The organism is Microbacterium sp. CCNWLW41 (assembly GCF_037083505.1).
This window is the reverse complement of the sequence record NZ_JBAOJP010000006.1, coordinates 112,209-169,752: the sequence shown is the minus strand read 5'-3', so window position 1 is coordinate 169,752 and position 57,544 is coordinate 112,209. Positions and strand designations below refer to the sequence as shown.

Annotated in this window: 48 protein-coding genes and 3 tRNA genes (2 of these 51 only partly in view); 12 read left to right on the top strand and 39 right to left on the bottom strand. The window is 72.1% G+C overall.

Annotated elements, in window-relative coordinates:
* Nucleotides 1–1,372, bottom strand: partial view of an ATP-dependent DNA helicase RecG gene (locus V6R91_RS21255; RefSeq protein ID WP_336396915.1) — the 5' portion only. The gene continues 791 nt to the left of window position 1, outside the view; 1,372 of the gene's 2,163 nt are visible here — the first part of the coding sequence; it begins with the start codon at nt 1,370–1,372; the stop codon falls past the left edge of the window.
* A 69-nt stretch (nt 1,373–1,441) separates the two neighbouring features.
* Between V6R91_RS21255 and V6R91_RS21250 the strand changes: the two genes are divergently transcribed.
* Nucleotides 1,442–2,032 (top strand): 1-acyl-sn-glycerol-3-phosphate acyltransferase, encoded by a 591-nt coding sequence (locus tag V6R91_RS21250; RefSeq protein ID WP_336396914.1) that lies wholly within the window; start codon nt 1,442–1,444, stop codon nt 2,030–2,032.
* A complete protein-coding gene (rsmD, locus tag V6R91_RS21245; RefSeq protein ID WP_336396913.1) occupies nt 2,029–2,592 on the top strand; it encodes a 16S rRNA (guanine(966)-N(2))-methyltransferase RsmD in 564 nt (187 codons plus the stop codon). Before V6R91_RS21250 ends, rsmD begins: the two co-directional genes overlap by 4 nt.
* A 1-nt stretch (nt 2,593) precedes the next feature.
* On the opposite strand, the gene thiL is transcribed toward rsmD, so the two are convergent.
* Nucleotides 2,594–3,589: a thiamine-phosphate kinase gene (gene thiL / locus V6R91_RS21240; protein ID WP_336396912.1), complete on the bottom strand. Its 996-nt coding sequence runs from the start codon at nt 3,587–3,589 to the stop codon at nt 2,594–2,596.
* An 81-nt stretch (nt 3,590–3,670) separates the two neighbouring features.
* Here thiL and V6R91_RS21235 point away from each other — a divergent pair, with 81 nt between their 5' ends.
* Nucleotides 3,671–4,168 carry a DUF3515 family protein gene (locus V6R91_RS21235; protein ID WP_336396911.1) on the top strand — a complete coding sequence of 166 codons (498 nt, stop codon included), beginning with the start codon at nt 3,671–3,673 and terminating at the stop codon, nt 4,166–4,168.
* 12 nt (nt 4,169–4,180) lie between these two features.
* Here the strand turns inward: V6R91_RS21235 and V6R91_RS21230 are convergent, their stop codons facing one another.
* From V6R91_RS21230 to V6R91_RS21195, 8 genes are all read right to left on the bottom strand, one after another.
* Nucleotides 4,181–5,275, bottom strand: coding sequence for a D-alanine--D-alanine ligase family protein (locus V6R91_RS21230; protein WP_336396910.1), 1,095 nt, complete (start codon nt 5,273–5,275; stop codon nt 4,181–4,183).
* On the bottom strand, nt 5,175–6,311 hold the full coding sequence (locus V6R91_RS21225) for an NAD(P)H-dependent glycerol-3-phosphate dehydrogenase (RefSeq protein ID WP_336396909.1): 1,137 nt from the start codon (nt 6,309–6,311) through the stop codon (nt 5,175–5,177). The genes V6R91_RS21230 and V6R91_RS21225 overlap by 101 nt, the downstream gene beginning before the upstream one ends.
* Nucleotides 6,301–7,065, bottom strand: coding sequence for a lysophospholipid acyltransferase family protein (locus V6R91_RS21220; protein WP_336396908.1), 765 nt, complete (start codon nt 7,063–7,065; stop codon nt 6,301–6,303). The genes V6R91_RS21225 and V6R91_RS21220 overlap by 11 nt, the downstream gene beginning before the upstream one ends.
* A gap of 3 nt (nt 7,066–7,068) precedes the next feature.
* The gene (murA, locus tag V6R91_RS21215; protein WP_336396907.1) at nt 7,069–8,451 is read right to left on the bottom strand and encodes a UDP-N-acetylglucosamine 1-carboxyvinyltransferase; all 1,383 of its coding nucleotides are present in this window, start codon (nt 8,449–8,451) and stop codon (nt 7,069–7,071) included.
* A 72-nt stretch (nt 8,452–8,523) separates the two neighbouring features.
* Nucleotides 8,524–9,120, bottom strand: a complete 597-nt coding sequence (leuD, locus tag V6R91_RS21210; RefSeq protein ID WP_336396906.1) for a 3-isopropylmalate dehydratase small subunit — start codon at nt 9,118–9,120, stop codon at nt 8,524–8,526.
* Nucleotide 9,121: 1 nt separating this feature from the next.
* Nucleotides 9,122–10,603, bottom strand: a complete 1,482-nt coding sequence (leuC, locus tag V6R91_RS21205) for a 3-isopropylmalate dehydratase large subunit (protein ID WP_442928162.1) — start codon at nt 10,601–10,603, stop codon at nt 9,122–9,124.
* Nucleotides 10,604–10,785: 182 nt separating this feature from the next.
* Entirely contained in the window at nt 10,786–11,517 is a 732-nt protein-coding gene (locus V6R91_RS21200) for a hypothetical protein (protein WP_336396905.1), read from the bottom strand.
* A 51-nt stretch (nt 11,518–11,568) separates the two neighbouring features.
* Nucleotides 11,569–12,600 carry a TerC family protein gene (locus tag V6R91_RS21195; RefSeq protein WP_336396904.1) on the bottom strand — a complete coding sequence of 344 codons (1,032 nt, stop codon included), beginning with the start codon at nt 12,598–12,600 and terminating at the stop codon, nt 11,569–11,571.
* A gap of 255 nt (nt 12,601–12,855) precedes the next feature.
* On the opposite strand from V6R91_RS21195, the gene V6R91_RS21190 reads away from it, so the two are divergent.
* On the top strand, nt 12,856–13,413 hold the full coding sequence (locus V6R91_RS21190) for an RNA polymerase sigma factor (protein ID WP_442928161.1): 558 nt from the start codon (nt 12,856–12,858) through the stop codon (nt 13,411–13,413).
* On the top strand, nt 13,410–14,606 hold the full coding sequence (locus V6R91_RS21185) for a DUF4349 domain-containing protein (RefSeq protein WP_336396902.1): 1,197 nt from the start codon (nt 13,410–13,412) through the stop codon (nt 14,604–14,606). The genes V6R91_RS21190 and V6R91_RS21185 overlap by 4 nt, the downstream gene beginning before the upstream one ends.
* Before the next feature lie 74 nt (nt 14,607–14,680).
* Here the strand turns inward: V6R91_RS21185 and V6R91_RS21180 are convergent.
* Together V6R91_RS21180 and V6R91_RS21175 are read right to left on the bottom strand one after the other, a co-directional pair.
* Nucleotides 14,681–14,756 (bottom strand) — tRNA-Glu (locus V6R91_RS21180).
* 41 nt (nt 14,757–14,797) lie between these two features.
* Nucleotides 14,798–14,873, bottom strand: a tRNA-Glu gene (locus V6R91_RS21175).
* Nucleotides 14,874–14,991: 118 nt separating this feature from the next.
* Here V6R91_RS21175 and V6R91_RS21170 point away from each other — a divergent pair.
* The gene (locus V6R91_RS21170) at nt 14,992–15,630 is read left to right on the top strand and encodes an MBL fold metallo-hydrolase (RefSeq protein WP_336396901.1); all 639 of its coding nucleotides are present in this window, start codon (nt 14,992–14,994) and stop codon (nt 15,628–15,630) included.
* Between the two features lie 91 nt (nt 15,631–15,721).
* Here the strand turns inward: V6R91_RS21170 and V6R91_RS21165 are convergent, their stop codons facing one another.
* From V6R91_RS21165 to V6R91_RS21150, 4 genes are all read right to left on the bottom strand, one after another.
* On the bottom strand, nt 15,722–15,991 hold the full coding sequence (locus tag V6R91_RS21165) for an HPr family phosphocarrier protein (protein ID WP_336396900.1): 270 nt from the start codon (nt 15,989–15,991) through the stop codon (nt 15,722–15,724).
* A gap of 62 nt (nt 15,992–16,053) precedes the next feature.
* A complete protein-coding gene (locus V6R91_RS21160; protein ID WP_336396899.1) occupies nt 16,054–18,126 on the bottom strand; it encodes a PTS fructose transporter subunit IIABC in 2,073 nt (690 codons plus the stop codon).
* A gap of 32 nt (nt 18,127–18,158) precedes the next feature.
* Complete coding sequence (pfkB, locus tag V6R91_RS21155; RefSeq protein ID WP_336396898.1) at nt 18,159–19,100, bottom strand: 1-phosphofructokinase; 942 nt, start codon at nt 19,098–19,100, stop codon at nt 18,159–18,161.
* Nucleotides 19,097–19,876, bottom strand: a complete 780-nt coding sequence (locus tag V6R91_RS21150) for a DeoR/GlpR family DNA-binding transcription regulator (RefSeq protein WP_336396897.1) — start codon at nt 19,874–19,876, stop codon at nt 19,097–19,099. The genes pfkB and V6R91_RS21150 overlap by 4 nt, the downstream gene beginning before the upstream one ends.
* A gap of 77 nt (nt 19,877–19,953) precedes the next feature.
* Between V6R91_RS21150 and V6R91_RS21145 the strand changes: the two genes are divergently transcribed.
* A complete protein-coding gene (locus tag V6R91_RS21145; protein WP_336396896.1) occupies nt 19,954–20,880 on the top strand; it encodes a phosphotransferase in 927 nt (308 codons plus the stop codon).
* A 35-nt stretch (nt 20,881–20,915) separates the two neighbouring features.
* Here the strand turns inward: V6R91_RS21145 and V6R91_RS21140 are convergent, their stop codons facing one another.
* Nucleotides 20,916–22,691: a serine/threonine-protein kinase gene (locus V6R91_RS21140; protein WP_336396895.1), complete on the bottom strand. Its 1,776-nt coding sequence runs from the start codon at nt 22,689–22,691 to the stop codon at nt 20,916–20,918.
* Between the two features lie 96 nt (nt 22,692–22,787).
* Complete coding sequence (locus tag V6R91_RS21135) at nt 22,788–25,982, bottom strand: MFS transporter (protein ID WP_336396894.1); 3,195 nt, start codon at nt 25,980–25,982, stop codon at nt 22,788–22,790.
* A 108-nt stretch (nt 25,983–26,090) separates the two neighbouring features.
* Here V6R91_RS21135 and V6R91_RS21130 point away from each other — a divergent pair, with 108 nt between their 5' ends.
* A complete protein-coding gene (locus V6R91_RS21130; protein ID WP_336396893.1) occupies nt 26,091–27,050 on the top strand; it encodes a hypothetical protein in 960 nt (319 codons plus the stop codon).
* Nucleotides 27,051–27,059: 9 nt separating this feature from the next.
* Here the strand turns inward: V6R91_RS21130 and V6R91_RS21125 are convergent, their stop codons facing one another.
* On the bottom strand, nt 27,060–30,869 hold the full coding sequence (locus tag V6R91_RS21125; protein ID WP_336396892.1) for an AAA family ATPase: 3,810 nt from the start codon (nt 30,867–30,869) through the stop codon (nt 27,060–27,062).
* 71 nt (nt 30,870–30,940) lie between these two features.
* Here V6R91_RS21125 and V6R91_RS21120 point away from each other — a divergent pair, with 71 nt between their 5' ends.
* On the top strand, nt 30,941–33,781 hold the full coding sequence (locus tag V6R91_RS21120) for a helix-turn-helix transcriptional regulator (protein WP_336396891.1): 2,841 nt from the start codon (nt 30,941–30,943) through the stop codon (nt 33,779–33,781).
* A gap of 106 nt (nt 33,782–33,887) precedes the next feature.
* Entirely contained in the window at nt 33,888–35,981 is a 2,094-nt protein-coding gene (locus tag V6R91_RS21115; protein ID WP_336396890.1) for a multicopper oxidase family protein, read from the top strand.
* 45 nt (nt 35,982–36,026) lie between these two features.
* Here the strand turns inward: V6R91_RS21115 and V6R91_RS21110 are convergent.
* The 3 genes from V6R91_RS21110 to V6R91_RS21100 form a co-directional block, all read right to left on the bottom strand.
* Nucleotides 36,027–36,098: transfer RNA gene (locus tag V6R91_RS21110), tRNA-Gln, on the bottom strand.
* 69 nt (nt 36,099–36,167) lie between these two features.
* Nucleotides 36,168–37,697 carry a glutamate--tRNA ligase gene (gltX, locus tag V6R91_RS21105; RefSeq protein ID WP_336396889.1) on the bottom strand — a complete coding sequence of 510 codons (1,530 nt, stop codon included), beginning with the start codon at nt 37,695–37,697 and terminating at the stop codon, nt 36,168–36,170.
* The gene (locus V6R91_RS21100) at nt 37,681–38,646 is read right to left on the bottom strand and encodes a LysR family transcriptional regulator (protein ID WP_336396888.1); all 966 of its coding nucleotides are present in this window, start codon (nt 38,644–38,646) and stop codon (nt 37,681–37,683) included. The genes gltX and V6R91_RS21100 overlap by 17 nt, the downstream gene beginning before the upstream one ends.
* Before the next feature lie 81 nt (nt 38,647–38,727).
* Here V6R91_RS21100 and V6R91_RS21095 point away from each other — a divergent pair, with 81 nt between their 5' ends.
* Entirely contained in the window at nt 38,728–39,795 is a 1,068-nt protein-coding gene (locus V6R91_RS21095) for an aminotransferase class V-fold PLP-dependent enzyme (protein ID WP_336396887.1), read from the top strand.
* Between the two features lie 4 nt (nt 39,796–39,799).
* On the opposite strand, the gene V6R91_RS21090 is transcribed toward V6R91_RS21095, so the two are convergent.
* The 5 genes from V6R91_RS21090 to V6R91_RS21070 form a co-directional block, all read right to left on the bottom strand.
* Complete coding sequence (locus V6R91_RS21090) at nt 39,800–41,071, bottom strand: MFS transporter (RefSeq protein ID WP_336396886.1); 1,272 nt, start codon at nt 41,069–41,071, stop codon at nt 39,800–39,802.
* Nucleotides 41,064–41,831, bottom strand: coding sequence for a fumarylacetoacetate hydrolase family protein (locus V6R91_RS21085; RefSeq protein ID WP_336396885.1), 768 nt, complete (start codon nt 41,829–41,831; stop codon nt 41,064–41,066). Before V6R91_RS21085 ends, V6R91_RS21090 begins: the two co-directional genes overlap by 8 nt.
* 74 nt (nt 41,832–41,905) lie before the next feature.
* Nucleotides 41,906–43,012 carry a branched-chain amino acid aminotransferase gene (locus V6R91_RS21080; RefSeq protein ID WP_336396884.1) on the bottom strand — a complete coding sequence of 369 codons (1,107 nt, stop codon included), beginning with the start codon at nt 43,010–43,012 and terminating at the stop codon, nt 41,906–41,908.
* Between the two features lie 61 nt (nt 43,013–43,073).
* Nucleotides 43,074–44,126 carry a 3-isopropylmalate dehydrogenase gene (locus tag V6R91_RS21075; RefSeq protein ID WP_336396883.1) on the bottom strand — a complete coding sequence of 351 codons (1,053 nt, stop codon included), beginning with the start codon at nt 44,124–44,126 and terminating at the stop codon, nt 43,074–43,076.
* A gap of 7 nt (nt 44,127–44,133) precedes the next feature.
* Nucleotides 44,134–45,675 carry an MFS transporter gene (locus V6R91_RS21070; RefSeq protein WP_336396882.1) on the bottom strand — a complete coding sequence of 514 codons (1,542 nt, stop codon included), beginning with the start codon at nt 45,673–45,675 and terminating at the stop codon, nt 44,134–44,136.
* A 63-nt stretch (nt 45,676–45,738) separates the two neighbouring features.
* Here V6R91_RS21070 and V6R91_RS21065 point away from each other — a divergent pair, with 63 nt between their 5' ends.
* Nucleotides 45,739–46,284 carry a TetR/AcrR family transcriptional regulator gene (locus V6R91_RS21065; RefSeq protein ID WP_336396881.1) on the top strand — a complete coding sequence of 182 codons (546 nt, stop codon included), beginning with the start codon at nt 45,739–45,741 and terminating at the stop codon, nt 46,282–46,284.
* A gap of 18 nt (nt 46,285–46,302) precedes the next feature.
* Here the strand turns inward: V6R91_RS21065 and serA are convergent, their stop codons facing one another.
* From serA to V6R91_RS21005, 12 genes are all read right to left on the bottom strand, one after another.
* Nucleotides 46,303–47,907, bottom strand: a complete 1,605-nt coding sequence (gene serA / locus V6R91_RS21060; RefSeq protein WP_336396880.1) for a phosphoglycerate dehydrogenase — start codon at nt 47,905–47,907, stop codon at nt 46,303–46,305.
* Between the two features lie 140 nt (nt 47,908–48,047).
* Complete coding sequence (locus V6R91_RS21055) at nt 48,048–48,410, bottom strand: bacitracin resistance protein (protein ID WP_336396879.1); 363 nt, start codon at nt 48,408–48,410, stop codon at nt 48,048–48,050.
* Between the two features lie 8 nt (nt 48,411–48,418).
* Nucleotides 48,419–48,931, bottom strand: a complete 513-nt coding sequence (locus tag V6R91_RS21050; RefSeq protein WP_336396878.1) for a DNA polymerase III subunit gamma/tau — start codon at nt 48,929–48,931, stop codon at nt 48,419–48,421.
* 73 nt (nt 48,932–49,004) lie between these two features.
* Nucleotides 49,005–49,859, bottom strand: a complete 855-nt coding sequence (locus V6R91_RS21045) for a peptidoglycan-binding domain-containing protein (protein WP_336396877.1) — start codon at nt 49,857–49,859, stop codon at nt 49,005–49,007.
* A 94-nt stretch (nt 49,860–49,953) separates the two neighbouring features.
* Entirely contained in the window at nt 49,954–50,673 is a 720-nt protein-coding gene (locus tag V6R91_RS21040) for a copper homeostasis protein CutC (RefSeq protein ID WP_336396876.1), read from the bottom strand.
* A 77-nt stretch (nt 50,674–50,750) separates the two neighbouring features.
* Nucleotides 50,751–50,957 (bottom strand): hypothetical protein, encoded by a 207-nt coding sequence (locus tag V6R91_RS21035; protein ID WP_336396875.1) that lies wholly within the window; start codon nt 50,955–50,957, stop codon nt 50,751–50,753.
* A gap of 288 nt (nt 50,958–51,245) precedes the next feature.
* Complete coding sequence (ilvC, locus tag V6R91_RS21030; RefSeq protein WP_336396874.1) at nt 51,246–52,271, bottom strand: ketol-acid reductoisomerase; 1,026 nt, start codon at nt 52,269–52,271, stop codon at nt 51,246–51,248.
* A 41-nt stretch (nt 52,272–52,312) separates the two neighbouring features.
* Complete coding sequence (gene ilvN / locus V6R91_RS21025) at nt 52,313–52,822, bottom strand: acetolactate synthase small subunit (RefSeq protein WP_336396873.1); 510 nt, start codon at nt 52,820–52,822, stop codon at nt 52,313–52,315.
* A 3-nt stretch (nt 52,823–52,825) separates the two neighbouring features.
* Nucleotides 52,826–54,628 carry an acetolactate synthase large subunit gene (locus V6R91_RS21020; RefSeq protein WP_336396872.1) on the bottom strand — a complete coding sequence of 601 codons (1,803 nt, stop codon included), beginning with the start codon at nt 54,626–54,628 and terminating at the stop codon, nt 52,826–52,828.
* Between the two features lie 47 nt (nt 54,629–54,675).
* Nucleotides 54,676–56,394, bottom strand: a complete 1,719-nt coding sequence (gene ilvD / locus V6R91_RS21015) for a dihydroxy-acid dehydratase (protein ID WP_336396871.1) — start codon at nt 56,392–56,394, stop codon at nt 54,676–54,678.
* A 48-nt stretch (nt 56,395–56,442) separates the two neighbouring features.
* Nucleotides 56,443–57,237 (bottom strand): trehalose-phosphatase, encoded by a 795-nt coding sequence (gene otsB, locus V6R91_RS21010; protein WP_336396870.1) that lies wholly within the window; start codon nt 57,235–57,237, stop codon nt 56,443–56,445.
* On the bottom strand, nt 57,234–57,544 hold the 3' end of the coding sequence (locus V6R91_RS21005) for an alpha,alpha-trehalose-phosphate synthase (UDP-forming) (RefSeq protein WP_336396869.1). 1,135 nt of this gene lie beyond the right edge of the window; only the last 311 of its 1,446 coding nucleotides appear in the window; its start codon lies off the right edge, out of view; its stop codon occupies nt 57,234–57,236. The genes otsB and V6R91_RS21005 overlap by 4 nt, the downstream gene beginning before the upstream one ends.

Genomic DNA, 57,544 nt, shown 5'->3' with positions numbered 1-57,544 from the left:
TGAAGGTCTCGATGCCCGCTCGGCCCGCGGGCATGGTGCGGATCGTGGAGACGTCCAGGTCGCCGAAGACCGTCATGGCGACGGTGCGGGGAATCGGCGTGGCTGTCAGGACCAGCGCGTGCGGGGACGAGCCCTTGGCGCGGAGCGACTCGCGCTGCTCGACGCCGAAGCGGTGCTGCTCGTCGACCACGACCAGGCCGAGGTCGGCGAACGTCGTGCTCTCGCTGAGCAGGGCATGCGTGCCGACGACGATGCGGGCCTGCCCGGACGCCGCGCGCAGCGCCGCCTTGCGGCGCTCCGCCGCGGGAAGCTGGCCGGTCAGCAGCGTGGGCATGAGCTCGGGGGCCAGCTGCGGGCCGAGCATGCGCGCGATCGACCGCACGTGCTGCGCCGCCAGCACCTCGGTCGGGGCGATCAGCGCGGACTGGCCGCCGCTCTGCGCGACCTGCAGCATCGCGCGCAGCGCGACGAGCGTCTTGCCCGAGCCGACCTCGCCCTGCACCAGGCGGTTCATCGGCCAGTCGCCCTGGAGGTCGCGCGCGATGTCGTCGCCGACGCTCACCTGATCGGGGGTGCGCGGGAACGGCAGCGCGGCGTCGAAGCGCTCGAGCAGCTCGCCGGGCGGGCGCTTGGTCGCCGACAGCGCCCGCACGAACTGCCGCTGCTGCAGCAGAGCGACCTGCAGCACGAACGCCTCCTGCATGCGAAGCGTCGCGCGCGCGGGTTCGATCTCGCCGAACGACGTCGGGCGGTGGATGCGCTCGATGGCGGTGCGCGCGTCGAGCAGGCCGTGGCGGGCCCGCAGGGCGTCGGGCAGGGGCTCGGGCACATCGCCGAGGCCGTCCAGCACGAGGTCGACGATCTTCTGCAGCTGCCAGCTGGCCACCGTGCTCGTAGCCGGATAGATCGGGATCGGGAGATTCGCGTTCGCCTCGGCGGTGAGGCGGGCCTGCGCCTCGTCTTCGAACAGCTCGTAGTCGGGATGCGCGAGCTGCTTGGCACCCCGGTACTCGCCGACCTTGCCGGCGAAGATGCCGCGGCGCCCCGGCCGCAGGTCCTTCACCCGCCAGGCCTGGTTGAAGAACGTCAGGGACAGGTCGCCGTTGCCGTCGCTGATGAGCACCTCGAGCAGGGTGCCGTTGCGGTTCTTCATGCGACGCTCGTTGACCCGCTTGACCTCGGCGACGATGGTCACGGGCTCGCCGACGGGCAGCGACGAGATCTGCGTCAGCTCGCCGCGGCGTGCGTAGCGGCGCGGATAGTGAACGAGCAGGTCGCCGACGGTCGACATGCCGAACGCGCGCTCGAGCGCCGCCGCGGTCTTGCCGCCGATGGCCCCGCCCAGGCGCGAGTCGAGCGCGAAGGAGGTCACCTCACGAGTCTAGATTCGGCGGCGGCCCGCTGTCGGCTCGGCCACAGCCGGAAAACGTAAGGTCGCGGGATGCTCCGACGACTCCTCTCCCGCGTCTACTGGGCCTGCAGTCGGTGGACGCTATCGACCGAGCCGGCCCCGGGCCGCCCCACCGTCCTGCTGGGTGTTCCGCACACGTCCAACTGGGACTTCGTCCTCATGCTCGGCATCGCCTGGCGGCTGGGGATGCCGGTCCGCTGGCTCGGCAAGGCGAGCCTCTTCCGCGGGTGGAGGGGACCGCTGATGCGCCGCCTCGGCGGCATCCCCGTCGACCGATCGGACCCGTCGCGGGTCGTCGCCGATGTCGTGGCGCAGATGCAGGCGGGCGAGCCCTTCGGCCTCGTCGTCACCCCCGAGGGCACCCGTGGCCCGGGCTCCTACTGGAAGTCCGGCTTCTACCGGATCGCCCGGGAGGCCCGGCTCCCGGTCACCCTCGGATACGTCGACCGCACCACGATGACGACGGGTCTCGGCCCGACCATCGCGCTCACCGGCGACGTGCGGGCCGACATGGACGTCATCCGCGCGTTCTACGCCGACAAGTCCGGGCTGCGCCCCGAGCTGCGCACCGAGCCGCGCCTCCGGGAGGAGGATTCCACCGGAGATATCGTGAGGGGATGACGCGCATCATCGCCGGCCGTGCAGGCTCGCTCGTGATCGATGTACCCGACGCGGGCACCCGGCCGACGAGCGATCGCGTGCGCGAATCCCTCTTCGGCGCCCTGGAATCGGCCGACGCGCTCCGGGGTGCCGCCGTGCTCGACCTCTACGCCGGCTCCGGCGCGCTGGGACTCGAGGCGGTGAGCCGGGGCGCGGCATCCGCCGACCTGGTCGAGAAGTCCGCGCGCGCGGCGTCGGTCGCGCAGCGCAACGCCGGTCGCGTCGCGAAGGCGGTGGGGACCGATGCCGCGATCCGCGTGCACCGCAGCTCCGCCGACGCGTTCCTGAGATCCTCTCCGCGGGCGTTCGACCTGGTGTTCCTGGACCCGCCGTACGACGTCGGAGAGACAGAGCTGGCGTCGACGCTCTCGCTGCTGCTGCCCCGCGTGTCGCCGGGCGCGGAGATCGTCATCGAGCGCGCCGCGCGCTCACCCGAGCCGACGTTGCCCCCAGGGCTCATCGCGACCCGCTCGAAGCGGTACGGCGACACCGCCCTGTGGTGGGCGACCACGCCCGGCTGAGTCAGCCGGTGCGCTCGTCCCAGTCGCGGTAGGGATCCCAGCCCGATCGTCCCTCGTACGCGAGACCGTCCACGAGAACCCCCGCCTCACCCCTCGGCTGCACCGTGCCGACGCGCCGGAACCCATGCGGCAGGTGCCGTTCGCCGGGGAACGTCGCCAGCAGCGCGTGGTCCTCGCCGCCCGAGAGCGCGTCGGCGGCGTCGGGCCCGAGCAGCGTCGACTCGAGCGCGATCGTGACACCGGATGCCGTGGCCATGCGCGAGGCGTCGAGGACGAGTCCGTCCGACACGTCCATCATCGCCGTCGCGCCCGCATCGGCGGCTTCGGGGCCGAACGGGATCGGCGGCGACGGGCGCAGCTGCGCGGCGAGGTCGGCGCGCTCGGCGGGGCTGAGCACGCTCTCGTCGACCGGGACCGGCGCCCCCGCCGCATCCGTGAACCGCTGGAACAGGACGCGGAGGCCGCGTGCTGCGCGGCCGGGATCACCGGCCACCGCCACCACGTCGCCCGGACGGGCGCCCGAGCGGCGCACCGGCTCACGTCCGGCCAGTGCGCCGAGCGCAGTGACGGCGATGGTGAGCGTGTCCGAGACGGTCAGATCGCCGCCTTCGACGCGACACCCGGGGGCCAGCTCCCGGCACGCCGCGCGCAGGCCATCGGCCAGATCGGTCACGAACGACAGACGCGTGCCCTCCGGCATCGCGAGCGCCACGAGGAGAGCCGTGGGCGTGGCGCCCATGGCCGCGATGTCGGCGAGGTTGACGGCGGCGGCCTTGAAGCCGAGGTCGTATCCGCTCGACCACGCCAGCCGGAAGTCCGGACCGTGCACCAGCGTGTCGACCGATGCGACGACGCGGCCGTCGGCGGCGGCGAGCACCGCGGCGTCGTCGCCCGGACCGACGATCGCGTCGGACGTCCCGAGGCGCTCGAGGATCCGGGCGAGGATCTGCCCCTCGCTCAGCTCGCCCACCGTCGGATCACTGCGCTCGTCGCCCACACGACCACGCTACCGTCGCGACCGCCGATCGCCGGGTACCCGCCGGCGGGGCAGAGTCGTCCCGCCGGTTAGCCTGGAGGGGTGCGTCTGCTCTCCCCCGTCCTCGCCGCTGGATTCGCCGCGGCGGCCGTGATCGGCCTGACCGGCTGCTCGACGACGGTCGATCTGCAGCCCGCGGAGCAGGCGAACGATGCCGCATGCGCCGAGGTGAGCGTGCGCCTGCCCGGCACGGTCGACGGCCAGCCCCGGCGGTGGACCGACGCCCAGGCGACCGGCGCGTGGGGTGAGCCGTCGGCGGTGCTGCTGCGGTGCGGCGTCGAGGAGCCCGGGCCGACGGAGGCGCGGTGCATCACGCTCGGCGGCGTCGACTGGATCGTCGACGAGTCGCAGGCGCCTCGCTACCTGGTCACCACCTACGGCCGGACCCCGGCGGTCGAGGTGTTCATCGACAACGAGTCGGTGTCCCCGAACGAGGCGCTGACACAGCTCGCCGAGACGGCGGTGCTGGGCGGCACGACCGTTCAGCGCGAGTGCACCCTCACCGAGGAGCTGATTCCGGACGCCACGTCCGGCGGGTGAGCCGGCCGCCGGCTACGCCCCGGCGCGCTCGAGCGCGGTGTCGATGAGTTCGGCGATGAGCTCCGGATACGACATGCCCGATGCGATCCAGCACTTCGGGAACATCGAGATCGGTGTGAAGCCCGGCATCGTGTTGAGCTCGTTGACGTACAGGCCGTCCTCCGCCAGGAAGAAGTCGACGCGCGCGAGGCCCTTGCCGTCGACCGCTTCGAAGGCACGGACGCCGAGCTCCTGGATCCGCGCGATCTCATCGGCGGAGAGGTCCGCGGGACACACCACGTCTGCGCCGTCTCCTCCGAGGTACTTGCCCTCGAAGTCGTAGAACTCGCGGGTGGTGAGCACGATCTCTCCGGGAAGCGAGGCGCGCGCAGCCGCGCCGTCACGGCCCTCCAGGATCGCGACCTCGACCTCGCGCCCGACGATGGCGGCCTCGATGAGCACCTTGTCGTCCTCGGCGAACGCCAGGGCAAGCGCCGCGTCCAGCTCGGACGCGTCATGCACCTTCGAGACGCCGACGCTCGACCCCGCGCGCGCGGGCTTGACGAACGTGGGCTCGCCCAGAGCCGCGGCATCCGACCGCACTCCCTCCGGGTCGCGCTCCCACCGCGCGCGGCTGATCGTCACCGACGGCGAGACCGGCACCCCCGCCGCCGCGAGCACGATCTTCATGAAGTGCTTGTCCATGCACAGCGCGGAGTCCAGGACACCGCCGCCGGCGTACGGGATGCCGAGGGTGTCGAAGAAGCCCTGCACCGTGCCGTCCTCGCCATGGAGGCCGTGGAGGATCGGGAGGACCACGTCGACGTCGCCGAGCTCGTCCACCGCTCCGTCCGCGCGGCGCACGCGCAGCACGCGGTCGCCGCCGCCTTCCGGCCACACCACGCGCGTGCCGTTGTCGGCGACCTCGGGAAGACGGTCGGCGTCCAGGGCGAACTTGTCGGGGTCGTCGTCCTCGAGGACGAACACCCCGTCACGGGTGATCCCGATCGGGATCACCCGGTAGCGGTCACGATCGATCGCCCGCAGCACCCCGCCCGCCGTTGCGGAACTGATCGAGTGCTCGCTGGATCGACCGCCAAAGAGCACCGCCACCGCCGGCTTGTCCATTCGTCGTCCTCTCGCCCTGGGGGGTGTCGTCGTCGGTCGTCAGGTGCGGCGCGATGTCGCGGGGGTTCATGGTGCCGTCCAGCACCATCTTGACCTGCTCGACGATGGGCATCTGCACACCCACCTCGCGCGCCAGCTGAAGGATGGGGGCGACGGATGCCAGCCCCTCCGCGGTCTGATTCATCTGCTTGACGACGTCGTCGAAGCGGTAGCCCTGTCCGAGCAGGCGCCCGGCGGTGTTGTTGCGGCTGAGCGGAGACTGGCACGTCGCGATGAGGTCGCCGAGGCCCGCGAGGCCCTGCAGCGTCTCCGCCTGGGCGCCGAAGGCGACCGCGAAGTCGGTCATCTCGACCAGCCCGCGCGTGATGATGGACGCCTTCGTGTTCTCGCCGTACCCCACGCCGTCGACGATGCCGATCGCCACGGCGATGAGGTTCTTCAGCACGCCGCCGAACTCGGTCCCGATGACGTCGGTGTTCACGAACGTCCGGAAGTACCGGTTGCGCGCGAGACGCGCCACCGCCTCGGCCGTCTCCTGGCTCGTCGAGGAGATGACGGCCGCCGTGGGCTGCTCGCGGGCGATCTCGAGCGCGAGGTTGGGCCCGGAGGCCACCGCGATGCGCGCGGGGTCGCAGTGCAGCTCCTGCTCGATCACCTGGCTCATCCGCAGGCCCGTGCGACGCTCGACGCCCTTCATGAGCGACACGATGGGCGCGTCGGACTGCGTGATCAGCGGTCGCACGGCCTTGAGGTTCTGGCGCACCGCCTGGCTGGGGATCGAGAGGTAGACCTGGTCGGCGCCCTCGAGCGCCTCCGACAGGTGGTGCGTGGCCTGCATCGACCGGGGCAGGTTGATCCCCGGGAGGTACTCGCTGTTGCGCTTGGCCTCCTGGATCTCGCTCGCCAGCTCCGGACGGCGGGCCCACATGGTGACGTGCGCGCCGCCGTCGGCCAGGATCTTGCCGAACGTCGTGCCCCAGCTTCCCGCGCCCACCACGGCGACGCGCGGGCGGGCGGCGTCGTGCCTACGACTCAAGGCGACCGGTCTCCTTCTGCCCGTGATCGGCCGGATTCCATCGCTCGGCCGGTGCGGGCTCGCCGCGCAGCTGCGAGAGCAGCCCCGCGATGTCGGCCATGACGACGTCGGTCGCCTCGACGAGCGCGCTCTGCGACGACGCTCGCCCGGCGTACGCCGACAGGTCGACGGGATCGCCCACGATCACGCGCACGCGCCGGCGGAGCGGCCAGAGCTTCAGCTTGCCGTACCGGGGCATCACCTGCTGGGCTCCCCATTGCGCCATCGGGATGACGGGGATGCCCCCGCCCAGTGCCAGGCGCACCGCACCCGTCTTCCCCCGCATGGGCCACAGATCCGGGTCGCGGGTGAGCGAGCCCTCGGGGTAGACGATGACGCCCCGCCCGTTGCGGGCCAGCGTCTCGGAGGCTGCGAGCGTCGCCCGTGCGGCGGTGGCGGACGTGGTGCGGGCGACGGGGATCATCCCGGTCGCACGCAGGATCCACCCCAGCACCGGCACGCGGAAGAGGCTCTCCTTCGCCATGAACCGCGGCGCGCGTCCCATCCGCCATACCGCGAGGGCGACGACGAGCGGGTCGATCTCACTCACGTGGTTCGGCGCGACCACGTACGCGCCGTCTCGCGGCAGCTTCTCGGAGCCCTCGACCTCGACCTTGAACACCAGGCTCACGAGCGGCACGACGATGGCGGCCAGGGGCCAGAAGATGCTGGGTCGCGTCTTCTCCGCGGACGCGCGCGGACGATGGGTCGCCACGGACTATCCGATGACGTCGAAGTCGGCGCCCAGCATGTCGAGCTTGGCGAAGAACTTCTCGTAGCCGCGGCGGATGATGCCGACGTTGCGGACGATCGACTCGCCCTCGGCCGCGAGGGCGGCGATGACGTAGCTGTAGCCGCCCCGCAGGTCGGGAACGACGACGTCGGCGCCGTGCAGCGGAGTCGGACCGTTGATGACGGCCGCCTGCTCGAGGGCACGACGCGGGACGCGTCGGCCCTGCGAGTCCAGACCGCTCGCGTGCACGACGATGTCGGCGCCCATCTGGTTCAGCGCGTCGGTGAAGCCGAGCCGGTTCTCGTAGACGGTCTCGTGCACGATCGAGGTGCCCTCGGCCTGCGTCAGAGCCACGATGAGCGGCTGCTGCCAGTCGGTCATGAAGCCCGGGTGGACGTCCGTCTCGACCATGACGGCCTTGAGCGCACCGCCGCGGCGGAACTGGATGCCGTCCTCGCGCACGTCGAACCAGCCGCCGGCCTTGCGGAAGACGTTGAGGAACGTCAGCATCTCCTGCTGCCGCGCACCGCCGACGAAGATGTCGCCGTCCGTCGCCAGCGCCGCGCAGGCCCACGAGGCTGCCTCGTTGCGGTCGAAGATCGCGCGGTGGTCGTAGCCGCGCAGCGAGTCGACGCCCTCGATGAAGATGACGCGGTTCGGCTCGTACGAGATGATGGCGCCCATCTTCTGCAGCACGGCGATGAGATCCATGATCTCGGGCTCGATGGCGGCGTTCCGCAGCTCGGTGACGCCCTTCGCGCGGACGGCCGTGAGCAGCACCTGCTCGGTCGCCCCGACGCTGGGATACGGCAGCTCGATGTTCGCGCCGTGGAGCCCGTCGGGTGCCGTGATCCGGATGCCCTCGTAGCTCTTGTCGACGACGGCGCCGAACGCGCGCAGCGCGTCCATGTGGAAGTTGATCGGCCGGTCGCCGATGCGGCACCCGCCGAGGTCGGGGATGAGGGCCTCGCCGAGCAGGTGCAGCAGCGGGCCGCAGAACAGGATCGGGATGCGGGATGCCCCGGCGTGCGCGTCGATCTCCTCGAAGTGGGCAGCGACCGCACCGCTGGGGTCGAGGTGGATCGTCCCCTCCTCCTCGCCGTCCCACACGCGGACGCCGTGGACCTCCAGGAGCGATCGGACCACCTGGACGTCGCTGATGTCGGGCACGTCGCGCAGGATGCTCGTGGTGTCGCCCAGAAGGGCGGCGACCATCGCCTTGGTGACGAGGTTCTTGGCGCCCTTGACCTCGACGCGGCCCGTGAGCGGGCGTCCGCCCCGGATCGCGAGGACCTCACCCGTCACTTCCTGCTCCCCCGTCTTCGCGGCTGCGCTCTCGCCTGCGGCGACATTCAGAAGCGGCTTCATCCGATGATCCTCACTTGGTTGCTCGAGGGTGTCTGCGGCGGTCGGGCGCCCTGGTGGGGCATCCGACCCGGCTTACGGAACGGGAAGCGTCCGCGGCCGCCACGCCTCTCGGCGAGCCTCGAACTGCGAGATCGCGTCTTCGTTGCGCAGCGTGAGCCCGATGTCGTCGAGCCCTTCGAGAAGCCGCCACCTAGTGTAATCATCGATCTCGAAAGGGACCTCCAGCGTGCCGATCGACGCGGTGCGCGCCTCGAGGTCGACCGTCATGCTGACGCCCGGGTCCGCCTCGATGGCAGCCCACGCGGCCTCGAGGTCAGCCTCCGAGATCACGCCCGCGACCAGGCCCTGCTTGCCGGCGTTGCCGCGGAAGATGTCGGCGAAACGAGGGCTCAGCACGACCTTGAAGCCGAAGTCCCGCAGCGCCCACACCGCGTGCTCACGGCTGGAGCCGGTGCCGAAGTCGGGGCCGGCCACGAGGATGCTGGCGCCGGCGTACGCCGGCCGGTTGAGCACGAACTCGGGGTCCTGGCGCCAGCTGGCGAACAGGGCGTCCTCGAAGCCGGTCTTGGTGACCCGCTTGAGGTAGACGGCGGGGATGATCTGGTCCGTGTCGACCGCGGAGCGGCGCAGCGGCGCCGCGATCCCGGTGTGCGTCGTGAACTTCTCCATGTCAGGCCTCCGTGCTCTCGGCGCCGGCCGCGACGGGCGCGGGAAGATCGCTCGGGCTCGCGAGGCGCCCCAGGACCGCGGTCGCCGCGGCCACCAGCGGCGAGACGAGGTGCGTCCGCCCGCCCTTGCCCTGGCGGCCCTCGAAGTTGCGGTTGCTCGTGGACGCGCAGCGCTCCCCCGGGGCGAGCTGATCGGGATTCATGCCCAGGCACATCGAGCACCCGGCGAAGCGCCATTCCGCCCCGAAGTCCTCGAAGACCTTGTCGAGTCCTTCGGCCTCCGCCTCCAGGCGGACGCGCGCGGACCCCGGCACCACCATGACGCGGACCCCGTCGGCCTTCTTGCGGCCCTCGATGATCGACGCGAACGCGCGGAGGTCCTCGATGCGGCTGTTCGTGCAGGAGCCCATGAAGACGGCGTCGACCGGCACCTGCTTCAGCGGCGTGCCCGGCGTCAGATCCATGTACTCCAGCGCGCGCTCCGCGGCGGCGCGCTCGTTCGGGTCGGCGAAGTCGTCGGGCGAGGGCACCGCGTCGCTCAGCGACACGCCCTGCCCGGGGTTCGTGCCCCATGTGACGAACGGCTCGAGCTCGTTCGCGTCGAGGAAGACCTCGGCGTCGTAGACGGCGCCCTCATCGCTGGGGAGCGTGCGCCAGTAGGCGACGGCGTCGTCCCAGTCCTCGCCCTTCGGGGCGTGTGCACGGCCCTCCAGGTAGGCGAACGTCGTCTCGTCGGGGGCGACCATGCCGGCGCGCGCACCCGCCTCGATCGACATGTTGCAGATCGTCATGCGGCCTTCCATCGACAGCGACCGGATGGCGCTGCCGCGGAACTCCAGCACGTAGCCCTGCCCGCCGTTGGTGCCGATCTTGGCGATGACGGCGAGGATGATGTCCTTCGCCGTGACGCCGGGCTTCAGCTCGCCCTCGACCGTGATCGCCATCGTCTTGAACGGCTTCAGGGGCAGCGTCTGCGTTGCCAGCACGTGCTCGACCTCGCTCGTGCCGATGCCGAAGGCCATCGCACCGAAGGCGCCGTGCGTGGAGGTGTGCGAGTCGCCGCAGACCACGGTGATGCCCGGCATGGTGAGGCCGAGCTGGGGACCGACGACGTGGACGATGCCCTGCTCCTTGTCGCCGAGCGAGTGCAGGCGCACCCCGAACTCGGCGGCGTTGCGGCGGAGCGTCTCGATCTGGGTGCGGCTGGTCAGGTCGGCGATCGGCTTGTCGATGTCGAGCGTCGGGGTGTTGTGGTCCTCGGTCGCGATCGTGAGGTCGAGCCGGCGCACGGGCCGGCCCTCGGCTCGCAGTCCGTCGAAGGCCTGCGGGCTGGTCACCTCGTGGACGAGGTGCAGGTCGATGTAGATCAGATCCGGTTGATCGTCATCGCCTCGGACGACGACGTGGTCGTCCCAGACCTTCTCGGCCAGCGTGCGAGGACGCTCGGGGATGTCGGCGATACGGGACGCATCGGTCATGCTCATTGCTCTGTCGTTCTCCTCTGGGGACTGTGCCCGCATGGGGTGGGGCCCGCGACGAACTCCGCGACGAGGGAGGCCTGGGAACTAGGACTCGTCGCGGCCGCTAAGGAGAAGGCGAGCGATCCGCACGTGCCCAGGGTACCACCGCCGCGCCGCCGACCCGCCCGGCGGCGTCACGGGAGTCGTCATGGGGCGGGCGGCACGGCGGGGACCGCACCCTCGTGGATCCAGACGTCGACGGCGTCGCCGTGCTTCATGAAGCGCACCACCGTGCCGGTGGGGAAGCGGTCCACCCACTCCTCATTCCACTCCACGGGGACGTCGTAGATCTCGGCGATCGGCTCGGCGGGCGCGGGGGCGCAGCCGATCGCGAGCAGCTCGTCGCTGGCGGGCTCGAAGATCAGCAGACAGGTGCTGCCGAACGTGCTCTGCGCCGACCAGACCTCCAGCCCCAGGACCGGCTCGAACGCGCGCAGCGTCGACTTCATGACCAGCTGGCGGCGCGCATAGTCCGCCAGGCGCAGCACCTGTTCGCTCGGTGCGGCATCCGTCCGCTGCAGCGTCGCGTCCGGACGCGGCGCCGTCCACCACATCCAGCCCAGGACCGCGAGGACGGCCGCGAGCGTCATCGCCGCGCCCGCCGCGAGGGCACCGCCGCGGGTCCGGCGCCACCAGGCGCGCGCATCGGGGCCGCGCAGGTCGCCGGATGACGCGGACGGGGGCTCGGCGCCGCGGGTGAGCGGCTCCGGCTCGTGGCCGGCCGAGGTCGCCGTCGCGTGCAGCAGCTCGAGCTCGGCCAGACGCGCCAGAGCCGCGGGGTCGGAGTCGATGTCGGCGTCGACGCCGTAGGCGCGCGTCCTCAGGGCGGACAGCTCCGCCTCGAGTGCCCCCTCACGGGGGATCCCCCCGCTGCCCATGGACGCAGTATCGCACCGCGTCCACGGGCGGGCAACGGGGTCGGCGGGCGGTCAGCCGTGGTTGTCGCTCGCGCGCGGAGCCGGGGCATCTTCGACCGCACGCCGCCGCTCGCGCGCCGAGGCCACCAGGCTCGCCACGGTCGCGACGGCCATCGACAGCACGATCACGGCCAGCGACATCCAGGTCGAGATCTCGGGAGCCCACTCGATGTGCTCGCCGTTGTTGATGAACGGCAGCTCGTTGACGTGCATGGCGTGGAAGACGAGCTTGAGGCCGATGAAGGCGAGGATGAAGGCGATGCCGTAGTGGAGGTAGCGCAGCCGGTCCAGGAGGTCCCCGAGGAGGAAGTACAGCTGCCGCAGGCCCATGAGGGCGAAGATGTTCGCGGTGAAGACGATGAACGCGCTCTGCGTGATGCCGAAGATCGCCGGGATCGAGTCGATCGCGAACAGCAGGTCGGTCACGCCGATCGCCGCGAAGACGATGATCATCGGCGTCCACATCTTCTTGCCGTCGACGACGGTGCGGATCTTCGCCCCGTCGTAGTGGTCGCTGATGTCGATGGTGCGGCGCAGCATGCGGACGACGAACGCCTCCTGCTTGACCTCGTCGTCGTGGGCGCCGCCGGGGAACGCCTGACGCCAGGCGGTCCAGACGAGGAACGCGCCGAAGATGTAGAACACCCAGCTGAACTGCTCGATGACGGCGGCCCCCACGAGGATGAAGATCCCGCGGAGGACGAGGGCGATGATGATGCCGACCATCAGGACTTCCTGCTGGTAGCGGCGCGGCACCGCGAACTGGCTCATGATGAGCACGAAGACGAAGAGGTTGTCGATCGAGAGGCTGTACTCGGTCAGCCATCCGGCGACGAACTGCCCGGCGTACTCGGGCCCGGCGATGACCCACATGACGCCCGCGAAGAGGAGGGCGAGGGTCACGTAGAAGATCACCCACAGCGTCGACTCACGGGTCGACGGGATGTGCGGCCGCTTCAGGATGAGCAGGAGGTCCGCCAGGAGGATGAGCGAGAGGATCACGAGGGATCCGATCTCGAACCACAGGGGGAGAACGAGGTCCATTCAGGGCCTTTCCGAACGGGAGGGGAAGAAGACGAGGGGTCGGTCGACGCCGAAAGTCTCTCCCCCGCCGGCCGCCTGGCCCGCGGTGCGCACCCGGGGTCGCACTGTCGGGACCCGTGATGACGGATGCGCGATGACGGGATACTCCCTCTCGCTCGCCCAAGGATACAGCCTGACGAGGGGCTCTCCCCCGCGGGCGAGACGATCCGACCGGTGCGGACACTGACACGGTGAGAGACAATGCGGAGGATGGGGATGGAAGGCGAGATTCCGGCCGGCGACGCCGAGCTCGTGGCGCTGGCCGCGGGTGGGAGCGAGCGCGCATTCCGCGCGCTGTACCGCGCCTATGTGCGTCCGGTGTACTGGCTCGCACACGGTCTGGTCGGCAACCCCGCCGATGCCGAGGAGGTCACGCAGGAGACGTTCCTCGTCGCCTGGCGGAAACTGCCGGGCTTCGACCTCGCGGGCGAGTCGCTGCTGCCGTGGCTCGCGACCATCTGCCGATTCCAGTCCGCCAACCGCGTCCGACGGCAGCGGCGCGACCGCGAGCACACCGCGGCGCCCGCTGACGAGAGCCTGCCGGCGACGGTGGACGTCGAGCAGCAGGTGATCGACGAGCGGCTCGCCGAGGCGATCCTGAAGGAGGTCGCCGGCCTCGGCGAGCTCGACCGCGCGATCTTCCGGCTCTGCGCCACGGAGGGTTACGCGTATCAGGCTGCCGCCGACGAGCTCGGGGTCGCGCACGGTGTGGTCCGCAATCGTCTCTCCCGCATCCGCACCCGACTGCGGACTGTCGTGAAGGAGAGCACATGAGCACCCAGCACCCGGCCGCCGGCACCCCGGCGCCCCTCCCCGAACTGAGCGACGAGCGCATCGACGAGATCGAGGACGCGCTCTTCTCCGACATCGCCCGCGAGCGATCCCAGCGCTCGGCGCGCGGTCGCCGCCGGAGCCGGCTGTGGGTGGCGGGCGGCGCCGCGGCCGCGGTCATCGTCGTCGCGGCGGTGATCGCGCCGTCGGTGGGTCAGCTCGTGGGCGGCGCCGGCGGCGCCTCGGACCAGTCCGCGGTCGCTCCGCTCGCCCCCGCCGACTCCGACGGCGGCGGCGCGGCATACGACGCCCCCGCGGAGGAGTCGCGCGGGCCGGAAGGGCTCACCACTGCGCCGGGCGGCTCCGACGATGCCTCCGGCGTCGCGCAGTCCGAGCGCGACATCATCACCACGGCGACGGCCACCGTCGAGGTCGACGATGCCGATGCCGCCGCGCGGTCCATCGGCAATTCGGCGGTCGCCCACGGCGGCTACGTCGAGTCGATGAGCGTGGGCCGTGACGGCAGCGTCCAGCCCCTCGATCCCATGGAAGGCGGGGTCGTCTACGACAGCTCGTATCCGTACCCTTATCCGGTGCCGACCGACGGAGCGTGGATCACCGTCCGGGTGCCCGCCGACGAGCTGGCGAGCGTCATCGGCGAGCTGGACGATGTCGGCGAGGTGACCGCGTCGAGCGTCGATCGCCAGGACGTCACGGAGCAGACGGTCGACCTGCAGGCGCGCATCGACGCGGCGCAGGCCTCCGTCGATCGCCTCACCGACCTCATGGCGCAGGCGGAGACGGTCGCCGACCTCCTCACCGCGGAGTCCGCCCTTTCGGAGCGCCAGGCGCAGCTGGAGTCGTACCAGCAGCAGCTCGAGATGCTGGACGACCAGGTCGCCATGTCCACGCTGTCGGTGACGGTGGTGCCCGAGGTCGACATCGTCGCCGCAGACCCCGCCGGCTTCGGCGACGGGCTCGCGGCCGGGTGGAACGGGCTCGTCGCGACGCTGAACGGCATCGTCGTGGCCATCGGGTTCCTGATCCCGTGGCTGGCCGTCGCCGCGTTCGCGGCGCTCCTCGTCTGGGGCATCGTGCGCCTGGTCCGCGGCCGGCGGAGGCAGTCGCGCACCGCCGACGGGTCGACCCCGACGCCGGCATCCGCGGCGGAGGCGCACGAGGATCGCCCGCTGTGACACGCCCGCGTCAGCCCGACTGAAGCGATGATGAGAAGAGCCCCCGGTCCGCATGGACCGGGGGCTCTTCGCCGTGGTGACCCCAGCGGGATTCGAACCCGCGTTACCGCCGTGAGAGGGCGGCGTACTAGGCCGCTATACGATGGGGCCGTACAGCGTGCCGCAGCTGAACTGCGACGGTGTTGCCCGACTGGTGACCCCAGCGGGATTCGAACCCGCGTTACCGCCGTGAGAGGGCGGCGTACTAGGCCGCTATACGATGGGGCCGTTCAGGCAACCGTTCGATTATGCCACGGCGCGCATTCCCTCTCCAAATCGGTGCCGCCGGCGGCCCCGCCCTCGGGTCGCGCTTGCTCCGGTGGGCGGGTGGCGGTTGACTCGACGCATGCGAGTCACCAAGTTCGAGCACGCGACCGTCACCCTCGTCGACGCCGGACGGACGCTCATCATCGACCCCGGATCCTTCACCGCGCCCCTGGGCGAGCTCGAACCCGTCGTGGCGGTCGTCCTCACCCACGAGCACCCCGACCACTGGACGCCGGACCACCTGGACCGGATCCTGGCGACCTCACCCGGCGTCCCGATCTATGGCCCCGAGGGGGTGGCGAAGGCCGCCGCGGGGTACGACATCACGATCGTGCACCCCGGTGACGTCGTGGAGGCCGACCCGTTCCGCCTCGAGTTCTTCGGCGGCAGGCACGCGGTGATCCACGAGACGATCCCCGTGGTCGACAACGTCGGCGTGCTGGTGAACGACCAGTTCTACTACCCCGGCGACTCCTACGCCGTCCCCGATGGCCGCGACGTGAAGCTTCTCGCCTCCCCCGTCGGCGCGCCGTGGCTCAAGATCGGCGAGGCCATGGACTTCGTGCTCGCGGTGGCCCCGCGGCGGGTGTTCGGCACGCACGACATGACGCTGTCCGTGGCCGGACGCGACATGGGAAGGTCCCGGCTGCGGTGGGCGGCCGAGCAGGGCGGCGGCGAGCTCGTCGTGCTCGACCCCGGTCAGAGCACCGACATCTGACGCTCCCCGGACGCGGACGACGGATGCCGCAGCGGCTTCGACCCGCGGCATCCGTCGTCACGTCTTCCCGGCCTCGGGCCGGAGCGGTTCTCTACTGGGCGTCGAGGTCGGTCTCCAGGAGTGCGACGAGCGCGTCGAGAGCCTCGTCGGCGCCGTCCCCTTCGGCCTTGAGCGTCACGACCGTCCCCTGCGATGCACCCAGGCCCATGAGCGACAGGATGCTGCCCGCGTTCAGGTCGGGGCCGCCGTCGACGGCGATCGTGACGGGGACGGACTGCGCCTGCACCGCCTGCACGAAGAGCTTCGCGGGGCGCGCGTGCAGCCCCGAGCTGCTGGCGATGGTGGCCTGACGTTCTGCCATGGTTCTCTCCTGTCTGCGTCGGACCTCGACCGGCCGACTTTCCGATTCTGTCTGAGGAGGCCTCAGGCCGCCACGGGTACGGCCGTGTCGGGCGCCTCGGCCTCTTCGAGCTCCTTGCGGCCCACCCACCTCTTGAGGGCGACGACGATGAGGGCGGTCACCACGGTTCCGGCGGCGATCGCCACCAGGAAGCCCCAGATGGGATTGATCGCGAACAGCACGAACACGCCGCCGTGCGGGGCGAGCGACTGCACCGCGAACGCCATGCTCAGCGCGCCGGTCACCGCGCCGCCCACCATGGAGGCGGGGATGACGCGCAGCGGATCCGCGGCGGCGAAGGGGATGGCGCCCTCGCTGATGAACGCCGCGCCGAGGAGCCACGCCGCCTTGCCGTTCTCCCGCTCGACGGGCGGGAACAGGTTGCGTGCGAGGACGGTCGAGGCGAGCGCCATCGCGAGCGGCGGCACCATCCCCGCGGCCATCACGGCGGCCATGATGTAGTACGGCGTCGGGTTCTCGGGCGACCCGGCGGCGAGCCCCGCCACGGCGAAGGCGTACGCGACCTTGTTGATCGGACCGCCGAGGTCGAAGCACATCATGAGTCCGAGGATGACGCCCACGACCACGATGCCCGCCGTGCCGGCGAGATCGGTCAGCCAGACGTTCAGCCACTCCATCAGCGTCGCGATGGGGCGTCCCAGGAACAGGATCATCAGCCCGGATGCCACGATCGAGGCGAGGAGCGGGATGATGACGACCGGCATGAGCCCGCGGAGCCAGCGGGGCACGCGCCACGATCCGATCCACCATGCCGTGACTCCGGCGAGCAGTCCGCCCACGATGCCGCCGATGAAGCCGGCGTTCATGAGCACGGCGACCGCGCCGGCGACGAAGCCGGGCGCGATGCCCGGGCGGTCGGCGATCGCGAAGGCGATGTAGCCCGCGAGCGCCGAGACCAGGAAGCCCATCGAGGTGCTTCCGATCATGAAGAACACCGAGCCGAGGTACTGGCCGAGCGGTCCGTAGTTCGAGGTGATCTCCTCGGTCGGCAGATCCCACAGCGAGTTCTGCACGATGACGTTCGCGGCGTTGTCGGTGACGTTGTAGCCGCCCAGGAGGAAGCCCAGCGCGATGAGCAGGCCGCCGCCCGCGACGAAGGGGATCATGTAGCTGACGCCGGTGAGGAGGATGCGCTGGATGCGGGCGCCCCACGACATCGTCTCGGCAGGAGCGGCCGTCGCCGCGGCCGCCTCGCCGCCCACGCGCGTCGCCGTGGGGTCCTTGGCCGCGGCCACCGCCTCGGCGATGAGCCGGCCGGGCTGCTCGATGCCCCGCTTGACGCCCGCGCGGACGACGGGCTTGCCCGCGAAGCGCTGCGGCTCGCGCACGTCCACGTCCGTGGCGAAGATCACCGCGTCGGCGTCGCGGATGACATCGCCGGGCAGCGCCTGGTAGCCGCTGGAGCCCTGCGGCTCGACGACGAGATCGACGCCCGCCTTCTTGCCCGCCGCGGTCAGCGCGTCGGCGGCCATGAAGGTGTGCGCGATGCCAGTGGCGCACGCCGTCACGGCGACGATCCGTGCGGGACGGCCGTCGATGTCGGACCCCGCGGCGGGCGCCGGGGCCGGGGCGGCTGCCGCCGGGGCGGCCGCCGCGACGGGCGCGGCCGCCGGTGCGGCGCCGCCCTCGCCGATCGCCGCCTGCACGATCGCGACGACCTCCTCGTCGGTCTTCGCGGCGCGCAGACCCGAGGTGAAGTCCTCCTGCATGAGGCTGCGCGCGAGCTTGGAGAGCACCGCGAGGTGCGCCTCCGCGGCGTCCGCGGGCGCGGCGATCAGGAAGACGAGGTCTGCGGCGCCGTCCGGGGCGCCGAAGTCGACGCCCGGCTTCAGTCGCGCGAAGGCGAGCGACGGCGTCGTGACGGCGGCGCTCTTCGCGTGCGGGATGGCGATGCCGCCCGGAAGGCCGGTCTCGTCCTTCTGCTCGCGCGCCCAGGCGTCGTCGAACAGCGCCTCGGCGTCGGTCGCGCGACCCTGCGCGACCACGCGCGCGGCGAGCGAGCGGATGACGGCGGACTTGTCGGCCCCCAGAGGGGCGTCCAGGCTCACCAGGCCTGTCGTGATGGTGTCGGACACGGTGACCTCCTGCGGTCGGGTGTGGTGGTGGTTCAGGTGAGGCGGGTGACGGGCACGTCGCCGGGGGGAAGGTCTGCGGGGCTGGGCGCCTGGGTGCCGGGCAGGGATGCCGCGGCGGCGCCGTAGCGGACGGCCAGGCGCAGGCACTCGTCGGGGTGGGCGCCGCGGCTGTGGGCGAGGACGAAGCCTGCCAGCGAGCTGTCGCCGGCGCCGACCGTGCTCACCACCCGGATGGGCGGCGGGGTCGCCGCCCACGCGCCGTCGGAGCGGACGAGCACGGCGCCGCGCGAGCCGAGCGTGACCAGTGCGGCTCCGACACGGGACGGGACGAGCGATCGCGCGACCTCGACGACGGCATGGAGGTCGGCGGCTGCCGGCGCTAGGCCCGCGAGCTCGGCCAGTTCGTCGTCGTTGGGCTTGATGAGGTCGGGCGCTCCGGCGGCGACCACGGCGGCGAGGGCCGCGCCGGAGGTGTCGACCGCGATGAGCGGCGCTGCGGCGCCGTGCGCGTTGCGGACGGCGCGGATCACGCGGACGTAGAATTCGTCGGGCGCCCCCGGCGGGAGGGAGCCCGCCAGGACCAGCCAGCGCGCGCCGGCGGACACGGCGACGACCTCGTCCACGACGGCGGCCGCATCGGCGGCCGACAGCTCGGCGCCGGGCAGGTTGAGCTTGGTGGTGACCCCGGCCGGGTCGGTGATGGCGATGTTGGCCCGCACGCGTCCGGCGATCGGCACCCGGCGCGCGTCGACGCCCGCTCCGGCCAGCGCGGCCTCGAACGGGTCGCCGTGCGCCAGCGGCAGCACGGCGCGGCACTCCTCCCCCGCAGCGGTGATGACGCGGGCCACGTTGATCCCCTTGCCGCCGGCGTCCTCCCGCGCCGAGAGGGCGCTCTGCACGTCGCCGATCTGCAGGGGCGCCGGGAGGGTGACCGTGCGATCGAGCGAAGGGTTGGCGGTGAGCGTGACGATCATGTGAGCCAGACCTCCACTTCGGCCTCCGCGAGCGCGGCGGCGAGTTCGGCGTCGGGTGCGGCATCCGTCACCAGCACGTCGACGTCCGACAGCGGCGCGAATCCGACGAGGAGCTCCGCGCCCAGCTTGTCGGCGTCGGCGACGACCACGACGCGCTGCGCCGCCCGCACGATCGCCCGCTTCACGGCGGCCTCGTCCGGGTCCGGAGTGCTCAGGCCGAAGCCGGCGGACACGCCGTTGGTGCCGATGAAGGCGACGTCCGGGCGGAGGAACCCGATCGCACCCACCGTGTCGGCGCCGACGGCGGCGGCGGTGAGCCCGCGGACGCGACCGCCGATGAGCGACAGCGATGACCCCGGAACAGCCGCGAGGGCGTGCCCGAGGGCGAGGGAGTGCGTGACCACCTCGATGCGGGCGCCGGACAGGCGCGGTGCCAGCGCCGCCGCGACGGCGCCCGTCGTCGTGCCGGCGTCGAGGAAGACCGAGCCGCTGAAGTCGGGGCCGAGGGCGTCCAGTGCGCGACGGGCGATGGCGGCCTTGGCGCTGCCATGGCGTTGCTCGCGCTCGGCGAGGGAGGGCTCACGGGTGCTGGCGCGCTCGCGACCGACTGCTCCCCCGTGCACGCGGCGGAGGGCCCCCGTGGACTCGAGGTGATCGAGGTCGCGGCGGATCGTCTCGGTCGTGACGTCGAAGCGTTCGGCGAGGTCGACGACACTGACACGCCCCTGCGCGGCCAGCAGCAGTTCGATCTGCTCGTGGCGCTCCGTCGCGTACATGTGGTGCAACCCTCCAGTGGGAATTCCCACACGATACAACACATTCCCACATGAACACAACCGGATATTCTCGACGGGTGCCCGACAAGCCCGCCGCAGAGGTCCGCATCGATGAGCACCTGATCCGGCAGCTGCTGGCCGCCCAGGCCACCGGCGCCGTCCCCGATGCCCCTGACCTGCCGCTGGTCAAGGTCGCCGAGGGCTGGGACAGCGAGGTCTGGCGCCTGGGCGAGCGCTACGCGGTGCGGCTCCCCCGGCGGGCGCTCGCCGCCCCGCTCGTGCTCCACGAGCAGCTCGTGCTGCCGGACATGGCGGAGCGCCTCACCCTCGTCGGGGTGCGCGTGCCCGCGCCGGTCGTCGCCGGCACCCCGGCGGCGGGGTTCCCGTGGGCGTGGTCGGTCGTGCCGTGGATCGACGGCGATCGCGGCATCGACGTGCCCCGCCGTGCCCGTCACGGCTGGGCGGAGCCGCTCGCGGCGGCGCTCCGCGAGCTCCACATCGAGGCTCCCGAGGGTCACCCAGTGAACCCCGTCCGCGGTCAGGCGCTCGCGACCCGGGCCCCGGCGTTCCGCGATCGGCTCGGGGCACTGCGCGACGCCGAGGCGATCGATCCCGCCACCGCGGAGCTGCTGGAGGACGCGTGGCACGCGGGGCTCTCGGCGGCCGCGTGGAGCCGTGCACCGGTGTGGATCCACGGCGACCTGCACCCGGGCAACCTCGTGTCGCACGACGGCGGACTGGCGGGGATCATCGACTTCGGCGATGTGACGGCGGGCGATCCGGCCTACGACCTCGCCGTGGCGTGGCTCGCCTTCGACGCCGGCGGTCGCGCACGCTTCCGCGCGGCCACCGGCGGCCGCTACGACGCCGCCACCTGGTGCCGCGCGAGGGCGTGGGCCGCCGCGGTCGTGCTCATGCTCCTGCTGCACAGCGACGACGATCCCGACTACCGCGCCCTGGGGACGCATGCCGCGGCCGAGGTCATCGCCGCCGACGGCGCCTGATCAGCCGGCGGGAGTGCTGCCGCGGGCGAGCCGCTTCAGAGGTCCCGGCTGCTGATCACGTCGCTGGCTGCGATCTTGAGGACACCTCCCTCGTCCTGGAAGCGGTAGGCGGTCACCTCCTCCACGACCCGGCCGTCGCGGAAGGTGTAGGTGAGGGTCGCCTGTCCGCTGTCGGGCCCCGAGGCGCTGACATCCGTGACCGTGAGATCGGCGACCTGGGACCAGAAGGCCTCGTATCCGTCGCGTCCGCCGGCGTGGTTCTCCTGGTAGTCGGCGGTCATCAGCGGCCAGGCGCTCTCGCGGTCCTCCGGCATCCGGGCGTAGTACCCCGCGATGGTGTCGACGACCCGCTGCTCGGGGGTCACCGGGGCCGGCGTGGGCTCGGGCTGTTCCTCCGGCGGCGGCGCGGTCGACTGCGGCGTCGATGCCGCGGGCGACTCGGTCTCCGGCTCGGAGGTCGGAGCAGGATCGGCGTCGGCCGTCTCCGACGTGGCCGGATCCGCGACGCCCGGGTCGCCCTGCACCGACGCGAAGAGGAAAGCGGCGCCGAGGCCCACGGCGACCAGCAGCGCCAGGACGCCTGCGATGACACCCGCGCGGCGCCGGGTGGTCCCAGGTGCCGTCGCCCGGTCGCCCTCCGCGGCCACCGTCGGATGCTCGGAGACCGCGGCGGATGCGCCGGCGGCCGCGGGTGCGAGACGCTCCGTCTCGGCGGCGTGCACGTCGCGCGCAGTGGCCCCATCGATGGGAACGGTCGCGCCCGTGGGCAGTCTCTCCGTCGGCGGCGTGGCCGGGCCCGGATCCGCCGGCGCCGCGGTCTCCGCCTCCGGCGCCGCGGTCTCCGCCACCGGCGCCACGGTCTCCGCCTCGGGCGCCACGGTCTCCACCACCGGCACCTCGGTCTCCGCCTCCGGCACGGGCTGGCCGAGGGTGGGGGCCTCGAAGCCCAGGGCGACGAGCCCTGCCGCGGCACCGCGCTCGCCGGCGTCCTCCTCGCCGCCGATGCCAGCGAGCGCGTCGGCGACGGACTCCATCGACGGCCGGCGCTTGGGCTGCGCCGCAAGCATCTTGCGCAGCAGCGGCGCCAACGGCCCCGCGCGCCGCGGCGCCGGATAGCCGCCGCGGGCGACCCGGTGCAGGAGCGCGATGGAGTTCCGGTCGGTGCCGAAGGGCGGCTCACCCTCTACGACGGCGTAAAGCGTCGACCCGAGCGAGAACACATCGGAGGCGAAACTGGTGGGCAGCCCGCGCGCGACCTCCGGCGCGAGGTAGGCGGGGGTGCCGTGGATCATGCCCGTCGCGGTGATGGTCGCATCGCCCAGGGCATGCGAGATCCCGAAATCGCTGATCATCGCGGACCCGTCCGCCGTGATGAGGATGTTGCCGGGCTTCACATCACGGTGGACGATCTTGAGCCGGTGGGCTGCCGCCAGTGCAGACGCGACCTGCGCGCCGATCCGTGCCGTCTCATCGGGCGGGAACGCGCCCCGTTCACGAAGCAGCTCGGAGAGCGGAGTCGATTCGAGGAGCTGCATGACGATGCAGGGCTGGTCGTCGTGCTCCACGACGTCGTACACCGTCACGGCGTGCGGGTGGTGCAGCCCGGCCGTGATCTGCGCCTCGCGCATGGCTCGGTCGGTGGCGATCTGACGCTCCTCATCGGTCAGCTCGGGCTGCGTGCGCAGCATCTTCAGCGCGACCGGCCGCCGCAGGCGGGTGTCCCAGGCCTGCCACACGATGCCCATGCCGCCCGCGCCCAGCATCTTGACCAGCCGGTAGCGCTCGGCGACGAGGGCGGAAGGTGTGCTCATGCGTCTGCCGTCCGTCGAACCACGTCAGAAGGCTACGCGCGCTCCCGCCGTGCCCGAGGGGGTTGCGCCGGCCCCCGCGGTGTGGAAGCGGCCCCCTCAGCGCCCCGCTGCGGTGAACAGCTCGCCTCCGGTCTGGTCGAGCAGCGCGCGCGCTGCGGTGCGCCCGGACTCGACCAGCCGATCGAACTGGTGGAACTCCAGGAAGCCGACTCCCATGGAGTGGGGTGTGATGACCCACGCGCCCTGGCGCTGGGCCTGTGCCGCGTCTCCCCCGCTGATCATGAAGGTGCGCATCATCGTCTCGCCCAGGGGCGGGATGCGCACCGGCCGGGGCGGCTCTCCCGGCGCCGACGGCGGCCTGCGACTGCTCGCCGAGATGTTGACCGCGACGACGGGCCCCTCGGCCCGCTCGACCATGGTGTCCACGGGCAGGTTGTCCAGCACGCTGCCGTCCACCAGGAGCCGGCCGTCACTGACGATCGGTGTGAACACGACCGGCAGTCGCGACGTCGCCCTGACCGCTTCGACGAGGGGACCGCTGCGGTGCACCACGGCGGTGCGGGCGAGGAGGTCCGTGCTGACGCAGCGGAATCCGCGCGGAAGCTCCTCGATCCGCCAGTCCCCGTACGATCGCACGAGCGATCGCTGCACGCGCCCGCCTCGTACCAGCGAGGTCCGTGGCAAACCGTAGTCGCTGAACAGGTCGTTGCGGACCAGTTCCCGGTACGCCACGTCGGCGACCTCGCCGGCATCGACGCCGGTCGCGTACGACGCCGCGATCACCGCTCCCATGCTGGTGCCGGCGATGCGGTCGATCCGGATGCCCGCCGCCTCGAGCTCGAGCAGGACGCCGATGTGGCTGAGCGCCCGCGCTCCCCCGCCGCCGCACACGATCGCCAGCGACCTGCCCGCGAGGCGGTCGACGAGCCCGCGGAGCCCGGTGGGCAGGCCGGTCGCGGCGAGGTCGTCGCGCGTCAGCTCGCTGAAGCGCCACGGGTCCACGGCATCGAGCCACGCACGCCGGGCGTCCCGCGCGAGCCCTGAGCGCGACGCAGCGACCAGCACGAGCTCCGGCCGGTTCGCCGCGCTGCGCGGCACGTGCTCCGGCGCGTCCTCCGCCACCGCCACCAGCACGGCCGCGTCCGCCTCGCGCAGACATCTGTCGACCCATTCGCCGTCCGCGGCCGCCGCGACGAGGAGCACCAGCTCGTTGGTCCGCTCCGCGCGGTCGATCTCCTCCGGCACGTGCGGGCCGCGCAGCGTCTCGACGCGCAGGTGGGCGGACAGGCCGTGGCGGAGGAGCTCGGCGATGTCTTCCACCGGGGCACCTCGGCCTGCGCCGACCACGGCGACGAGACCGGGGCGGGAGGCGCGGCGACCGGTGGGCGGGCTGGCGTCCGTCAGCTGCCGGGCGAGCGCCGCGACGAGGGCCGACAGCGCGGCCGGATCGTTGCCGATCGCCTCGTCGAGCACCGCACGCGGAACCTCCAGCACGCGGCACTCGCGCCGGGCCCGGATCGACGCGGAGCGGACGCCTCCCGTCAGCAGCGCCAGCTCCCCGACGACGGCGCCCGGTCCCAGCTCGCGCACCACCTGGCCGCCGATGACGACCTCGGCGCGGCCGGCGAGCAGGACGAACATCGACGATGCCGGGTCGCCCTGCTGAAGCATCCATTCGCCCGCCGGAATCGTTCGCTGCGGAGCGGTCCGCTCGATCCGGTCGCGCACCGCGGCCGGCAGCCGCGCGAAGAGGGATTCCTCGACCGGCGGCACTGCGCGCCGCATGAGCACTCCGGTGTCAGCGGCCGGCTCATGAAGCCGTGAGCCCTCGATCGCCTCGGTCGAGGGGTCCTCCGCCGCGGCGCGCACGCGCCCCAGGAACAGGGTGATCACCGCGCCGAGCGCGAACGAGGCGATGCACAGCCGCCATCCGTCTCGCAGGTCGTCCACGATGGTCAGCGCGGTGGGCGCGCCGATGATCACGACGAGGAGGGCGACGCCGATCGTGCCGCCGATCTGGCGCGCGCTGGAGATGACCGCGGACGCCGTCGCATAGCGCCCGCCGGGCTGCGTCACCAGGGTGGCCGCCGCGAGCAGCGGCAGCGTCGCGCCGACGCCGATCCCGCTGATGACCTGACCGGGCAGCCACTGCGCCCAGAAATCCGGTGTGACGTCGACGACGGTGAGATACCAGACGTACCCGAGGGCCCAGACGACGAACCCCGCGGCGATGACCCACCGATAGCCGAGCCGCGCGGCCACCGGCTCGAGGACCGCGGCGGTGACCGCGGCGACGACGGCGCCGGGCACGAGCGCGAGGCCTGCCTCCAGGATCGAGTACTGCCACACGTACTGCAGCCAGAGCACGTTGTTGAGCAGATACGCGAAGAAGCCCACACCCGCGACGAGCGTGACGATGTTCGCCACGAGGAACGGCCGGTTGCGCATCATCGCCAGATCCAGCACGGGCACCGGATGCCTCATCGAACTGAGCACGAACGCGCCGAGCAGCACGACCGAGCCGACGACGGTCGCCCACAGCGCGATGCTGGACGCGCCCCACTCCGATCCCTTGATGATCGCGAGGGTGATGAGCCCCAGAGAACCCGCCAGAAGCACGGCGCCGAGCAGATCGGGCGTGCGCCGGCGGCCCGGTGCCCGGCTGTTGACGAGGAGGCCCCGCCCGAGCCACCACGCCAGCACGCCGAGCGGCAGGTTGATCCAGAACGCCCAGCGCCAGCCGCCGGCTTCGACGAGGATGCCGCCGATGGGAGGGCCGAGACCCGCGGCGACGGCGGCGGCGGCCGCCCACAGCCCCACCGCCCGCGCGCGCCTCCCCGCCGGCGCGCCCTCGATCACCACGGCCAGCGACGCGGGCACGAGCATCGCGGCGCCGAGCGCCTGCAGCACGCGCGCGGCGACCAGCAGGCCTACGTTCGGCGCGACGGCGCACACCAGCGACGCCAGCGTGAAGAGACCGACCCCCACGAGGTACAGGCGCCGGCGGCCGACCACATCGCTGAGCCGGCCGAAGACGATCATGAAGGAGGCGAAGACGATGTTGTAGGCGTTGAGCACCCACGAGATCGTGCCGATCGATGCGTCGGGGAAGTCCTCGCGCATGCTCGGGAATGCGATGTTCACGATCGTCGCATCGAGGAACGCCAGCAGCGCCCCGAAGGATGCCACGAGCAGCACCGTGCGACCCGGGATGCGGCTCGGTCGCGTCGCCGCGCGCGGCGTCGCGCGCGGCAGATCGGGGCCGGTCCCCACGCGAGACTCGGTCGCCATGCCGCAAGGATGCGGGAGCTGCCGTGACGAAACCTCAGTGATCTCACGGATCTTTTCCGCCCCGGCGCAGGCGAGTCTGAGAGGACCCGATGCGTGAGGAGCCGCGCCATGCCGTCTCACCCGATCCGGGCCGCGCGCCGGCCCGTCGCCGTCATCGCCGCGCTCCTGCTCGCGACCCTGCTCGTCCCCGCCGCGCCGGCGTCCGGTGCGTCGCTGCCCAAGCCCACGTCGATGACCGCGGTGGCACGCACTGATCCGGCGATCGCGGCGCAGCTGACGGGCGTGCCGGACGCCTCGCTCCCCGCGGTGCTGGCCGCTGCCGGGACGCCGTTCGTGGTCGAGGTCTCACTGTGGAACGGGACCGAACCGGCGGCGTATCCGACCGCGACGACGGTGTCGCTCACCGCCCCCGGTCCCGGTCGGCTCAGCGTCGCGCAGGCCACCATCCCGGCGGGCGCCTCGCACGTGTCCATCACCACGTCGTACTCCGCCGCCACCGCCGCGATCCAGATCACGGCCAGCGCCGCCTACAAGAGGGCGGTCCTCGCGGCGACCACCGCTTCGTTCCCCGTGGACCTCACGCTCAACCTGCTCGACGGTCAGTCGCCCGCGCTGAAGAGCGGTGCCGCCGGGGCGGACGGGAGCGGATGCACGACGGTGGACGCATCGCGACCGATGTGCGGCATCCTGTCGCTGCCCAACGGCGCGGCCGGCAGCGTCGCGCTCTCGCTCGGTCTCTGCCCGGCCGACTCGGCGTGCCGGCCCGGCGGCCTGGTGACGCAGTTCCTCGCCGACATGGAGGGGCTCTACACCCGCACGAGCCCGGCCCGGATGACCATCGTGTGCGACAAGACGGTGTGCGGGCAGGGCGGCGTGCCGCAGTACCGTGCGCAGTGGTCGCAGACGGCCGCGGGCGCACTCGAGACGACCGCGACATGCCCCGCCAAGGGCGTCATCGGCGACGGACAGGAGTACTGCACCGACACCGCGGCGAGCACCCGCGACAACGCCGGCGATCTCCGCCTCGTGGTGCTGTTCCTGCGGGATGTGCGCGGCACCATCAAGTAGGCGCCGCCCTCAGCCCACCACCCCGAGCGAGTCCAGCACACGCCGGGCGTCCGTCCGCAGCCGCTCGTCGGCCGTGGCCTCGGCGAGGGCGAGGCGCAGCAGCGCCGGCTCGTATCCGCCATACGTCCCGGTGTTGAGCAGCAGCCCCTCCCGGGCGGCCACCGCGGCCGGTTCGACGAGCCCCAGGCCCACGAGGATCTGCGCCCGTATGCGGTGCAGGCGGGCGAGCGTGTCCGGTGCCTTCCCCGCGGCAGCGGTGATCGTCCGGTCCACGAGGTCGAGCGCCTCGGCGGATCGCCCATCGGCCGCCAGGGCCTCCGCGTGCGCGGCATCCAGCAGTGCCACCTCCGTCGCCAGGTCCAGACCCGAGAGCACAGCCCGCGCGCGGTCGAAGGACACCCACGCCCGTGCGCGGTCTCCGGACCCGGCCTGGGCACGCGCCTGCTCGCGCAGCGCGAGGCCGACGAGCTCCTCGTCGTCGACACGACGCGCGAGGTGGAGTGCATCGGCAAGCGCAGCGAGCGCCTGCCGGTGACGCCCCTGCGCGACCAGCACGTCCGCCTGGTTGTACAGCGCGGTCGCCTCGTCGGCGTCGTCGCCGAGCCGGTGGAAGCCGGCTGCCGCGCGGGCGAAGGCGTCGATCGCTTCGTTCCAGTCGCCGGCGTTGTACGCGTCGATCGCGAGGTTGTTGAGAGTGAGCGTCTGTCCGCTGAGGTCGCCGAGGCGCATGTAGAGGTCCAGAGCGAGCTGCCCGTACGGGCGGTCCTCGTGAAGCGCCGAGGCTCCATACGACAGGTGGAGGGCGTTGCACGCGTTGGCGAGCACCTCCTCGTCGTGCGAGGCCTCCGCCCACTCGACCGCGCGCCGGCCCCAGCGCACCGCCTGCGCGTCTCGATGCTGCAGGTGGAGGCAGAAGCCGTACCACGTGGCGATGCGGGAGCGGACGGCGTCCGCCGCCCGTCCGTCGACCCCGTCCAGCACCCGCATAGCGCGGGTGAGCTGCGCCAGCGCGGCGCGGTATCTCCCGAGGCGCAGCGTGATGCGCGCCTCCTTGTGCAGCAGGTCGGCCGTGGCGACGGGGTCATCGCGCAGATCGCGCCGCGCGCGTCGCAGCGCGGTGAGGGCACCGGCGGAGTCGCCCGACATGTCGAGGCACTCGCCCAGGGCGACCGCGGCCGCGGAGCGCTCCGCGGGCGGCTCGGGCAGCTGCGCCGCCGCCTCCAGCGCGCGGGCGTAGAACGCCGCGGCCTGGGCGAAGGCGTACTTCGCGCGGGCCTCCTCGCCGGCGCGCAGCGAGTACGACCAGGCTCGGTCGAAGAGTCCGGCCTCATGGAAGTGGAGGCTGAGCAGGTCGGCGCCGGCCGCGGTCCCCGCGGAGGCCTCGAGCGTCACCGCGACGCGCTCGTGCATCCGCCTGCGCAGGCGGAAGGGCAGCCCGGCGTAGGCGACGTCGCGAACCATCGCGTGCCGGAACTCGAGCTCGCCGCCCTCCGACACCCGCACGAACTCGCGAAGGCGGTCGGCGAGGGCATCCGCGGTCACCGGCTCGGCGTGCACCTGCGCCAGCGTGGCCGCATCGAACCGCGCGCCGAGCACCGCCGCGAGCCGCAGCAGCGTGCGGTCGCCGGGCGGGAGCCGGTCGATGTCGACCAGCAGCAGCGCCTCGACGGTTACGGGCAGGTCGCCGGTCACATCGCCGACGTGGACGCTGGCGGCGAGCGAGGTGAGGAACAGCGGGTTGCCCGCGGCACGGTCGGTCATGGCCGCGAGGGTGTGGCGGCTGGGGAGGGCGCCGTCCACCGCCGACTCGAGCAGCTCGAGGGCCGCCTCCGGTGCCACTCCGCCCAGCTCGATCCGGCGATCGCCGTCTTCTCCGATCAGCGGGACATGCCCGGAGGGGATCTCGCGTCGCGTCACGATGACGCACCAGGGGTGTCGCGGCGCCTCTTCCTCCAGGCGGAGGAAGAGCGCAGCGGATGCTTCGTCCATCAGGTGCGCGTCCTCCACGACGAGCACGGCCGGCTGGTCGAGGATCGCGGTGAGGAACTCGGTGGTGACCTGCTCGATGCGGCCACGACGGAACCGTTCCTCCAGCTCGTGGACCTCGCGTGTGACAGGCAGATCCAGATCGAGCGTCGCGCCGAGCAGGGGAAGCCACGGCACCAGGTGAGGCGCCTCGCGGCCCACGGTGCGTGTCAGCATCGCAGCCAGGTCGTCGGGGAGGACGTGCGCCCCGGCGCCGAGCACCTGGCGCAGCAGCATCCCGGCGGCCGCGTACGCGGTCTCGGTGTCGTACGTGCTCAGGGCCACGGCGAGCACCCGGGCGGACGTCGTCCCGACGGCCTCGGAGACCAGACGCGACTTCCCGATCCCCGGCTCGCCCACGACGTCGACGACCGTTCCCCGGGCGTCGGACGCCGATGACACCGCGGCCGTGAGGGCCGCGAGCTCGGCGTCGCGACCCACGAACGGCGTCAGCGACTTCGGCGGCCCGCTGCGGAGTTCGCCGACCACCGCGGCGTGCACCGGTGCGCGCCTCCCCTTCACCGTGAAGGGCGCCAGCGGCTCGGCCTCGAACTCCCGGCTCGATTCGCCGATGACCCGTGCGGTCGCGACCACCTGGCCGGGGCTGCCGCGGCCGAGCAGGCGCGCGGCCAGGTTCACGGCGTCGCCCTTGACCGAGTAGGTGCGACGCCACGGCGGACCCAGGTCTCCGGCGAACACGTGGCCCGAGCTGACTCCGACCCGGATGCTCAGCGTGCCCCGGAAGTCGGCGATCGCGCGGGCGGTGCGCAGCATCCGGTCCCCGTCCCGCCCGGCGCTGCGGGGCGCCCCCGCGGTGAGCATGACCTTGCCGCCGTCCACGGCGATGTCCGACTCGAAGAACGTGGCTCCGTGGTCGAGGCACGCCCGCTGGACGGCGACGATCGCCTCGTGGATCGCGTCGGTCGCGTCCCGGGCGCCGCGGAAGCGCAGCAGGGCGTCGGTGCCCGAGAACTGCACGAACCCGATGGTGACGGGCCGGTGCTCGGGTTCTGCCGCTCCGGCGCGCAGGTGCGCACGGATGCCCGGGGGCAGCGTGCCGGCGACGTCCGGCGTGCCGTCGATCTCGGCGTCGAGGCCGGCGGACGCGGCCGGCGCCGCCTGCGGTCGCGGCGGCGAGCGCAGCAGCCGCCCGACCCCTTCGGACCCGTCGACCGCCACCCCCGCACCGAGCAGCCCTTCCGGCATGGCGGCGGCCGCGGCGGCGCTGAGCAGGATCATCCCCGCCCCGCAGGCCTGCTCCACCTTCGCCAGGTGACTCACCTCCGGGCCGGCGGCGATCAGCTCACGGTGGCTGGCCGGGTCGCCCACGAGGAAGAAGTCGAAGCCGGCGGCGCCGGGGTCGCCGGTGCCGGAGTCGGCGCGGTGGATGCCGATCGACATGCGAAGCGTCCCCGATCCCGACCGCTCCGCCTCGTCGGCGCGCGCGAGGTCGCGCAGGGCCGCCCGCATCCGGTGCGCGGCGCGCGCGGCGCGGACGGTGTGCGCCTCGCCGCGGAGCAGCAGCAGCACGGCGTCACCGCCCCACTTGATGAGGTCGGCCCCCTCTTCCGACGCCGGTTCCAGCAGCGCGGCGAAGGTGCGATCGAGGGTGTCGCTGATGAGCTCGGCGCCGATGCGGCCCCGCCGTGCGAGCCGCTCGGTCAGCCGGGTGAAGCCCGAGATGTCCGCGAACAGCATCGTGCCCGGCAGGCGGCGGTGACGCTGGTCGGGTGCCGAGATCAGCCATTCGGCGACAAGGCGCGATGCATACGGCAACGCGGGATCACGCGACACGGCGCCCTCCGCCTCCTAGACTCACCGCAAGCGTGTCAGAGATTCGCTGTGGGGGCGATGGGGGGCGGTGCATGCGCTCGGCGACCGGCCGGACCGCGACGGGGCGGGAGACCGCCGTCGTGTTCCTCGGTCGCGAGCCCGAGATCACCCGTCTGATCGCCGCCCGCGGCGGAGCCACCGGACGCGTCGTCCTGGTGTTCGGCGAGGGCGGCATCGGCAAGACGTCGCTGATCCGCGCGGCGATGGCGCGGATGCCTGGCACCCACACCGTGCTGTGGGCCTCCGCCGATGCGATGGACCGGCGTCGCGTCCTCGGGCTGCTGCTCGATGCCTTCACGCCGATGCTGACCGACGGCGACCGGCGCCTCGCCGCGCGCCACAACGAGCACGCGATCGGAGAGAGGCTGCTGTCGCTCATCGACATCGCCGCGGCGAATCCGGCCGTGATCGTGCTCGAGGACCTGCAGTGGGCGGATGCCGCCTCGCTCCGTCTCCTCGCGCGGCTGGCGCGGACGCTGGGGCAGCTGCCGCTGCTGATCATCGGCTCGATGCGCACGCAGGCCCGCCACGAGACCTCGCCCGAGCTCGACCACCTCTTGCACATCCTCAGCGAACGGGACCTGCTCGTGCCGGTCGAGCTCGGCCCCCTCACCCCCGAGACGTGCACGGCGATCACCGAGCGGCTGACCGGCGGGCGGATCGGCAGCCTCCTCGAGCGCCATGTCGAGACGGCCGGCGGCAACCCGCTGTTCCTGACCGAGATGATCAGGGCGCTCCTGCGCGACGGCGCGGTGACCGTCGACGACCGGGGCGAGGCGGGAACCGACGCGCCGGTGGGCCCATCACCGTCGCTCGCGACGGTGATGATGCGCCACCTCGGCCATCTGAGCACGCCGACGCGTGAGCTGCTGACCTCCGCCGCGCTGCTGGGCACCCGGTTCTCCGTCACCCAGCTGCGCGTGGTCGTCGGCCGCCCGATGAGCGCGCTGGTGCCGTTGCTGCGAGAGGCGTTCGCCGCCGGTTTCCTGGAGGAGGTGGGCGCAGACCTGCTCGGCTTCCGGCACCAGCTCATCCAGGAGGTGCTGCTGCACGACCTGCCCGCCCCGGTGCGTGCGGAGCTCCGCCGCGAGTTCGCGATCCGACTGGATTCCGCGCACGTCGCGCCGGCCACCGTCGCCGCCCATCTCCTGCAGGCGACGACATCGCCGGAGGATCTGTCGTGGATGCTGCGCCTCGCCGAGGGCGCGGCGGTGAGCGCGCCCGGCACCGCCGCCGAGCTGTGGGGCAGGGTCGTCGAGGAGACCGCGCCGGGTGACCCGCTGAGCGTGCGCGCCATCGCCGGCCTCGCCCGGGCGGAGCTGAGCGCCGGCCACGCCGCGCAGGCGAGCGCACTCGCCGAGAGCGCCCTGCGGCACGACGTCCCCTCCGGCGTGCTGGCGGGCCTGTCGGCGACGTACACGCACGCCCTGATGCAGGAGCACCGCAACGCCGAGGCGCGGGATGAGGCGGAGAGGTACGCCGCGTCGGAGGTGCTGGAGCCGGCCGACCGCGCGGCGCACCTCGCCTTCGCCGGATGGCCGCGCTTCATGCTGGGCGACCTCGACGGGGCGACGCGCCTGGCCCGGGAGGGCGCCGCGATGGCGGCCGCGGTCGGCAACGCGGGCGCCGAGGCCCTCGCTCTCGCGCTGGGCGGGCAGATCGCCGACGTGCGCGGAGACCTCGACGAGGCCACCGCCCTGCTCACGCGGGCCACGGCGGTCGCCGACAGGCATCTGACCTTCGCATCCATCGAGGCGTTCCCGCACGCCCTGCTGGCGCTCGCGCTGACCGACGCCGGGCGCACCTCCGACGTGCTCGAGCTGCTGCAGCGGAGCGTCCGGGCGGCCGAGGAGTTCGGGTATCGCACCGGTGTCCTCGCCGCGCACGCGTTCGGGGCACAGGTGCTCGCGCAGGTCGGGAGTCTGTCGGACACCTGGGCCGAGCTCGAGGCGCACGGCTCGATGGTGGGGTCGATGGATGTGCGCATGAGCGGCCCCATCCTGGGACTGCGGGCGTGCGTGGCGGCCCGCCGGAGCGGACCCGACGCGGCCGGGGAATGGGCGGGGCTTCTCGATCCGGTACCCGATCGGGCCCGGTGGGCGGGACGCGGTCGGAGCTGGATCTGGTCCGGCCTGAGCCAGCGTGCGCACGCCGGCCGCGACGCCGGCCGAGCCTTCGGCGTGCTGCGGGAGGGCTGGCGCGAGCTGCGCGACGGCGACATGCAGATGGACTGCGCGGAGCTGGGTCTGGAACTCGTCCACGTCGCGCGCGTGGTCGCGGACGCCGACGGCCCGCAGCGCACGCCTGCGCTCGCACAGGCTCAGGAGGTGCTCGACGTGCTGACCGCGCTCGCCGACCGCAATCCCGGGGTCGACCACCTTCGCGCGACCGCTCTGGCCGTGCGCGGGCGGGCGACGGGATCGCCGGATCTGCTCGTCGAGGCGTCGCGGATGCTGGCGGGCACGCCCCGGCGAATGCAGCATGCGCGCACGAGCGAGCTGGCGGCGCGCGTGCTCCCTCGCCGGGCCGACGAGCGCCGCGTGCTGGCGGAGGCGGCGTTGCAGTCGTACGGCGAAGCCGGAGCCCATCATGAGATCACGCGGGCCAGGACGGCATTCCGTCGTGCGGGGATTCCCGTGCGCACGCCGCGCCGGCCGCGACCGACGTCCGGGTGGGAGGCTCTCACACGCACGGAGGAGCGCGTCTCGGGACTCGTGGCCACCGGCGCCACCAACCCCGAGATCGCCGAGTCGCTCAGCGTGTCGCGGCGCACGGTCGAGACCCACGTGTCGAACGTCCTGAGCAAGCTCGGTCTCCGATCGCGCACCGAGCTGGCCCTCCTCGTCGCACGGCGCTCCGACGACGCCCGGTAGGTGCCGTCCGCGGTGGTCGCGAACCGGATGTCTTGCCCCGCCGTCGCGGCGGGCGTACCGTGAGCGCGGAGTGACGTCCGCCTGCTCACTGGGGAGGGAGACGGGCATGGGCGCGGTATCGCGGCGCGATTTCCTGCGGATCACGGGTGGGGCAGGCCTGGGCCTGTTCTTCGTCGGGACGGTCGGCGAGGTGCCGTTCCGCATACCCGTCGCGGCGGCCGCCATCCCGGGCGGCACTCTGGATCCCCACGCGGTGACGAAGTACGCCACCGCACTGCTGATCCCGCCGGTGATGCCGCGCACGGGGACGATCAGCCGGCGCGGCGGGAAGCCCATCGACGTGTACGAGATCTCGGTGCGGCAGTTCGAGCAGCAGATCCTTCCGGCCGGCATGCCGGCGACGACGGTGTGGGGTTACGGACCGGTCGACGGCCGGGGGCGCGACCCGCTCCTCATCCACAACGCCCCGTCGCTGACGATCGAGGCACGCGTCGACAGGCCGGCGCGCATCACCTGGATCAACGATCTCGTCCGCGCGGGCGGGGCGTACCTTCCGCATCTCCTGCCCGTCGACCCGACGCTGCACTGGGCGAATCCGCCGGGCGGCGTCGACGGCCGCGATTCCCGGCCGATGCACCAGGCCACCCCCGGCCCATACACCGGCCCCGTGCCCATCGTCACCCACGTCCACGGCGCGATCGACGTCGGCGACGAGAGCGACGGGTACGCCGAGGCCTGGTATCTGCCCGACGCCGGGGACATCCCCGAGGGCTACGCGACGACGGGCACCTGGTACGACTTCTTCGCGAGCAAGGCCGCCGCGCGGTTCGACACGCACTGGGAACCGGGATCGGCGACGTCCCAGTATCCGAACACGGGCAGAGCGGCCACGACGTGGTACCACGACCATGCGCTCGGGATGACCCGGCTGAACGTCTACGCGGGGCCGGCGGGATTCTTCCTCCTCCGCGGCGGGCCGGGTGGCGACGACGCCGTGACCGATGCCCGAACGGGCGCCCGAGCCGAGCTTCCGGGACCCGCGCCCCGCGAGGGCGACAAGTTCCCGCCGAACAAGCCGTACCGCGAGATCCCGCTTGCGATCCAGGACAGGGCCTTCGACTCCGACGGCTCGCTGTTCTACCCCGACACCCGGGCGTTCTTCGACGGGGTGGCCGGGCCGTACCTGCCGGACTCCGACATCTCGCCCATCTGGAACCCGGAGTTCTTCGGCAACGCGATCATCGTCAACGGGAACACGTGGCCGTTCCTGGAGGTCGAACAGTGCCGCTACCGCTTCCGGGTGCTCAACGGGTGCCAGTCGCGATTCCTCGTGCTCGACTTCAGCGGGATCCCAGGCGTCGAGGTGTGGGCGATCGGCAACGACGGCGGACTTCTCGCCGCCCCCGTCGACCTGACGTCGACGAACGGCGGTCGCCTGCTGATGAGTCCCGCGGAGCGCGCCGACCTGATCGTCGACTTCTCGAACACTCCCGAGGGCGCGCACGTGCTGGCCAACGTGGGGCCGGACGAGCCCTTCTCCGGCGGGGAGGCGCCGGACGCGTTCGACGTGGCCGATCCCGAGACGACGGGTCAGATCATGCAGTTCCGCGTCGGGCCGGTCCGCTCGCCGGATCACTCCACTGCGCCCCGGTGGCTCCAGCTGCCGTCGCTGCCCCCGCCGCCCACAGCGACGGTCACCCGGCGGCTGGCGCTCATCGAGCGCATGTCGGAGTTCTTCCCCGACGCGCCGGCGGAGGCCCTGCTCGGCACGGTGGCGGGTGACCCGGCTACGGGTCCTGCCGGGTACACCTCGCACGCCTGGGCGGATGAGATCACCGAGAACCCCGACGTCGGAGACGTGGAGATCTGGGAGCTGTACAACGCCACGGGCGACGCGCATCCGGTGCACGTGCACGAAGTCGCCTTCGAGGTCGTGGACCGCCAGGCGATCATCGTGGACGAGGAAGCCGGGACCGTCCAGCTGGTGCCCGGGACCACCAGGGCCGCCGAGCCCTGGGAGAGCGGCGTCAAGGACACCGTCATCTCGTATCCCGGTGAGGTCACCCGGTTGCGGATCACGTTCGACACGCCCGGGCAGTACGTGTGGCATTGCCACATCGTCGAGCACGAGGACAACGAGATGATGCGGCCCTACCGGATCGGGCCTGTGCAGCCGGGGCAGCCGATGCCGCACCACTAGGCGGCGAAACACGAAACCCCCGGTCATCCGGGGGTTTCTTCACTGCTGGGGTACCTGGACTCGAACCAAGAACAACTGAACCAGAATCAGCCGTGTTGCCAATTACACCATACCCCAAGGCTGTGGGCCGAAGCCGTGCCGAGGATAGAGTCTACGCGACCCCGGCACGTGCTCCAAACCGAGGCGTCACCCGCGCGCGTCGGCGAGCGCGCCGAGCCGGCGGACCGACTCGGCCTTGCCGAGCAGCTCCATCGACTCGAAGAGCGGCGGCGATACGCGACGCCCGCTCACCGCGACGCGCAGCGGCCCGTATGCGACGCGGGGCTTGAGTCCGAGGCCGCCGTCCGCCACCGGCGCGACGAGCGCGGCGGCGAGGGCGTCCTGCACCGCCGCCGCGGTGAAGGCGGTGTCGGGCACACCCTCCAGAGCCGCCACCGAGGCGCGGAGGACCTCGGTCGCGTTCGCGGGCAGCGAGGCGAGGGCGTCGTCCTGGTACGTCACGCGGTCGGTGAACAGGAAGCCGAGCAGGCCCGGCGCGTCGCCCAGCAGCTGCATCCGCTCCTGCACGAGCGGAGCCGCCGCGACGAGCATCGCCTGCTCCGCGGGAGTCGGCGACTTCTCCACCACACCCGCGGCTGCGAGGTACGGCACCAGGCGCGCAGTGAAGTCCTCGGGCCGCAGCATCCGGATGTGGTCGCCGTTGATCGACTCGGCCTTCTTCTGGTCGAAGCGCGCCGGGTTGGGGTTCACGTCGACGATGTCGAAGGCCGCGACGAGCTCCTCGAGCGAGAACACGTCGCGGTCGTGGCTGATCGACCAGCCGAGGAGCGCCAGGTAGTTCAGCAGCCCCTCGTGGATGAAGCCGCGCTCCCGCTGGAGGAAGAGGTCGGCCTTGGGGTCCCGCTTGGAGAGCTTCTTGTTGCCCTCCTCTCCGAGCACGAGCGGCATGTGGGCGAAGCGCGGGATGAACGTCGTGACGCCCGCGTCCACGAGCGCGGAGTACAGCGCGAGCTGGCGCGCGGTGGACGGCATGAGGTCTTCGCCCCGGATCACGTGCGTGATGCCCATGAGCGCGTCGTCGACCGGGTTCACGAACGGGTACAGCGGCACGCCGCCGGCCCGCACGAGCACGAAGTCGGGGAACGAGCCGGCGGGGAACGTCACCTCGCCGCGGATGAGGTCGACGTAGGTGAGGTCCTCGTCGGGGACGCGCAGCCGCCACGCCGGCTCGCGCCCTTCAGCGCGGTACGCCGCCTTCTGCTCGTCGGTCAGGTCCCGGTCGAAGTTGTCGTAGCCGAGCTGCTTGGCGCGGCCGTTCGCCTCGTTGCGCGCGTCGATCTCTTCCGGCGTGGAGTAGCTCTCGTAGACGGCACCCGAGGCGATGAGCTTGTCGAGCACCTCGCGGTAGATGTGGTGACGCTGCGACTGACGATAGGGAGCGTGCGGTCCGCCGACCTCGACCCCCTCGTCCCAGTCGATCTCGAGCCAGCGCAGCGCGTCGAGCAGCTGCTGGTAGCTCTCCTCGCTGTCGCGCGCCGCGTCGGTGTCTTCGATGCGGAACACGAGCTTCCCGCCGTTGTGGCGCGCGTAGGCCCAGTTGAACAGCACGGTGCGGATGAGTCCCACGTGCGGGAGACCGGTCGGCGACGGGCAGAAGCGGACGCGGACGTCCGCTCCGGTGGCGGTGGTGGTGCGGGGATCAGGCGAAGAGGACATCGCCACCGAGTTTAGTTGCCCCGATCAGGCGGCCGAGCGCCGCCAGCGTCGCGCGCACGGCCGGCACGCGGTCCGCGCCGCGCGCGGTCACCGTGTGGATGGTCCGCTGCTCACCCGCCGGCAGCGGCACGATCGCGACGCCGGGCAGGCGAGGAAAGGAGTCCACGGCCATGCGGGGCAGCGTGGCGACCCCGATCCCCTGTGCGACGAGCCCCTCGACGGCGACGACGTTGTCGGTCTCGAAGGCGATGCGCGGCGCGAAGCCCGCACGACCGCAGAGCTCCAGCAGATGGCCCCGGCAGCGGGGACACCCCGCGATCCAGTCCGCATCGGCGAGGGCGGCGATGTCGAGCTCGCCGGAGCCGGCGGCCGGGTGGCCGGCCGGAAGGACCCCGACCAGCGGATCGGTGCCGGCCGTGCGCACCGCGAGTCCGCGTGCGCTGGAGCCGTGCGGGTCGTCGCGGTCGCCGGGGTAGCTGAACGTGAGTGCGATGTCGGTGCGGTCCCCGCGCACGGCGTCCACCGCCTCCGGAGGCTCCGCCTCGACATACGTCAGCGAGATCCCCGGATGCCGCTGTGCGAGGTCGGCGAGGAGCCGCGGCACGATCGTGGGAGACGCCGACGGGAACCCCATCAGCCGCACGCGCGCGGAGCGCAGGCCTCGCAGCTCGGCGAGCTCGCCGGCCGCGGCATCCAGCGCCGTCGTCACCGCCGTCGCATGCCGGGCCAGGACTCGGCCGGCGTCGGTCAGGCGGACGCTTCGTCCCACCCGCTCGACGACCGCGACACCCAGCCGCTGCTCGAGGCGCTTGATCTGCTGGCTCACGGCAGGCTGGCTGTAGCCGAGCGACGTGGCGGCGCCGGTGATCGAGCCCGCGTCGGCGATCGCTCTCACGACGCGCAGCTCGCGGGCGTCGAAGCCGGGTTCGCCATCGGTGGTGCCGCTCATCCGTCAAGCATAAGTCGACGTTATGAGTCGCATGAATCACCTGCTCTAGACGCACGGGATCGACCAGCGCACCCTGGTGGCATGCCTGCCACCACCGCCCCCTCGCCGCTGGATGCCGCACGTCGGGCTTTCGACGGCGGTCGCGGCTACCTCGCCGCGTGCACGGTCGGCCTGCCGACCCGCGCTGCGCGCGAAGCGATCCTCGCGGATCTCGCGACCTGGGCCGAGGGCCGACCCGACATCGCGGCATACTCCGCGGCCGTCGAGCGCTCGCGTGCGCTGTTCGGGGGCCTGGTCGGGGTGGGTGCCGAGCGGGTGGCCATCGGCTCGCAGGCGTCCGTCGCCGCCGCGCTCGTGGCCTCGGCCCTCCCCGACGGCGCGGAGGTCCTGGTGCCCGCCGGCGAGTTCTCGTCGATCGTGCTGCCGTTCGTCCACGCAGGCCGGGGCATCCGCGTCCGCACCGCCCCGCTGGCGGACCTGGCCGCGCACGTGCGTCCCACCACGACGCTCGTCTCGTTCGCCCTGGTGCAGTCGGCGACCGGTGAGGTGGCGGATGCCGCCGCGATCGCCGCGGCAGCTGCGGAGCACGGGGTGCTCACTCTGTGCGATGCGACCCAGGCGGTCGGCTGGCTCGGAGTGGAGGCATCCGCCTTCGACGCCGTCGTCTGCCACGCCTACAAGTGGCTGTGCGCGCCGCGCGGCGTGTCGTTCCTGACCGTGTCGGATCGGCTGCGGGACCGGATGCGCCCCGCCCAGGCCGGGTGGTACGCCGGCGACGACCCCTGGTCGTCGTGCTACGGCGCCGAGGTCGACCTGGCGCCGGATGCACGCCGGTTCGACGTCTCCCCCGCCTGGCAGGCGTTCGTGGGCGCCGCGCCCGCGCTCGAGCTGTTCGCCGCGCTCGACCCACTGCCGCTGCACGCGCACGCCACCGGGCTCGCCGCGGCGTTCCGCGACGGGCTGGGCATCGCGCAGCCCGAGCGGGCGTCGGCCATCGTCACCTGGGATGACCCCGGCGGCGGCGAGCTGGCCCGGCTGACGACCGCCGGGATCACCGCGTCGGGACGCGCGGGCAGAGCCCGCGTCGCCTTCCACGTGTTCAACGACGCCGACGACGTCGACGACGCGCTGGCGGCGCTGGGCCGCTGAGTGCTCAGCCGGCGGCAGCCGGACGTGTGGACGCGCGCCATCCGAGCGGGGCGAGCAGCACCGACGCGGCGACGAGGGCCAAGACCACCAGCGCGAGTCCGCCGTACCCGATCCCGCCGAGCACTGCGCCCGCGATGATCGCGCCGACGCCGCCCACGATGCTCATGGTGAAGTCGCTGAAACCCTGACGGCGCGTCCGCAGCTCCTCTGACGACGACTCGGTGAGGAGGGTGGACCCCGCGACCGTGGACGCGCTCCAGCCGAGGCCGAGCAGCACGAGGGCGACGGTCACGGCCGTGGTCGAGCTCTGGCCGAACGACGCCGTGAGCAGGGCCGCCGCGAGGAGCGCCTGGCCCACGAGGATGGTCGCGACGCGCCCGACGCGGTCGGCGAGGATGCCGAAGACGGGCGAGAGCACGTACATGCCGGCGATGTGGAGGCTGATCGTCAGTCCGATGATCGACAGCGTGGCCGCCTCGGTGGCACCGTGCGTGAGGTGCGTGAGGTGGACCGGCGTCATGGCCATGATCGACACCATCGTGCCGTGGGCGGCGGCCACGGCGAAGATCGCGTAGCGTGCGGCCACCGGCCGGTCGGCCCGCGCGATCGGGCGGCTGCCGGCGGGAGCGGATGCCACCACCCGCTGGGCCAGCAGCAGCGGGTCCGGCCGCATAGCGACGAGGTACACGACGATCGCGAGGCCCTGCGCGACGAGCGTGAACAGGTACGCCCCCGTCAGCGGCGGCATCCCGATCGCGGCGCCGACGATCTCGCCCGGCCCGGTGAGGTTCGGGCCGAGCACGGCTCCGATCGTGGTCGCCCACACCACGATCGAGAGGTCGCGCCCGCGCGACGCGTCGGTCGCGAGGTCGGCGGCGGCGAAGCGCGACTGCAGGTTCGCCGCCTGCCCCGCGCCGATGACGAGGAAGCCGGCGAGCAGCAGCGGGAAGGCATCGACGGCGACGGCGGCGATCACGAGCCCGACGCCGACGAGCGCGACGGCCATGCCCGTGGTGAGCGACAGGCGTCGTCCGCGCCGCCTCGCGATCGCGGCGAGGGGCACGGCCGTGAGCGCCGTGCCGAACGTCACCGCGGCCGCCGCCAGTCCCGAGAACGCCTCGTCGCCCGAGAGCTCGGCGGCGAGGACGGCGCCCAGCGACAGCGTCGCACCGAACGCGAGTCCCCCGAGCACCTGCCCGAGCGAGAGCACCGCGACGGTGCGCCGCTGCACGCGCGCCACGTCGTCGGCGCCGGGCAGGAGCAGGGCCTCAGGCATCGCGCGCGGGATTGCGGAGCGTTCCGAGCCCCGTGATCTCGACCTCGACGGTGTCGCCCGCGGTGATCTGGCCCACGCCGGCGGGCGTGCCGGTGAGGATGACGTCGCCGGGGAGGAGCGTGAACGCCGCGGAGGCGTACGCGATGATGTCGGCGAGCGAGAAGATCATGTCGCTGATCGGACCCTGCTGACGCACCTCGCCGTTGAGCCGCGTCGTGATGACGGCGGGCCCGTTCACATCGAACTCGGTCTCGATGGCGGGACCGAGCGGGCACGACGAGTCGAACCCCTTCGCGCGCGCCCACTGCCCGTCGGACTTCTGCCAGTCGCGCGCGGTCAGGTCGTTGGCGATGGTGTAGCCGAAGACGTAGTCCAGCGCGTTCTCGGCCGGCACGTTCTTGGCGATCCGGCCGATGACCGCCGCGAGCTCGCCCTCGAAGCTGATGAAGTCCGACCCCTTCGGAAGCATCACGCTGTCGCCGGGACCGATCACCGACGTGTTCGGCTTGAAGAACAGCATCGGCGCCTGCGGCACGTCGTTGCCGAGCTCGGCCGCGTGCTCGCGGTAGTTGCGGCCCACGCAGACCACCTTCGAGCGCGGGATCACGGGCGCCAGCAGCGCGACGTCGGCGAGCGGGACACGCTCCCCCGTCGTCTCGTAGCCCGCGAACATCGGGTCGCCCGCGAGGACGACCATCTCGCCCTCGTCGACGATTCCGAACCTGATGGCGTCGTTGTGGCTGAAGCGCGCGATCCTCACCCGCTCAGCCTAGCGATGCCCCGGACGCGCGAAGCCCCCGGCCGCGCGTGCGGCGGGGGCTTCGCGATCGGGTCTCAGCTGTCCAGGCGCAGGAGCCAGCCGTGCTTGTCCTCGCGACGCCCGTACTGGATGTCGGTCAGCTCCTCGCGCAGCGACAGCGCGAGCTCGCCCGTCGGCTGCTCGTCGACGAAGTCCTTGCCCTTGAGCAGGCCGATCGGCGTGACGACCGCGGCGGTGCCGCACGCGAACACCTCGACGATGTCGCCGGATGCCACGCCCTGGCGCCATTCGTCGAACGAGACGGCGCGCCCCTCGACCCGGTGACCGCGGTCGCGGGCCAGCTGCAGGATCGAGTCGCGGGTGATGCCCTCGAGGATCGAGTCGGACTGCGGCGTCACGAGCGTGCCGTCTTTGAAGACGAACACGACGTTCATGCCGCCGAGCTCCTCGACATTGCGGTCCTGATCGAGGAACACCACCTGATCGCACTCGTTCTCGTAGGCCTCGGACTGCGGCAGGAGGCTGGCGGCGTAGTTGCCGCCGGTCTTGGCCGCACCCGTGCCGCCCTTGCCGGCGCGGGCGTAGTCCTCGCTGAGCCAGATCGAGACCGGCTGCACGCCGCCCTTGAAGTAGGCGCCGGCGGGCGAGGCGATGACGTAGTAGCCGACCTTGTGCGCCGGCCGCACACCGAGGAACGCCTCTTTGGCGAACATGAACGGACGCAGGTAGAGGCTCTGGTCGTCGCCGGAGGGAACCCAGTCGCCGTCCACGGCGATGAGCTCGCGCAGGGACTGGATGAAGTACGGCACTGGGAGCTCGGGCAGCGCGAGCCGGCGCGCCGACCGCTGGAGGCGGCGGCCGTTCTGATCGGGGCGGAACGTGTGGATCGAGCCGTCCGCGTGACGGTACGCCTTGATGCCCTCGAAGATCTCCTGCCCGTAGTGGAGCACCGCCGCGGCCGGGTCGAGCGACAGCGGGCCGTACGGCTGGACGCGCGGGCGGTGCCAGCCGCCGCCGGTGGACCAGCAGATGTCGACCATGTGATCGGTGAAGTTCGTGCCGAAGCCGGGGTTGGCGAGGATCTCCTCGCGCTGCTGCGGGGTCTTGGCCTGCAGGTTGCGGTGGACGCTGAACTCGAGCGGGGCGAGTCCGGTGTCGGGATCGGAATCGATGAGGGTCATGACGGCCTGTGCTTTCGTGCGGATCGCTCCGCGAGGAGGGACGGCGCTTGCCGGTTCCAGGTTACGCCTGGAGTCGCCCGGCGATCGCGTCGCCGATGTGCGCGGTGGGGCGGAAGGCGGCGCCCCGGGTCGCGATGTCCTCTTCGACAGCCGTGGTGACGCGCTGTGCCTCGTCGGGCAGCCCGAGGTGGTCGAGCAGCAGCGAGACGGAGAGGATCGCGGCCGTGGGATCGGCCTTCTGCTGTCCTGCGATGTCGGGCGCCGATCCGTGCACGGGCTCGAACATCGAGGGGAACGCGCCGTCGGGGTTGATGTTGCCCGAAGCGGCGAGGCCGATGCCACCGGTGACGGCTCCGGCCAGGTCTGTGAGGATGTCGCCGAAGAGGTTGTCGGTGACGATCACGTCGAAGCGGCCCGGGTTCGTGACCAGATAGATGGTGGCCGCGTCGACGTGGACATAGTCTACGGTCACGTCCGGGTGCTCCTGCGCCACCTCGTCCACCAGCCGCTTCCAGATGCCGCCGGCGTGGACCAGCACGTTCGTCTTGTGCACCAGCGTGAGCTTCCGGCGGCGACGCTCGGCGAGCTCGAACGCGTAGCGGACGACGCGCTCCACGCCGAAGGCGGTGTTCACCGACGTCTCGTTCGCGACCTCGTGCGGGGTGCCGGTGCGGATCGATCCCCCGTTGCCGACGTACGGGCCCTCGGTCCCCTCGCGGACGACGACGAAGTCGATGTCGCCGGGCTCGGCGAGCGGCCCGGGCACGCCGGGGTAGAGCTTCGACGGACGGAGGTTCACATAGTGGTCGAGCTCGAAGCGCAGCGTGAGCAGCAGCCCGCGCTCGATGTTGGCGTCCTTCAGGCGGGGGTCGCCCGGCACTCCCCCGACGGCGCCGAGCAGGATCGCGTCGTGCGCCTTGATCGAGGCGAGGTCGTCGGCGGTGAGCGTGTCGCCGGTGTCGAGGAACCGCGTCGCCCCCAGCGAGAAGCGCGTCTTCTCGAAGCGGATGGCGCTCCGCGCGGTCACCGCGTCCAGCACCTTCTCCGCCTCGGCGATGACCTCGGGACCGATGCCGTCACCCGGGATGACGGCCAGCTTCACGACACGCGACATGGTGCTCCTACGACTTGTGGCGGGACCCTCCCAGGGTAGTGGCCGCGATGACCCCGGCGATGACGACCAGGGCCGCCCCGATGAGCGCGGTGACGGTCACCCCGGCGTCGAAGGCCGCGGCGGCCGCCTCGAACAGTGCCGCACCGGTGCTTCCGCCGAGCTCGCCGGCCGCGTGCACCGCACCGGCCAGGGTCTCGGACGCGGCCGCGGCCGCGGCATCCGGAATCCCCTCGGGGATGATGAGATTGGTGCGATAGAGCGCCGTGAGGATGCCGCCCAGCATGGTGGTGCCGAGCACCGCGCCCAGCTCGTACGCCGTCTCGGAGACCGCGCTCGCGGCTCCCGCCTTCGCCGGCGGCGCGCTCGAGAGGACCAGCTCGTTCGAGACGGTCTCCGCGGCGCCGATGCCGATGCCGAGCGAGATGAAGGCCGCCACGAGCGCCCCGATGCTCTCGGGTCCGGTGGCGAAGGCCACCGCGATGTACCCCGCGACGGAGAACACCAGCGCCACCGGCACGACGATGCGTGCAGGCCACCTCTTCGCGATCGGCACGACCACGAGTCCGGCCACGATCATCATCGCAAGACCGGGAACGAGCGCGAGACCCGCCTGCATCGGCGAGAGACCGACGATCAGCTGCAGGTGCTGCGCCACGAAGAACAGGAAGCCGACGAGCGCGATGACGCTGAGAAGGTTGACCATGAGCGCGCCGCTGAAGCTCCCCCGGCGGAACAGGCGCATGTCGAGCATCGGCGTGCGCGTGCGCAGCTGTCGCCGCACGAAGAGCACGCCGAAGGCCAGCCCGGCGAGCATCGGCAGCCACGCCGCGACCGCGAAGCCGTGCACCGCGAGCTCCTTGATGCCGAAGACGATGGGGATCATCGTCGCCATCGAGAGCGCGATGCTGAGCGGGTCGATGCGGCCCGGCTTCGGGTCGCGGCTCTCGGGCACGAGCAGGGGCGCCAGCACCAGGAGCGGGATGAGCACGGGCACCGAGAGCAGGAACACGGATCCCCACGAGAAGTGCTCCAGCAGCAGACCGCCCACGATCGGGCCGAGCGCCGCGCCCGCCGAGAACATCGCGGCCCACACCGCGATCGCCAGCCGCCGCTGGTCGCGGTCGGTGAAGATGCTGCGCAGCAGCGACAGCGTGGACGGCATCAGCATCGCGCCGAACACGCCCATCCCCGCCCGCGCGGCGATCAGCCATGCGGCACTCGGTGCGAAGGCGGCGAGCACGGACACCGCGGCGAACCCGGTCGCGCCGAGGAGCAGCATCCGGCGTCGTCCGAACCGGTCGCCGAGCGTGCCCATGGTCACCAGCAGGCCGGCGAGCACCAGCGGATAGGCGTCGATGATCCACAGCTGCTGCGCGCTGGTCGGTCCCATCTCCAGCGCGATCGACGGCAGCGCGAAGCTGAGCACCGTGTTGTCGACCGAGACGAGGAGCACCGGCAGCATGAGCACGACGAGCGCGGCCCAGCCGCGCCGGCCGACCCTGCGACCCTGGGCGTCGGCGAGCGAGAGTTCTTGAGTGAGTGTCATCATTTCTATACCGTCCAGCCGGTATAGTAACAGGATGCTGCCTGCGCTGTCGATACGATCGACGCCATGAGTCGCCCTCCCCTCGCCCGCGAGAAGGTGCTCGACGCCTTCGAGCAGATCCTCATCGAAGAGGGCGAGCGCGCCGCGACGATGGATGCCACCGCGCGCGCTGCGGGCGTGTCGAAGGGCGGGCTGCTCTACCACTTCGGCACCAAAGAGGCCCTCGAGTCGGCGATCATCGACCGCCTGCAGACCCTGGTGGCGGAGGATGTCGCCGTGATGATCGCGGCCTCGGAGGGGCCGATCGCGTACTTCCTGCGCACATCGGTGATGGCCAACGACCCCATCGACCGCGCGATCCTCGCGACGTCTCGCCTCGCGCAGGGCGGAGACGCCGCGGCCAGCGACGCGCTGCGCGACGTGCGCGAGCAGTGGGCGGCGGCTCTTCGGCCCCACACGAAGGACGCGGTGGCACTCGACCTGGTGATGCTGGTGAGCGACGGGCTCTACTTCAACAACGCGCTCTCGGGCGGCTCGATCCCGGGGCCCGTCCCCCGCGGCCCTGCGCTCGACGCGCTCATCGCCCTCGTCGAGGACGCCACGCGGCGGTAGCGGCCCTCCGCGCGCCGCTCAGTCCTCGGTGACCTCGATGCGGCGGAACAGGTCGGCACCCACCGCTTCACGCATCTCGTCGAGAAGGCCCTCGGGAACCGGCGAATCGACGGTGAGCACCGAGAGGGCGCGACCGCTGGCGTCGGCCTGCGCGACCTGGAGTCCCGCGATGTTGATGCCGGCGCTGCCGAGCTTCTGGCCGTAGATCGCGACGATGCCGGGGCGGTCGGCGTAGCGCATGACGAGGTGGTGACGCTCGATGGGCACCTCGATCTCGTAGCCGTTGATGCCGACCACCTTGGGCACCATGCGCGTGCCGGCGAGCGTGCCCGCGACCGTGAGGACCGAGCCGTCGGCGAGCGTGCCGCGGAGGATCGTGATGTTGCGGTACAGCGGGCTCTCGGACTCGACGATCAGCCGGGTCTCGATGCCGCGCTGCTCGGCGAACAGCGGCGCGTTGACGTACGAGACGTTCTCGCTGACGACGTTCGCGAGGATGCCCTTGAGCGCGGCGAGGCGGTACACGCTCACGTCGTAGGCCGCCAGCTCGCCGCGCACCTCGATGTCGAGGCTGGTCAGCGCGCTGTGGGCGAGGCCGGTGAAGAACTGCCCGAGCTGCTCGACCAGCGAGATGCCGGGACGCACGAAGGGGTCGATGACGCCGCCGGCGACGTTCACGGCGTCGGGCACCAGGTCGCCCTCGAGGGCGAGCTTGACCGACTTGGCGACCGAGACGCCCGCCTTCTCCTGCGCCTCGTCGGTCGAGGCGCCCAGGTGCGGTGTCACGACGACGTTGGGGAGGCTCAGGAGCGGGAAGGCGGTGCCGTCCTCGGCGGGGGGCTCGCTGGTGAACACGTCGAGACCCGCGCCGGCGATCTCGCCGTCGGTGAGGGCGGTGTGCAGGGCCTCCTCGTCGATGAGGCCGCCGCGGGCGACGTTGACGACGAACGCGGTCTTCTTCATGAGGCGGAACTGCTCGGCGCCGATCATGCCCGTCGTCTCGGGGGTCTTGGGCATGTGGATCGTGACGAAGTCGCTCTGGGCGAGCAGGTCGTCGAGCTCGAGCAGCTGCACGCCGAGCTGCTGGGCGCGCGTCGGGGTGACGTAGGGGTCGTACGCGACGACGCTCACCCCGAAGGCCTGCAGGCGCGCGGCGATGAGCGCGCCGATGCGGCCGAGGCCGATGATGCCGACCGTCTTCTCGAAGAGCTCGGTGCCGGTGTACGCGCTGCGCTTCCACTGCCCGGCGGCCAGCGACGCATGCGCGGCGGGGATGCGCCGGGCGAGGCTGAGGATGTGCCCCACCGTCAGCTCCGCGGCCGAGATGATGTTCGACGTCGGCGCGTTGACCACCATGACGCCGGCGGTGGTCGCCGTCTTGATGTCGACGTTGTCGAGCCCCACGCCCGCGCGGGCGACGACCTTCAGCACGGGCGCCGCCGCGATCGCCTCGGCGTCGATCTTCGTCGCCGAGCGGATCAGCACGGCGTTCGCGTCGGCGAGGGCCGACAGCAGGGCCGGCCGGTCGGTGCCGTCGACGTAGCGCACGTCGAAGTCGGGACCCAGGGCGTCGATCGTGGCGGGAGAGAGCTCTTCGGCGATGAGGACGACAGGCTTCGGCACGGGTGTTCCTTCGGGGCGGTGCGCGAGCGCGCGGAGCAGGGCGGAGCGGATGCCGCGCCGCACGCCGTCGGGGGCGAGGCCTGTGCCAGCCTACCGCCCGCGCAGGCGGACGCCGGACCGTGTGACGGCGCCGGACGCCGTCAGCCGAGGAAGGACGCGGAGTTGAGCGTCGTGTACGCCACGACGTTCAGCCAGAACACCGCCACCAGCGCCAGGCCCGTGATCATCACGAGCAGCAGCTCATGCGGCGCCCGTCGATAGCCGATGGCGAACGCGGCGCCCCACACGAGCAGCGGGAACACCGCGGCGAAGATCCAGATGAACCAGCCCAGGGCGTTCAGTGTGAGACCCGCGTCGCCGAAGACCTGGATCGTGGTCACGAGGTTGCCGACCGCGTTCCACACCGCGTACGCGTAGAACAGTCCCACCGCGCCGCAGATGACGGCGACGAGCCAGGTCGGCGTCCGCCCCTTGCCCGCACGCGGGGCTGTGGCATCCGTCACGTTCCCGCTCATCGCCCGACCGCCCCGATCATCACGAACGGCCACGGCAGGAGGAGCACGACCCCCGCCGCGAGCCACGCGAACCTCACCCATGCGCGGCGGCCGCGCGTGAGCAGGAAGGTCGTCGCGAACCACAGCGGCGGCGCGAGCACCGCCAGCCAGAGGCTGCCCTGGTACATGACGTCGAACACGAGGTACTGCGCCCGGCCCTGGAGCCGCAGCCCGCCGATGAGCCAGCCGATCGCGTAGAGCGCGTAGACGCCGCCGAGCACTCCGAGGCCCACGAGCGCGCCATTGCCCATCGGCGTGCGACCCGCGGTGGTCCCGTCCGTGCCGAGCGAGCCGTCGGAGGCGTTCGCCGGGGCGGCGGCCACCGTGTCGCTGCCCCTGCCCACGGCGGTGTAGCCCTCGGGGAGCGCGGCCGTGACCTCACCCTCCGGTTCCCGGTCGTCGCCGAGGTCGAGCGTGGGATCGTCGTCGCCGTCCCAGCTCAGGGCATCGTCGTCGCGTCCTGTCGTCACGCTCCCAGCGTAGCGCCGGGCCACGCCCGGGCCGGGCTCGGCCGCTCCGGGCGGATCGGCCGAGTGCGACCCGTCATTCGAAGAGGCGCAGCATGAGGGCGTGCCAGGTCTGCGGACCGACGATGCCGTCCGCGGGCGGTGCGAACAGCTGCTGGAACTCGCGCACGGCGGCGTCGGTCAGCGGACCGAAGTCGCCGTCGACGGCGAGACCGGCGAGGAGTGACTGGAGGGCGCGCACCGCCTCTCCCTTCGGCCCGGCGGGACCGTCGCCGAGCTTCACCGTCATGATGAGACTCGGCCAGTCCAGCTGCCCGAGCGTCGTCGAGATCTCGACGGCCCGGAGTGTCTGCTGGAAGTCGCGCACGGCGTCACCGCTCAGCGGCCCGAACTCGCCGTCGGCGACGATGGCGGCTCCGCGGGCCCGCAGCAGGTGCTGCGCGGCGAGCACGCGCCAGTTGGTCGCCTGCGACGAGCCCTGCTTCACCAGAGCCCACGGACGGGGTCCCGGCATGAACGTGCTGAAGAACGACCACGTCTCGCGGCCGGCGATGCCGTCGAGGGAGAGGCCCCACGACTCCTGGAAGAACTCGACGCGCTCCCTCGTGACCGGCCCGAAGTCCCCGTCGACGACGAGGGGGTCCTCGCCCGGCGATCGGGCGAGGCCGAACTGCTGCACGGCGCGGACGGCGTCACCCGTCGACCCCTGCTGCACCGGGGCGACCAGGCGCGGCCACGTGATCGGGCCCACGATGCCGTCCGCCGGGACGCCCTCGGCCGTCTGCACGGAGGTGACGGCTGCCGCCGTCGCCGGGCCGTACACGCCGTCCACGGCCACGGCGTGTCCGTGCGCGCGCAGGAGGAACTGGATGCCCGGGACGATCGCTGCCGACGATCCCGGTCCGACGGTGCTCCACGGTTCGACGTTCATGACGGTTCCTCTTCTCTGTCTCGGCTGCGGGGACGCCCCTGGGAGGCGAGGCTCGCCCCGGTCGCGGTGATACACGCGGGGGCATGACGGTCCCTCAGCGAGTCGCGGCCGCGACGGCCTCCCGGACGACGGCGACATCGGTCACGTCATGTCCCGACGAGCCCCCGCCGGGACCGGACGGCGCCTCGTGGCCGGCGCGGGCTCGCGCGGAGAGGTGCACGGCGTGGACCCCGACGGAGAAGAGCGCGGGGATGTCCGCCGGCGTGACGCCGCCGCCGGCCATGACCTCGACGTCACCCGACCGCGCCGCGAAGGCGCCGAGCGTCGTCACGCCGTCGATCGCCCTGCTCGCACCGCCCGAGGTGAGCACGCGGTCCACGCCTTCGGCCACGAGCATGTCGAACACGGCGTTCGGGTCGGCGGCCGCGTCGATGGCGCGGTGGAAGACGAGCGTGGCCGCGCCCGCGGCATCCCGCCATCGTCGCAGCGTCTCGATGTCGAGCCCGCCCGTGGTCGTGAGCGCCCCGACGACGACACCGCCCGCACCGCGCTCGACGCAGGCGCGGATGTCGGCGCCCGCGAGCGCGACCTCCTCGGCGTCGTAGACGAAGCCGCCCGCGCGCGGTCGCACGAGCACGTTGACGGCCGACGGCTCGGTGGCGGCGAGCGCGGCCTCGAGGAGCCCGAGGGACGGCGTGAGTCCGCCCACCTCCAGCGCCTGGCACAGCTCGAGGCGGGTGGCGCCGGCTCCCATGGCGACGCGTGCGCCGGCGGGGTCCTGGACCGCGATCTCGACGGGTCGTGCTGCGGACATGCCGCGAGCCTAGCCGTGGGCGCCGCTCGGGGACACGGGTCGGGCCCGCCGCTCCCCGTGCGGCGGGCCCCCCGGATTCACGCAAACCGCAGCGAGCGCGGCCTCGTCAGGAGGCTGCGGAACCACACGCCGATTCCCGCGACGGCGTGCGCCGTCGGGCTCTCGGGTGCGATCACCACGCCGCGATCGGCGATGCTGCGGAGAATCCCGTTCTCGCGATTCAGGGCGGCCGCCCGCTCGCGCTCGAGCCGGTCGGCCGTGAAGGTCAGGGCGTACCCGTCCATGGCCGTTCCTTTCATGAAGATCGCCGCGGGTTCGGCGATGTGTGAAGAGAGCGGCGTGAAGTGGTGCCTGATACGCCACTGACCTCGTCGTCCGCGGGGAGTCAGGCGCGGCGCGCCGCGACGACCGCAGCGGCCACGATGACGGGGTCGGTCACGTCGTGCCCCTCCGCGCCTCCGCCCGGGCCCGACAGACGTCGGATGTCTGAGGGCTACCGGACGCGAAGAGCCCGCCCCCCAGAAGGGGGCGGGCTCTGAATCGCACCTCGGTGCGGATGCCTCAGGGCTCGGTCAGCGCGCCGCGCTTCCCTCCACGTAGTCGGCGTCCTGCTGCTTCCACGCGAAGAGCGAGCGCAGGTCGCGACCGACCGACTCGATCGGGTGCGCGGCGGCCTTCTCGCGCAGCTCGAAGAACTCCTTGGCGCCGTTGTCCTGGTCGTCGATGAAGCGCTTGGCGAACGCGCCGGACTGGATGTCGGCGAGCACCGCCTGCATGTTCTCCTTGACGTGCGGGTCGATGACCCGGGGGCCCGAGACGTAGTCGCCGTACTCGGCCGTGTCGGAGACCGACCAGCGCTGCTTGGCGATGCCGCCCTCCCACATGAGGTCGACGATGAGCTTCAGCTCGTGCAGCACCTCGAAGTACGCGATCTGCGGCTGGTAGCCGGCCTCAGTCAGCGTCTCGAAGCCGTACTGGACGAGCTGCGAGACCCCGCCGCAGAGCACGGCCTGCTCGCCGAACAGGTCGGTCTCGGTCTCTTCGGTGAAGGTCGTCTTGATGACGCCCGCGCGCGTGCCGCCGATGGCCTTCGCGTACGAGAGCGCGGTGGCCCACGCACTGCCCGAGGCATCCCGCTCCACGGCGATGATGTCCGGGATGCCGCGGCCCGCGACGTACTCGCGGCGCACCGTGTGGCCCGGGGCCTTCGGGGCCACGAGGATCACGTCGACGCCCTCGGGGGCCTCGATGTAGCCGAAGCGGATGTTGAAGCCGTGCGCGAACGCGAGCGTCTTGCCCGGGGTCAGCTTGTCCTTGATGCTCTCGTTGTAGATCGAGCGCTGGTGCTGGTCGGGCGCGAGGATCATGATGAGGTCGGCCCACTCGGCCGCATCGGCGACCGACTTGACCTCGAAGCCCTCGTCCTGCGCCTTCTCGGTGGACTTGGAGCCCTCCTTGAGCGCGATGACGACCTCGACGCCCGAGTCGCGGAGGTTCTGGGCGTGGGCGTGGCCCTGCGAGCCGTAGCCCACGATCGCCACCTTCTTGCCCTGGACGATGCTCAGGTCGGCATCGGCGTCGTAGAAGATCTCAGCCATCTTCGTGTTTCTCCTTGATGTTGTGGTCTGTTGGTCGGGGATCAGCCGCGCAGGACGCGCTCGGTGATGCTCTTGCCGCCGCGGCCGATGGCGACGAGGCCGGACTGGGCCAGCTCCTTGATGCCGAAGGGCTCCAGCGCCCGCAGGAAGGCCTCGACCTTGCCCTTGTCGCCGGTGACCTCGACCACCAGCGCGTCCGGCGCGTAGTCGACGATCTGGGCCCGGAAGAGGTTCACCACCTCGAGCACGTTCGAGCGGGTCTGGTTGTCGGCGCGCACCTTGATGAGCATGTGCTCGCGCTGGACGGATGCCACGGGGTCGAGCTCGACGATCTTGATGACGTTGATCAGCTTGTTCAGCTGCTTCGTGACCTGCTCGAGCGGCAGCTCGTCGACGTCGACCACCACGGTGATCCGCGAGAGGCCGGGGACCTCGGTCACGCCCACCGCCAGCGACTCGATGTTGAAGCCGCGACGGGCGAAGAGGCCCGCGACGCGCGTGAGCAGGCCCGGCTTGTCCTCGACGAGGAGGCTCAGCACGTGACTCGACATGGATCAGTCCTCCTGCTCTGCGAAGGCGGGCGAGTGGTCGCGCGCGTACTGCACGTAGCTGTTGCTGACGCCCTGCGGCACCATCGGCCACACCATCGCGTCGGCGCTCACCACGAAGTCGATGACCACGGGACGGTCGTTCGTCTCGAGCGCCGTCTTGATCGCGGCATCCACGTCCTCCTCCTTCTCGACGCGGATGGCGAGGCAGCCGTAGGCCTCGGCGAGCGTGACGAAGTCGGGGATGCGCACGGTGCCGTGACCGGTGTTGAGGTCGGTGTTGGAGTGCCGGCCGTCGTAGAACAGCGTCTGCCACTGGCGCACCATGCCCAGCGACGAGTTGTTGATGATCGCGACCTTGATCGGGATGTCGTTGATCGCGCAGGTCGCGAGCTCCTGATTGGTCATCTGGAAGCAGCCGTCGCCGTCGATCGCCCACACCACGCGGTCGGGCTCGGCGACCTTGGCGCCCATCGCCGCCGGGACGGAGTACCCCATGGTCCCCGCGCCGCCGGAGTTCAGCCACGCGTTCGGGCGCTCGTACTTGATGAACTGCGCCGCCCACATCTGGTGCTGCCCGACGCCGGCGGCGTAGATGCCTTCAGGGCCCGTGAGCTCGCCGATGCGCTGGATCACGTACTGCGGCGACATCAGGCCGTCGGTCGGCTGCGAGTAGCCGAGCGGGAACTCGTCGCGCAGGCCGTCGAGGAAGGACCACCACTCGGCGATGTCCGGATTGCCGCCCTTGAGGGCTGCCTGGAACGCCGCGTGCAGGTCGACGAGCACGTCCTTGAGGTCGCCGACGATCGGGACGTCGGCGGTGCGGATCTTCGAGATCTCGGCCGGGTCGATGTCGACGTGCACGACCTTCGCGTTCGGCGCGAACAGCGCCGCTTTGCCGGTGACGCGGTCGTCGAACCGCGCGCCGAGCGCGACGATGAGGTCGGCCTCCTGCAGCGCGAGCACCGCCGGGACGGTGCCGTGCATGCCCGGCATGCCGAGGTGCTGCTCGTGCGAGTCCGGGAAGGCGCCGCGCGCCATGAGCGTGGTGACGACCGGGGCGCCGGTCGCCTGCGCGAACGTGCGCAGCTCTTCCGAGGCGCGTGCCCGGACCACGCCGCCGCCGACGTAGAGCACCGGCTTGCGGGCCTCCACGATCATCTGCGCGGCGGCCTGGATCTGCTTGCCGTGCGCCTTGGTCACCGGCCGGTAGCCCGGCAGGTCGATCTTCGGCGGCCACACGAACGGCGCCTCGGCCTGCTGCGCGTCCTTCGTGATGTCCACGAGCACCGGCCCGGGGCGTCCGGTCGAGGCGATCTCGAAGGCCGCCGCGAGGGCGCCGGGGATGTCCTCGGCGCGCTTGACGAGGAACGAATGCTTGGTGATGGGCATGGTGATGCCCACGATGTCGGCCTCCTGGAAGGCATCCGTCCCCATGAGCGTGGAGAACACCTGGCCGGTGATGCACACGATCGGCACCGAGTCCATGTACGCGTCGGCGATCGCCGTCACGAGGTTGGTGGCGCCGGGGCCGGAGGTCGCGATCGCCACGCCCACACGACCGGATGCCGCGGCGTAGCCTTCCGCGGCGTGACCTGCGCCCTGCTCGTGCCGGACGAGGATGTGGCGGACCGACTCGTCGTCCATGAGCGGGTCGTAGACGGGCATGATCGCGCCGCCGGGCAGGCCGAAGACGTCGGTCACCCCCAGCAGGTCGAGGGAGCGGACGACCGCTTCCGCGCCCGTGAGCACGGGCGTCGAGGCGGTGCGGGCCGGCGGCCGGGGAACGGCAGCGGTGTCGAGTGACATGGTGAGGATCCTCTGAGTCGGTTCGGAGGGCTTGTCGGAAGCCGGACTCAACCGGTGGTCGCGCCCTCCGCAGCGGAGCGCACGAGTCGGGAGTACTTGGCAAGGACGCCACGGGTATAGCGCGGGGGAAGCGGCTCCCAGCCCAAGCGGCGGGAGTCGAGCTCAGCCTCGTCGACGAGTAGATCGAGAGTGCGAGCCGCGATATCGACCCGTATCAGATCACCATCGCGCACGAAGGCGATGGGACCAGCGTCCACCGCTTCGGGTGCTATGTGGCCGATGCACAGGCCGGTTGTGCCGCCTGAGAATCGTCCGTCCGTCAAGAGTAGTACATCTTTTCCGAGGCCTGCGCCCTTGATGGCTGCGGTGATGGCGAGCATCTCGCGCATGCCGGGGCCGCCCTTGGGGCCCTCGTAGCGGATGACGACGACGTCGCCCGCGACGATCTCGCCGGCCTCGAGGGCGTCCATCGCGGCGCGCTCCCGCTCGAACACGCGCGCGGGACCCTCGAACACGTTGCCGTCGAAGCCGGCCGACTTCACCACCGCTCCCTCGGGCGCGATCGTGCCGTGCAGGATCGTGATGCCGCCCGTCTCGTGGATGGGGTCGTCGAAGCGGTGGATGACGGTGCCGTCCACGGGGTCCGGGTCGAGTTCTGCGAGGTTCTCGGCGAGCGTCTTGCCGGTGACCGTGAGGGCGTCGCCGTGCAGCAGGCCCTCGTCGAGCATGGCCTTCATGATGACCGGGATGCCGCCGTGACGGTCGACGTCGTTCATGACGTACTGGCCGAAGGGCTTCATGTCGGCCACGTGGGGCACCTTGTCGCCGATGCGGTTGAAGTCGCGAAGGCTCAGGTCGACGTCGGCTTCGCGCGCGATCGCCAGCAGATGCAGGACGACGTTCGTCGACCCGCCGAGCGCCATGGCGAGGGCGATGGCGTTCTCGAACGCCTCCTTGGTGAGGATGTCGCGGGTCGTGATGCCCTGGCGGAGCAGGTTCACGACCGCCTCCCCCGACCGGTGGGCGAAGTAGTCGCGGCGGCGGTCGGCGGACGGCGGTGCGGCCGACCCGGGCAGGCTGAGCCCGAGGGCCTCGGCGACCGAGGCCATGGTGTTGGCGGTGTACATGCCGCCGCAGGCGCCTTCGCCGGGGGCGATGGCGCACTCGATGCGCTTGAGGTCGGCCTCGCTCATCTTGCCGGCCAGGCACGCGCCCACGGCTTCGAACGAGTCGATGATGGTGACGTCCTTCTCGGTGCCGTCCGAGAGCTTGACCCAGCCGGGCGCGATCGAGCCGGCGTAGAGGAAGACGCTCGAGAGGTCGAGCCGCGCGGAGGCCATCAGCATGCCGGGGATCGACTTGTCGCAGCCCGCGAGGAGCACCGAGCCGTCGAGGCGCTCGGCCATGATGACCGTCTCGACCGAGTCGGCGATGACCTCCCGCGAGACGAGCGAGAAGTGCATGCCCTCGTGGCCCATCGAGATGCCGTCCGAGACGGAGATGGTGCCGAACTGGAGCGGGTAGCCGCCGCCCGCGTGCACCCCCTCCTTGGCGCCCTGTGCGAGCCTGTCGAGGCTCAGGTTGCACGGGGTGATCTCGTTCCAGCTGGAGGCGATGCCGATCTGCGGCTTGTCCCAGTCCGCGTCACCCATGCCGACCGCGCGGAGCATGCCGCGGGAGGTCGTCGCTTCGATGCCGTCGGTGACGACGCGACTGCGGGGCTTGATGTCGATGGAGTTGTCAGCGGGCGAATCGGGCAGGGCCATTGACTCAGTGTATTCCCGCGGCAGCGCGCGCTCGGCCGCTGTGACGCGTCAGCCGCGCGCCTCGGTACGCGCCTGTGCGAGACGCTCCAGGAGGGCGGCCAGCGCGGCGATGTCGGGCACCGTCACGGTAGCCGCCGTGGGCCCGCCGCCGACGTGGACGCCGAGGTCGGCCGCTCCGAGACTCGCCAGCGCGTCCTCGTCGGTCACGTCGTCGCCCGCGAAGAGCACCGCCGAGGCGGCCGTCCGCGCGCGGAGCTCGGCGATCGCGGAGTCCTTCCCCTCGTGACGGAAGGCGTACTCGACGATGTTGTGCCCCGTGCGCCGGCGCCACTGCGGCGCCTCCGCCGAGACGATCTCGTCGACCATCCGGTTCGCCGTCGCGGCGGCCTGCGGGTCGGCCCGCCGGGTGTGCACACCGAACCCGAACGTCTTCGGCTCGATCCACACCCCCTCGAGGTGGGCGGTCTCCCGCTCGGCGCGCGCCCGAAGCGCGTCGCGCAGTGCGGCGTCGGCGTCGTCCTCGGCGTGGCGGGAGAGGCCCTCACCGGGGATCCAGTACTCCGCACCGTGCGAGCCGGCCAGGAGCACCCGAGACGCGTCGTCGTGCTCGGCGATCACGCGCAGATCGCTCAGGCTGCGGCCCGATACGAACGCGACCACGGTGTCGGGCACGGCGACGAGGGCGTCGACCGCCGCACGAGCCGCCGGCAGCATCCGCGCATCCATCGGCTCGTCCTCGAGGGGCGAGAGCGTGCCGTCGAAGTCGAGGGCGACCAGGAGCCGATCGGATGCCGCGACCCGCGCGATCTGCGCTCGCGCGTCGTCGTCGAGGGCGGCGCTCATGCGTGGGCCCCGGCGTCGGGGCGGCCGCGGCGCGCCGCGTCCAGGGCGTCGAGGAACGACCGGGACCAGCGCGCGACGTCGCTCTCGATCACCTTCTTGCGCAGCGCCCGCATGCGCCGGCCCTGCTCTGCGGACGGCATCTCGATGGCGCGCATGATCGAGTCCTTCATGCCGTCGATGTCGTGGGGATTGATGCGGATCGCGCTCGGCAGCTCGTCCGCGGCGCCGGCGAACTCGCTCAGCACGAGCACCCCCCGGTTGTCGATGCGCGACGCGACGTACTCCTTGGCCACGAGGTTCATGCCGT

Bases quoted from the DNA above. Each gene is read 5' to 3' on its own strand.
- V6R91_RS21250 (WP_336396914.1), top strand. From the start codon at position 1,442: ATGCTCCGACGACTCCTCTCCCGCGTCTACTGGGCCTGCAGTCGGTGG.
- rsmD (WP_336396913.1), top strand. From the start codon at position 2,029: ATGACGCGCATCATCGCCGGCCGTGCAGGCTCGCTCGTGATCGATGTA.
- V6R91_RS21230 (WP_336396910.1), bottom strand. From the start codon at position 5,275: ATGGACAAGCCGGCGGTGGCGGTGCTCTTTGGCGGTCGATCCAGCGAG.
- murA (WP_336396907.1), bottom strand. From the start codon at position 8,451: ATGAAGCCGCTTCTGAATGTCGCCGCAGGCGAGAGCGCAGCCGCGAAG.
- leuD (WP_336396906.1), bottom strand. From the start codon at position 9,120: ATGGAGAAGTTCACGACGCACACCGGGATCGCGGCGCCGCTGCGCCGC.
- leuC (WP_442928162.1), bottom strand. From the start codon at position 10,603: ATGAGCATGACCGATGCGTCCCGTATCGCCGACATCCCCGAGCGTCCT.
- V6R91_RS21200 (WP_336396905.1), bottom strand. From the start codon at position 11,517: ATGGGCAGCGGGGGGATCCCCCGTGAGGGGGCACTCGAGGCGGAGCTG.
- V6R91_RS21195 (WP_336396904.1), bottom strand. From the start codon at position 12,600: ATGGACCTCGTTCTCCCCCTGTGGTTCGAGATCGGATCCCTCGTGATC.
- V6R91_RS21190 (WP_442928161.1), top strand. From the start codon at position 12,856: ATGGAAGGCGAGATTCCGGCCGGCGACGCCGAGCTCGTGGCGCTGGCC.
- V6R91_RS21185 (WP_336396902.1), top strand. From the start codon at position 13,410: ATGAGCACCCAGCACCCGGCCGCCGGCACCCCGGCGCCCCTCCCCGAA.
- V6R91_RS21170 (WP_336396901.1), top strand. From the start codon at position 14,992: ATGCGAGTCACCAAGTTCGAGCACGCGACCGTCACCCTCGTCGACGCC.
- V6R91_RS21165 (WP_336396900.1), bottom strand. From the start codon at position 15,991: ATGGCAGAACGTCAGGCCACCATCGCCAGCAGCTCGGGGCTGCACGCG.
- pfkB (WP_336396898.1), bottom strand. From the start codon at position 19,100: ATGATCGTCACGCTCACCGCCAACCCTTCGCTCGATCGCACGGTCACC.
- V6R91_RS21150 (WP_336396897.1), bottom strand. From the start codon at position 19,876: ATGTACGCGACGGAGCGCCACGAGCAGATCGAACTGCTGCTGGCCGCG.
- V6R91_RS21140 (WP_336396895.1), bottom strand. From the start codon at position 22,691: ATGAGCACACCTTCCGCCCTCGTCGCCGAGCGCTACCGGCTGGTCAAG.
- V6R91_RS21135 (WP_336396894.1), bottom strand. From the start codon at position 25,982: ATGGCGACCGAGTCTCGCGTGGGGACCGGCCCCGATCTGCCGCGCGCG.
- V6R91_RS21130 (WP_336396893.1), top strand. From the start codon at position 26,091: ATGCCGTCTCACCCGATCCGGGCCGCGCGCCGGCCCGTCGCCGTCATC.
- V6R91_RS21120 (WP_336396891.1), top strand. From the start codon at position 30,941: ATGCGCTCGGCGACCGGCCGGACCGCGACGGGGCGGGAGACCGCCGTC.
- V6R91_RS21115 (WP_336396890.1), top strand. From the start codon at position 33,888: ATGGGCGCGGTATCGCGGCGCGATTTCCTGCGGATCACGGGTGGGGCA.
- gltX (WP_336396889.1), bottom strand. From the start codon at position 37,697: ATGTCCTCTTCGCCTGATCCCCGCACCACCACCGCCACCGGAGCGGAC.
- V6R91_RS21100 (WP_336396888.1), bottom strand. From the start codon at position 38,646: ATGAGCGGCACCACCGATGGCGAACCCGGCTTCGACGCCCGCGAGCTG.
- V6R91_RS21095 (WP_336396887.1), top strand. From the start codon at position 38,728: ATGCCTGCCACCACCGCCCCCTCGCCGCTGGATGCCGCACGTCGGGCT.
- V6R91_RS21090 (WP_336396886.1), bottom strand. From the start codon at position 41,071: ATGCCTGAGGCCCTGCTCCTGCCCGGCGCCGACGACGTGGCGCGCGTG.
- V6R91_RS21080 (WP_336396884.1), bottom strand. From the start codon at position 43,012: ATGACCCTCATCGATTCCGATCCCGACACCGGACTCGCCCCGCTCGAG.
- V6R91_RS21075 (WP_336396883.1), bottom strand. From the start codon at position 44,126: ATGTCGCGTGTCGTGAAGCTGGCCGTCATCCCGGGTGACGGCATCGGT.
- V6R91_RS21070 (WP_336396882.1), bottom strand. From the start codon at position 45,675: ATGATGACACTCACTCAAGAACTCTCGCTCGCCGACGCCCAGGGTCGC.
- V6R91_RS21065 (WP_336396881.1), top strand. From the start codon at position 45,739: ATGAGTCGCCCTCCCCTCGCCCGCGAGAAGGTGCTCGACGCCTTCGAG.
- V6R91_RS21045 (WP_336396877.1), bottom strand. From the start codon at position 49,859: ATGAACGTCGAACCGTGGAGCACCGTCGGACCGGGATCGTCGGCAGCG.
- V6R91_RS21040 (WP_336396876.1), bottom strand. From the start codon at position 50,673: ATGTCCGCAGCACGACCCGTCGAGATCGCGGTCCAGGACCCCGCCGGC.
- V6R91_RS21035 (WP_336396875.1), bottom strand. From the start codon at position 50,957: ATGGACGGGTACGCCCTGACCTTCACGGCCGACCGGCTCGAGCGCGAG.
- ilvC (WP_336396874.1), bottom strand. From the start codon at position 52,271: ATGGCTGAGATCTTCTACGACGCCGATGCCGACCTGAGCATCGTCCAG.
- ilvN (WP_336396873.1), bottom strand. From the start codon at position 52,822: ATGTCGAGTCACGTGCTGAGCCTCCTCGTCGAGGACAAGCCGGGCCTG.
- V6R91_RS21020 (WP_336396872.1), bottom strand. From the start codon at position 54,628: ATGTCACTCGACACCGCTGCCGTTCCCCGGCCGCCGGCCCGCACCGCC.
- ilvD (WP_336396871.1), bottom strand. From the start codon at position 56,394: ATGGCCCTGCCCGATTCGCCCGCTGACAACTCCATCGACATCAAGCCC.
- otsB (WP_336396870.1), bottom strand. From the start codon at position 57,237: ATGAGCGCCGCCCTCGACGACGACGCGCGAGCGCAGATCGCGCGGGTC.